Source organism: Caballeronia sp. LZ035 (assembly GCF_031451175.1).
GTDB lineage: Bacteria > Pseudomonadota > Gammaproteobacteria > Burkholderiales > Burkholderiaceae > Caballeronia.
Map to the genome: position 1 here is coordinate 214,585 of NZ_JARUXS010000001.1, position 55,981 is coordinate 270,565.

Here is a 55,981-nt window from a genome sequence, read left to right on the forward strand (position 1 = left end):
GCAGCATGCCGGCGACGCGCTCCAGATTCTCGACATGGCCTTCGGCGCGCATCTGAGGATCGGGATCGTCGATGTCGTAGGTCGCGCCGATGAGCGTGCTGCCCGCACCGAGCGGCACCGCATAGCCTTCGCCGATCACCGGTACGCGCAGCGCATTCAAGTCGTGTGACGCGAGCATGCTGAGCTGGCCGCGCACGATGCGCGTCGGCTGCCCGTGAAGACCGGCCAGACGCGCGGCATCGCGCGCGTTGGCAAGGATCATCGCCGGCGCGCGGGCGATTTCATCGCCGCTGGCATCGAAGGCTCGCCACAGCCCGTCTTCACGAGCGATGCGTGCTACTTCGGTGTTCATGCGCGTCACGGTTCGCCCAGCAGACTCGGCCAGTTGCGCCGCGCAGAGGGACGCGGGCGAGATCGCGCCGCCGTGCGGGAAGAACCAGCCGCCGCGCGCGACATCGACGCCTGCCATGCGCGACGCTTCGCTGCGCGTCAACGCCTGCACATACTCCGATGGATACGCGAAGCGCGCGATGGCGGCCGCGAGGGCATCGGCGTCTTCGGGCGTATCGGCGATCTGGAGCAGGCCGGCGCTGCTTCGATGCAACGCGTGACCGGCGTGTTCAAGCGAGAGCCATCGCTGCAACGCGCAGAGAAAGCCGGCGCGGGTGAGGCGCGCGGCGACGCTGTCGTCGCGCCAGACGATCGGATGGAACACGCCAGCCGGATTGCCCGATGCATCGCGCGCCGGCTGTTCATGGCGGTCGATGAGCGTCACACGGAAGCCGCGCGCGGTCAGCCGCGATGTCATCGCGCAGCCGGCCAGTCCTGCGCCGACGACGATGGCTGCGCGCGCGCCGTCGCCATCGGGCCGCGGCGGTTCATGACGACGCACGCGCCAGCGCGGCGCGAAACGTCCTGTGACGCGATCGTTTGCGTCCGACGCATGGCACGTGAAACCGGCCGCTGCGAGCGCGCCTTCGAACGTTGCATGGGTGTCGGCGGGCGCGGTGATGCAGACGGTCGCATCGTCGCCGGCGAGACGCGCGAGCGACTTGCACAGCATGCGCGCATCGCTGTCATGCGCACCGTTCACATCGACGTGCAAGGCATCCGCACGCAACCATAGCTTCGACAGCATCTCCTGGCGCTCGCCCACCGCGAGCGTCAACACGACCCGGCCCGCCGCGAACTCGAGCCGATGCAGGCCCGGTACGCGCATCGGCCAGGCACGCAATAGTTCGGCTTCAAGGGACGAGCCCGTGTTGGCCGGAGGATGATCGAGTGCAGCGAGCGATGCAACGGCGACGACATGGAGACGCTCGCAACGCGCTTCGTCGTCAAGCCAGCGCTGCCATGCAGCCAAAAAGTCTTCGCCGGGCGTGAAGCTCAGATCGACGATCGTGAAGACGCGCCGGTTGCGCCACCGTGCGGGCAGGTCGTGCGACGCGAGAAGCGAGGGCTCAGTCATGGGATGAAAGAAAGGCCGATGGCGAACCGCAGGTTCACGGAGTTCAAGTGCGCGACAGGCTGTGCGGCGGGTGGGTCAGCCGTTCGGGCATTGGACTTGCGACACCCTTCGCCCTTCCCGAAGACTGGGACCAAGCGCCATTCGAATCCATGACCCCGGTGAACAGACTTGGGAGAGCGCTGCATGACCTGGGTCACAGCCGTCAAACCCAATGTGGGCAAGGCTGAGCGCGGGAGCAGGGGAAGCTGGCTAGAACGTTGGCAAAAACCAACGGCACCTTGTTCTGAAGGATTCGCCCTTGCCACAAGCGTTAAAAGTCAATGTCCCACCTTGAAAAACCCCGCCGCAAGCCCGAAAAATATAAGGGTAAATCTTTGAAACCCTTATCCTGATTGGGTTTGCGCTGCGCTATCATACCAAGCGCTGCCTACAAAGGCGGCGTGAAGGCGACGATGTGAAGCAACGTCCGTGAAGTGGCGCCGGAGAACGTCAAATCGTCGGGCGGGCCTGTCAGAAGGCCGTCCCTACTCGACTGCACGGCTTGCGCACGTATAATCGGCGCGTTCGCGCTGTTCGTGTCAACCTAAACTGATAAAGGAACCTTAATGAACAAACAGGAATTGATCGACGCCGTAGCCGCCCAGACCGGCGCCAGCAAGGCTCAAACCGGCGAAACGCTGGACACGTTGCTCGAAGTGATCAAGAAGGCTGTCTCGAAAGGTGACGCAGTGCAGTTGATCGGCTTCGGCAGCTTCGGTTCGGGAAAGCGCGCAGCGCGCACCGGCCGCAACCCGAAGACTGGCGAGTCCATCAAGATTCCGGCCGCAAAGACGGTCAAGTTCACGGCTGGCAAGGCATTCAAGGATGCAGTGAACAAGCGGTAAGTTTCTTGCCGATTGTCCGGCTACCCGCGGTAGCCAGTGATACATGACCCGCCTTCGGCGGGTTTTTTTTCGCCGATGCCGCCCAGACATGGCCTGGCGATGGCACGCCTCGAAGGCGTGCCGTCATCCCGTCAATGCCGATGATCCTCGCAACCGCAGTCGGGACCGTGATCATGGTCATCGTGGTCATGGTCGTCGATGTCCCATGCAGGGAACGGATCGGCCAGATGCTTCCAGCCATCCGCGCCGAGCGCCCATTCATCGTCGGTGAGGAGACACGCGTCGAAGGTGTCCTGCCAGGTCGCCGGATCGAGATCCAGGCCGATGAGCACCAGTTCCTGGCGACGGTCGCCAATGCTGTTGTCGTCCGCATCGCCCACCCATTCCGCGACGATCTCCGCTTCGAGCTCGGGATCATCGGTCGGCCATTCGCTGCGATCCTGCGCTGCCCACCACACGCCCGCCGGCCCATGACGGCATGTGCCGCCCGCCTGCGACAGCGAACCGCCAACCTCACTGCGCGTCGCCAGCCAGAAGAAGCCCTTGGCGCGCAACACGCCCGGCCATTCGCGATGCAGCAGGTTCCATAAACGCTCGGGATGAAACGGCCGACGCGCCCGATACACGACATGACCGACATCAGTGGCGGCCACTTCATCGTCCGGGCTCGTCGATGGTGCTTCGTCGAGGATGGCAAGCCAGCCCGGCGCGCTAGCGGTTGCATCGAGATCGAAACGCCCTGTGTCCAGGATTTCGCCGGGCGCAACGATGCCGGATTGCGTCGTGATCTGGAGCGCGCGCGGATTGAGCGCGTGGAGGATGCGCGTGATCTTCTCCGCTTCTGCGGCATCGACGAGATCGGTCTTGTTGATCACGATCACGTCGCAGAACTCGATCTGCGCGATCAGCGTTTCCACGACCGTCCGGTCTTCTTCATCCTGCTCGCCCGTCTGCAGGCCGCGTTCGGCCAGCGAGTCCGAGGACATGTAGTCACGCAGGAAACTCGCGGCATCGATCACCGTGACGAAGGTGTCCAGTGTCGCGTGGCCGGCGAGCGTGGCGTCATCGTCGTCGCCGAATGCGAGGTGCTCGGCGATCGTCATGGGATCCACGGCGTGCGAGGTCTCGACCAGGATCGCATCGAAACGCTGCTGTTCGGCAAGCCAGGTGATGGCGCCTTCCAGCGCGGGCATGGATTGATCACTCAAGGTGAGCAGCAGTCCGCCGTTGGGAAGCTCGGTCGTTTCCTGGTCGGCGGCCGGCGGGGCCTTGCCGCACGTGATCGCGCCGATGCGTACGGCCTCGGTATTGGCCAGCAGTGCATCGACGAGCGTGGTTTTACCCGCGCCTGTGAATCCCGACAGCACGGTGATCGGAAGGGGCGATTGGTTCATTGCAGTGGACCGGACGGGGAAGGAAGCGCGCAGGCGCGGGTCCGCTGCGCGAGGCGCGGCGCGGACGATCGAAGAGGGGATTTTGCATCAATTGCGCCGGACGCGGGCGCGGGTGACACAAGCAATAAAGGAAGGCCGGAACGCTCAGCGCTTGGCTTCGACCAGCTTCCAGCGGCGCAGGATCTCGATGATCTGGGCCGAGTACTTGTCGCGCAGCGCAGGCGTTTCGGAATGGTAGGCGCCGACCGCCTGCCAGGAATTGCCGTACTTGTTCATCTTCTGCCGCAGATGCCACGCAGCGACATAGACGCTCTTGCACGGCTGCATCAGCGTGCCGCTGGAGATGCCGTATTGAGCCAGGGTGTCGAGGTGGATGGAGTTGATCTGCATCAGGCCGTAGTCGGTCGACCCGTTGGCGTTCTTGTTGATCGCATCCGGCTTGTTGTGCGATTCTTGCCAGGCGATGGCACGCAGGATCAGCGGATTGACCTTCTGATACTTGGCGGCTTCATCGAAGCAGTCCGCGTGCGCGGAAGCGGCCGCCAGCAGCGCCCCGCATGACGCGACGCATGACACAAGTCTGCGCGTGATTCTCTTCATCTTCGTTCTGCTCCATCCGCTCATGCGGAACGTCATGCCGCCGTTGCGGCGCCTTGGCGCCAACGCCAAACAACACACGTCCGCGGCCGGATCGTGCTCTCAAAGGGAACCATTGTTTCGGGAAAACCCACCCTTTTCGAGACAGCCCGTAAAGCGGAACCGACCGTATCATACCGGCTGATGTTTCTGGTTATAAGTTGGCTATCAGACATACGCCAATCAGCACGCGAGACGGCTGTTCGCGTGCAGTGTGCCAGACCTTCGGTCGGGTGTGCTCTAAATGTATGAATATTAAGAGTTCTGGACGCGCTACAATTCGGCTCCCGCGCACATCGGCCGGTCCTCGGAATCTCTTGAGAGCACGGTCTATCGGCAGGTTTCCTGAAAGGTTGAGGCGCGGCAGCATACCGAGCGATACAGCTTCAGAGAGATTTTGATCTGGTACGAATTGGCATAATTTCGTTACATAAAGCTGTTATCGTCATATTTTTTTACCCGGCTGCGTGCCGTGCGCCCTGCGCGCCGATCGCGGTCGGCAGCGTTCCCCGTTGAAGGGCAGCGCTGCCTTGGCCGGCTTCCCGGTGATCCGGCTCTGATATCACATCCATGAGAAGACAACCTATGGCACTGCGTCGCATCGCGACGGCTCTGCTGGCGGCGGGACTTATCGTCGCTCAAGTCGCGCACGCGCAAGTGACGTTGAATTTCGTCAACGCGGATATCGACCAGGTCGCCAAGGCGATCGGCGCCGCCACCGGCAAAACCATCATCGTCGATCCCCGCGTCAAGGGACAACTGAACCTTGTCTCGGAGAACGCGGTTCCCGAAGATCAGGCGCTGAAGACGCTCCAGTCGTCGCTGCGCATGCAAGGCTTCGCGCTCGTGCAGGATCACGGCGTGCTGAAGGTCGTGCCCGAAGCCGATGCCAAGCTGCAGGGCGTGCCGACCTTTGTCGGCAACACGCCGGGCGCGCGCGGCGACCAGGTCATCACGCAAGTCTTTCAGTTGCGTAACGAATCGGCCAACAATCTGCTGCCGGTGCTGCGCCCGCTGATTTCCCCGAACAACACCATCGCGGCCTATCCGGCCAATAATTCGCTGGTGGTCACCGACTACGCCGACAACGTGCGGCGTATCGCGGGCATCATCGCGGGCGTGGACACGGCGGCGGGCCGGGAGGTCGATGTCGTCACGCTGAAGAACGCGAACGCCATCGATGTCGCCGAGCAGATGAACAAGCTGCTGGATCCAGGCACGATCGGCAGCACCGACGCGACGCTCAAGGTCACCGTCACGCCGGACGCGCGCACCAATTCGCTGATGTTCCGCGCGTCGAGCAGCAACCGGCTCGAGGCCGCCAAGGCGCTCGCGAAGAAGCTCGATGCGCCGACCAACCAGCCCGGCAACATGCACGTGGTCTCGCTGCGTAACGCCGACGCCACGCGCCTCGCCAAGACGCTGCGCGGCATGCTCGGCAAGGGCAGCGGTTCCAGCGACAACTCCAGCTCGTCGAACTCGAATTCGAATAACGGCTACGGCAACAGCGGCGGCGGTCTCGGCAGCAATTCGTCGATGTCCACCGGCCAGTCCGGCGTGCCGCCGCTTCCCGGCGGTCTGGGCTCGTCGAGTTCGGGCAGCGGCAACAATCCCTTGACGGGTGGCAGCGGAAACCGCGACTCGAACTTCTCGTCGAACAAGGACAGCGACAACGGCAACGATCAGGGCGGCGGCATGATCCAGGCGGATTCGGCGACGAACTCGCTCATCATCACCGCGCCCGATCCGATGTACCGCAACCTGCGCGCCGTGATCGACCAGCTCGACGTGCGCCGGCCGCAGGTCTATATCGAGGCGCTGATCGTCGAACTGAACGCGACGTCCAATGCAAGCCTCGGCATTCAGTGGCAGGGCGCGCTGCTGTCCAATAGCGGCAATAACGCGATCTACGGCAGCACGGGCTTTCCGACGGTCACGGGCACGAGCAACAACATCGTCGATCTGACGCTGGCGGGCGCTGCAGCCTCGCAGAATACGTCGGCGCTCGCGTCGGCGACCGGCTTGCTCGCACCGGGCCTCAACATCGGCCTGCTGCACCGCTTCGGCAACCTGTTCGGCCTCGGCGGCCTGTTGCAGGCGCTGTCGACGTCCTCGGACGCCAACGTGCTCTCGACGCCTAATCTGATCACGCTGGACAACGAGGAAGCGAAGATCATCGTCGGCCAGAACGTGCCGGTGACCTCGGGTTCCTACGCCACGCCCACCGCGAACGCGGCCACCTCGGTCACCGCGTTCAACACCTACGACCGTCGCGACGTCGGCGTGGTGCTGCACGTCAAGCCGCAGATCACGGACGGCGGCGTGCTGAAGCTCCAGGTCTACCAGGAAGATTCGAGCGTCGACGCCACGACCGTGAACAATGTGGCCGGCCCGACCATCAACACGCGGTCGGTGCAGTCGACCATCATGGCCGACGACGGCGAGATCGTCGTGCTCGGCGGCCTCATGAAGGACGAGTACGACAGCAGCACGAGCAAGATTCCGTTGCTCGGCGACATTCCGTTCATCGGCAGCCTGTTCCGCAGCGAAAGCAAGGTCCGCACGAAGACCAACCTGATGGTGTTCCTGCGGCCGGTGATCGTGCGCGATCAGGCAACGTCTTCGCAGATCGCGAACACGCGCTACGACTACATGCGTCAGCAGCAGTACGGTTCGACGTCGGATAACCGCATCATCAAGGACAAGAACGTGCCGGTGATCCCGCCGAAGCCGCTCGGTCCGAGCGAAGGCGGCGGCGCGCCGGCGGACAACCTGCTCGACTGGAGCAGCATGACGCGTGGTCCGGGACCGAGCACGACGCTGCCGCAGAACCCCGATACGCCACCGGTGCCGCAGCCGGTGCAGACCGCGCCGCAGTCCACCTTGCCGTCGCAGAACAGCTATCCGCCGTCTGGCGGCGCAGGCAATGGCCAGACCGGAGTACGGCCGTGAGCACGGTGAACGGCGCGGATGGCGCGCACGACCACGCGAGCACGGCGGCCTCGCCGCTGGCGGCGCGGCTCGTGCCTTACAGCTTCGCGCGCAGCGGACAGATCCTGCTGGCGCACCAGCATCCGGACGGCATCGAGGTCTGGATCAGCGAGCGCACGAGCGACGCGGCGCTCGCCGAGGTCGCGCGCAATTTCGGCGCGCTGTCGATCGTGCGCAAGCCGTCCGACGAACTCGCCGCGGCCATCAACGCGGCCTACGCGCGCAATGACGGCAGCGCGGCGCAGGTGGTCGGCGAAGTGGAAGGCGAGGTCGATCTGTCGCGTCTGATGCAGGACATTCCGGAAGTCGAGGACCTGCTGGAGTCGGAAGACGACGCGCCGATCATCCGCATGATCAACGCGCTGCTCACGCAGGCGGCGCGCGAGCAGGCGTCGGACATTCACATCGAGCCGTTCGAGAATGCCTCGGTGGTGCGTTTCCGGGTGGACGGCACGCTGCGCGACGTCGTGCGCCCGAAGAAGGCGCTGCACGGCGCACTGATCTCGCGGATCAAGATCATGGCGCAACTCGACATCGCGGAGAAACGTTTGCCGCAGGACGGGCGCATCACGCTGCGCGTCGGCGGACGGCCGGTGGACGTGCGCGTTTCGACGCTGCCGACCGGCCACGGCGAGCGCGCGGTGCTGCGTCTGCTGGAAAAGGACGCGCAGCGCCTGAATCTCGAAACCCTCGGCATGGCGCGCGACACGCTCGTCCACTTCGACAAGCTGATCGGCCGGCCGCATGGCATCGTGCTCGTCACGGGGCCGACCGGCTCCGGCAAGACCACCACGCTGTATGCGTCGATGTCGCGGCTGGAAACCACCACCACCAACATCATGACGGTGGAGGATCCGATCGAGTACGACCTGTCGGGCATCGGGCAGACGCAGGTGAACGAGCGCATCGGCATGACCTTCGCGCGGGCGCTGCGCTCCATCCTGCGTCAGGATCCGGACATCATCATGATCGGCGAGATCCGCGACCTCGAAACCGCGCAGATCGCCGTGCAGGCGTCGCTGACGGGCCACCTGGTGCTCGCGACGCTGCACACGAACGATGCCGCCTCCGCCGTCACGCGTCTCACCGACATGGGCGTGGAGCCGTATCTGCTGGCCTCGTCGCTGTTGGGCGTGCTGGCGCAGCGGCTCATCAGGCAGCTGTGTCCGGTGTGCAAGGAAGAGCGCGTGGAAGAAGACGGCGTCAAGCACTGGCATCCGGTGGGCTGCGAGCGCTGCGGCCAGTCGGGCTATGTGGGCCGCCGCGGGGTCTATGAATTGCTGCTGATCGACGACACGATCCGGCCGCTCATCCACCGCAACGCCGCCGACGCCGAGATTCTGGAAGCCGGCCGCGCGCAGGGCATGCGCACGCTGCGCGAGGACGGCGACCGGTGGCTTGCCGCGGGTGTTTCGTCGCTCGAGGAAGTGCTGCGCGTGACCGGCGGCGATTAAGAGCGAACCAGCGCGGAGAACTAACGTATGCCGGCTTTTCGTTTTGAAGCCATCGATTCGGCGGGCAAGACCCAGAAAGGCGTGCTCGACGCCGACAGCGCCCGCGCCGCGCGCAGCCAGCTGCGCACGCAAGGCCTGACGCCGCTCGTGGTCGAGGCGGCGGGTTCGCGCACGCGCGGCGAGCGGCAGCAGCGGCTGTCGCTCGGGCGCCGCCTGTCGCAGCGTGAGCAGGCCATTCTCACGCGCCAGCTGGCGAGCCTGCTGATCGCCGGCCTGCCGCTCGGCGAGACGCTTGCCGTGCTGACGGACCAGTCCGAACGCGATTACATCCGCGAACTGATGGCCGCGATCCGCGCCGAAGTGCTCGGCGGCCATTCGTTCGCCAATGCGCTTGCGCAGCATCCGAAGGACTTTCCGGAGATCTATCGCGCGCTGGTGGCGGCGGGTGAGCATACCGGCAAGCTCGGCCTGGTGCTGTCGCGTCTGGCGGACTACATCGAACAGCGCAACGCGCTCAAGCAGAAGATCGTCCTTGCGTTCACCTATCCGGGCATCGTGACGATCATCGCGTTCGGCATCGTGACCTTCCTGTTGAGCTATGTCGTGCCGCAGGTCGTCAACGTGTTCGCGAGCACCAAGCAGCAACTGCCTTTCCTCACCATCATGATGATGGGGCTGTCCGCCTTCGTGCGCAGTTACTGGTGGGCGATGCTGATCGGCGTAGCGATTTTTGCGTGGATCGTGAAGAGCATCCTGGCGCGGCCCGGGCCGCGCATGTCGTTCGACCGCTGGCTGCTCGGCGCGCCGCTGGTCGGCAAGCTGGTGCGCGGCTACAACACGGTGCGCTTCTCCAGCACGCTCGCCATCCTCACCGCCGCTGGCGTGCCGATCCTGCGCGCGCTGCAGGCCGCCGGCGAAACGCTCAGCAACACGGCGATGCGCGACAACGTCGACGACGCCATCGTGCGCGTGCGCGAAGGTTCGTCGCTGTCGCGGGCGCTCGGCAACACGAAGACCTTTCCGCCGGTGCTGGTCCATCTGATCCGCTCGGGCGAGGCGACCGGCGACGTCACCACGATGCTCGACCGCGCCTCCGAAGGCGAAGCGCGCGAGCTCGAACGCCGCACGATGTTCCTGACAAGCCTGCTCGAACCGCTGCTGATCCTCGCGATGGGCGGCGTGGTGCTGGTGATCGTGCTCGCGGTGATGCTGCCGATCATCGAACTGAATAATCTGGTGCAGTAAATGAACGCCCTGCAAACCCGACTGATATCGCTTGCCGCCCTGGCGCTTTTTTGCGTGACGATCACCTACTGGTTCGTCACGCTGACCTCGCGCCAGACCACGCCGCTGCCCGGCGCGGCCGCGACCCGCACGCCTTCGGTCGAGCAGGCCGCGACCATTTTCGGCGGACGGCTCGAACGTCAGGCCAACTCGGACGTCCACCTGTTCGGCATCCTGGCGCTGCAGGGCGGCGCCGCGGCCATCGTCAGCTATGGCGGCGAACCGGCCAAGGCAGTGTCGCTCGGCGGGCCGCTCACGCAGGGCGTGAAGCTCTCGGAAGTGCGCGCGCGCTCGATCATCATCGAGCGCAACGGCGTGAAATCGGAGATCTTCCTGCCGCAGAATCCGCCCGGACCGACCATCTGGGTGCGCTGAACCCGGCGCGCTGCGACGCAATGCCCGCATGCCGCGGGAAGGCGTGGCGAAAGCAGATCGATAGAATGACTGGCGGCGGCGTCTCCGGACGGCCGCGCGATGTTTTCGAAACACCGGACGTGGCAGTCCGGAACGTTATTTTCAATTGAAGAGGGTGGTGTTATGCATATGTTGACCCAACGCCGCATGCGGCTTCAGCAAGCCCAGGCGCAAGGTCGTCGCCAGCGCGGTTTCACGCTGATCGAAATCATGGTCGTGATCGCGATTCTCGGCATTCTCGCCGCGCTGATCGTGCCGAAGATCATGAGCCGTCCGGATGAGGCGCGCCGCGTCGCCGCGAAGCAGGACATCGGCACGATCATGCAGGCGATGAAACTCTATCGCCTCGACAACGGCCGTTATCCGACGCAGGAGCAGGGTCTGCGCGCGCTGATCGAGAAGCCCTCCACCGAACCCGTGCCGAACAACTGGAAGGACGGCGGCTATCTGGAGCGCCTGCCCGCCGACCCGTGGGGCGGCCAGTATCAGTATCTGAATCCCGGCGTGCACGGCGAGATCGACGTATTCAGCTACGGCGCGGACAACAAGGCGGGCGGCGAGGGCAACGATGCCGACGTCGGCTCGTGGCAATGATCGTCCGGCGGTAGGAAGGAACGCAGCGTGAACAGGCACGGCAGGCACATCGACGCACGGCGCAACGCCGGCTTCACACTGCTCGAGATGCTCGTCGTGCTGGTGATCGCGGGTTTGCTGGTGTCGCTCGCGTCGCTGCAGCTGACGCGCAACCCGCGCACCGATCTCAACGAGGAAGCGCAGCGGCTCGCGCTGCTGTTCGAAGCCGCGGGCGACGAAGCCCAGGTGCGCGCGCGGCCGATTTCCTGGCAGCCGCAAGACGGCGGCTTTCGCTTCGACGTCCGCACCGAAGACGGCTGGCGCCCGCTGCGCGACGACCTGCTGCGCCCGCGCCACTGGGAAGGCGGCGTGACCGGCGTGAACATCCAGTTTCTCGACTCGGACAAGTCGGTGAGCCGGCTCGTGTTCGGCACCGAGGCGGTCGACACGCCGATGGAAATCACGCTGTTCTCGGCCGTGGGCCGCGCGACCATCGTGGGCAGCGGCAACGGCCGCTATCAGGTGAAATGATGCGGCGGCGAAGTCATCCCAACAATCTACGCGGCTTTACGATGATCGAAGTGCTCGTGGCGCTGGCGATCATCGGCGTGGCGCTGGCGGCGTCGATCCGCGCGGTCGGTGCGCTCGCGACCGGCGAGGCGGACCTGCACCGGCGCCTTCTGGCGGGCTGGAGCGCGGACAACGAACTCGCGCAGCTGCGGCTCTCGCATCAGTTTCCGGCGCTCGGCTCGCGCACCTTCGACTGTTCGCAGGGCAATCTGAAGCTCACCTGCACGCAGCGCGTGACCCAGACGCCGAATCCGATTTTCCGGCGCGTCGAAATGTTCGTCTCGACGCCGGGCCGCTCCGGCAATCTCGCGCAAATGGTCACGGTGGTAGCGAATGAAACGAACCGCTCGCTCTGACCGCCGGCTACTGAACAGCAAACGCGGGCAGCGCGGTTTCACGCTGCTCGAAATGCTGATCGCCATCGCGATCCTCGCGGTGATCGCGGTGCTGTCGTGGCGCGGACTGGACGCCATGATCCGCGCCCGCGCGACCATCGAGAATGCGATGGAAGACGAGCGCATCGTCGCGCAGTTGTTCGATCAGATGAGGATCGATGCCCGCCAGGCCGCCACCGACGACGAAGCCGGCCAGCCCGCCGTGCAGATCGGCAACGGCTCGCTGCAGATCGTGCGCGGCGTGTTCGCGGCGAATGTGCCGCCGCGTTTGCAAGTGGTCCGCTACCGGCTGTCGGATGGGCGTATCGTGCGCTATGCGTCGCCGCCGCTGGCGAACGTCGGCGAGGTGCGGCGCGCCTTGTCCGGCGACACCAGCGGCTGGAGTTCGATTCCGCTGATGGGCGGCGTGGGCTCGCTCGCGACGCGCGTGTTCATTCCGGAGAAAGGCTGGACGACGCGCATGAGCGACGTGCTCGCGCAGATCAACCAGAACGACAACAACCTGAAGGTGCCGCAACTGGGCAACGCGCCGCTGCCGCGCGCGGTGTCGGGCATTCAGGTGGCGGTCGCCGCGCAGACGCTGAAAGCGCCGCTCACCCGCGTGTTCCTGGTCGGAGAATGACAATGCGCCATCGTTCGAACCGTCGGCTGGAAAGGAAGCAACGCGGCGTCGCCATCATCACCGCGCTGCTGGTCGTATCGCTGACGGCCATCCTCGTGTCGGGCCTGCTGTGGCGCCAGCAGGTGCAGATCCGGCGCATCGAGAATCAGCGGCTGCTGGCGCAGGCGCAATGGATTTCACGCAGCGCGCTCGACTGGACGCGCCTCATCCTGCGCTCGGAAGCCGATACCTCGCCTACCGTCACCTATCTCGGCGGCGTGTGGGGCGTGCCGATCGCGCGGACGAAGCTGTCGGACTTCCTCGGGCAGATCGGCGAAGTGCGCGCGCAGCAGGGCGCATCGACCTATCTGTCCGGCTCGATCGAGGACGCGCAGGCGAAGTTCAACCTGCGCAATCTGGTGTCGACGCCGACGCCCGGCGTGCTCACCATCAATGTCCAGCAGATCCAGGCGTTCCAGCGGCTCCTGACGATGCTCGGCATCAACGGCTCGCTGGCGAAGACGGTTGCGCTGCAGATTCGCGCGGGCCTGCAACGCTCGGCGACGCGCTTCCAGACGCAGACCGGCGCCGCCCCGGGCACCACCACCGGCACGACGGCGGAAGCGCAGATCGCCGCGCTTGCGCAGGGCGGCGGCGTGGGTGGCGGCAACTTCACGGACGATCCCGGCCTGAAGGACGCCGACGAGAACGCGCCGGTCGCACCGCTGCAGATGATCACCGTCGATTCGCTGCTCGACGTGCCGGGTTTCTCGCCGGAGGTGGTCGCGAAGCTGCGGCCGTTCGTGACGGTGTTGCCCACGACCTCCGCCGTCAACATGAATACCGCGCCGGCCGAAGTGGTGGCGGCGATGGTGCCGGGCATGAGCCTGTCTCAGGCGCAGGCGTTCGTCGCGCGCCGCGAGACGGTGTTCTTTCACGACGCGGCCGGCGTGCAGCTCGCGCTGACCGGCTCGGGCGTGAAGACGACCTCGTTCGATCCGAACGAACTCGATGTCACGACGAAATACTTCGTGATTCACGGACACGTCGATCACGAACGCGCGCAGCTCGAGCGCACGACGCTCGTCTATCGCGATCCGGCGACGCACACGACGCGCATTGTCTATACGCGCGACGCGACCTGATGGCCGTGTCGCAGTCATTGTTGAGGGGAAGTGTCGCTTGAGCACACTGATCGTTTCATTACCGCCGCGCGATCCCGCGGTGCGCTCGGAAGAGTGGCATCTGCCGGATCTGCCTTTTCTGCTGCTCGACAAGCGCGGCGAGCCGCAACGCATCGGCCGCTCGGCGCTCGGGCTTCTGCCGCGCGCGAGCGCGACGGTGCTGATCGTCGCCGCGCGCGACACGCTGTTGCTCGCCGCGACCCTGCCGCCGCTCAAGGGTCCGCGCTTGCGGCAGGCGCTGCCGAACGTGGTGGAAGACCAGCTCATTCAGGATCCGCAGACGTGTCATATGGCCGTCGATCCGGTCGCGCTGGCGGACGGGCGGCGTGTGGTGGCGGTGATCGATCGCGGCTGGTTCCGCTTTGTCGTCGGCGCCTTCGCGGGCGCGGGGCATCGCAACGTGAAGGCGGTGCCCGCGATGCGCTGCCTGCCGGTGCCGGCGGCCATCGTGGAGAGCACCGAAGCCGAGGTCGATGCGGCCACCGTGCCGCCGACGCCGTTCATCGCCGGCCTGCTGGGCCCGGTGATCTCGACCGCGCCCGCGCTCATCGGTGAGATGGCGGCGCCCACGCCGGCGTCGCTCGGCGCGCCGCGCATCGAGATCGCGATCGCGCGCGGTGAGCGCGCCGCGCTCGGCGAAGGCCTCGCGCTGTCCGCCGAATCCATCGTGCCGACGCTGACGGCGCTCGCCGGCGATCATCCGGCGACGCTCTATTCACTCGTCGACCTGCCCGGCGACGAGCCGCGTCTCGCGAGCGTTCGCCCCGTCGCGGGTCACGTGGACATTCCGGGCGCGCAGCCTATCGCCTTCGAAACGCTCGCGCGCAACGCGCTCGCCAGCCGCTTCGACCTGTGCCAGTTCGAGTTCGCCGCGCAGCCGTGGAAGCTCGATCGCGCGACCGTGCGGCGGCTGCGCGTGCCGATCGCGCTCGTGGCGCTGTCCGTGCTGGTGTCGATCATCGGCATCAACGTGCAGTGGCTGCAACTCGCCCGCCAGCGCGACGCGATCAACGCGCAGATGACCGAGCTGCTGCTCAACGCGTTCCCGAAGACGACCGTCGTGCTCGATGCGCCCGATCAGATGACGCGCAACCTCGACCGCCTGCGCACGGCGTCGGGGGAACTGTCGCCGGCGGATTTCCTGTCGCTGGCGGACGGGCTCGCGCGTTCGCTCGGTCCCGTGCCGGTGAACGGCGTCGCGGGGCTCGACTATCGCGACCGTCATCTGGAAGTGACCTTCAAGCCCGACACCAAGGTCGATCCCGACCTCACGAAGCGCCTCGCCGCCAACGGCCTGAGCAGTTCGATCGACAGCAATACCGGTAAATGGACCATCGGGAGCGGCCAATGAAAGCGGAACTCCTCCGTTCCCTGGCGGAATTCTGGGAAGCGCGCACGCCGCGCGAAAAGACCATGCTGATGTGGGGCGGCCTCGCGCTCGCCATCGTGGTCGTGTATCTGGTGCTGTGGGCGCCGGCGTTCGAAGGCCGCGCGCGGCTGCGGGACTCCTTGCCCGGGATGCAGCGCCAGCTCGCGACCATGAACGCGCAGGCCAATGAAGCGCGCTCGCTCGCGCCGGCCGCGGAAGGCATGACGCCGACCGGCGGCGCGCTGCGCGACGCGTTGCAGAAATCGCTCGCCGACAACGGCATGCAGCCGACGCAAGTGCAGGTGATCGGCGCGGCGGTGCAGATCCAGTTGAAGAACGCGTCGTTCCCGAACTGGACGATGTGGCTCGACGACGCGCGCAAGCAGTTCAAGGTGCAGGTGTCGGAGGCGCACATCACGGCGCTGAAGCCGGATGGCCAGGTGGACCTGACGGCGTCGCTGCAACCGGCCGGCGTCAAATGAGCTACTGGACCCGACGCATCCGGCTGGCGGTGCCGGCGCTGCTCGTGATGTTCGTGTCGATCGGCGGGACGCTGCTCGTGATGATGCCCGCCGCGTGGATCGTGCCGCAGTTCTCGAAGGCCACGGGCGGACACGTGAACCTGGTCGATCCGTCCGGCTCGCTGTGGCGTGGTTCCGCGACCCTGATGCTCGCGGCCGGCAGCGATGGTTCGGGCGCGACGCTGCTGCCGGGGCGCATCGAATGGACGACGGCGTTTTGGCCGCTCTTCACCGGCCGCGTGCACATGACGATGCGCCAGACGCAGGCGATGCCCGAGGCCGTGATCGTCGACGCCAGTCCGCGCGGCGCGACGCTCAGCGCGAGCGAGATTGCCGTGCCGGCGACGCTGCTGTCGGGCCTGGGCGCGCCGTTCAATACGCTGAATTTCGACGGCAGCGTGCGGCTCGCGTGGACCGAACTGCGCCTGTTGAACCGCAACGCCTACGGGCAGGTCGTGGTGACGCTCGACGACATGGCGTCGAGCGTCTCGCGGGTCAAGCCGCTCGGTTCATATCGCGTGGCGTTGCAGGCGCAGGGCGCGCAGGCGAGCATCGATCTGTCCACGAGCAAGGGCCCGCTGATCCTCAAGGGTAATGGCTCGATCTCGCAGGAATCGACGTCGTTCCAGGGCACCGCGACCGCCGCGCCTGAACAGCGCGAGAATCTGGCCGGGCTGCTGAACCTGCTCGGCCGTCACTCGGATCCGGATACCGTCGCGCTCGTCTTCGCGCGCTAAGGCTTTTAGCGCTCCGTCGTGCGGGTTGCGTCCGCTGTCTTCGCCACCGGAGCCAACGGAGCCGATGCAGCGGACGTGGCCGACGCAGCGGCGGGCGCTTGCACGTCGCCGGTTTCGTGGTCCATCTGCGCGGTGTCCCAGCCGCCGCCCAGCGCCTTCACCAGGCCCACCGACGACACCATCCGCTGTCCCGCGATGTTCGCGAGCTTCTGCTGCGCGGTGAAGGCCGTGGTCTGCGCGGTCAGCACGTTGATATACGCGACCGTTCCCGCCTTGTACTGATTGTTGATGATCGCCAGCGCCTGCTGCGCCGATTCGACTGCCTGTTGCTGCACGACGATTTCCTTCTCCAGGATGCGCAGCGACGCGAGGTTGTCTTCGACGTCCTGGAACGCCGTGAGCACGGTCTGCCGATAGGTCGCGACGTTCTGGTCGTAGGCGGCGCGCGCGGCGTCGGTGCGGGCGGAGCGCAGGCCGCCGTCGAACAGCGTGGCTGCAATATCCGGCCCGAGCGTCCAGAAGCGCGACGGCGCGCGCAGCAACTGCGACAGCACCGAACTCTCGAAACCGCCTTGCGCCGACAGCGTGAGGGTCGGGAAATACGCGGCCATTTCCACGCCGATCTGCTCGTTCGCCGCGGCGGCCTTGCGTTCCGCGGACGCGATGTCCGGACGCCGCTCGAGGATGGCCGACGGCATCTGCACCGGGACGGTCGGCGGCGTGGCGTCGAGCGGAATGGGCGGGATGGAGAAGGTCGAGGCCGGCTCGCCGACCAGCACGGCGATGGCGTGCTCGTACTGGGCGCGCGCGACGCCGTTGTCGATGGCCGACGCCTGCGCCGACTGCAACTGCGTCTGCGCCTGGATTACGTCCGAGCGCGCGACGATTCCTTGTCCGTACTGGTTCTGCGTGAGCTTGAGCGATTGCTCGTAGGCGGCGACGGTGTCATCGAGCAGCCTTTGCTGGGCGTCGAGCGAGCGCAGCTGGTAATAGGTCTGCGCAAGCGTGGCCTGCGCGGAGAGCCGGGCGTTGGCGAGATCGGCGGCGGCGCCCTGTTGTCCGGCTTTCTGCGATGCCACCGTGCGCGACACGGTGCCCCACAGATCCGGCTCCCATGAGGCATCGAGCGAGGTGCTGAACTGGTTGTTCACGGAACCTTGCTGGCCGAAGCTTGAGCTGTTCGTCGAGCGGTTGCCGGCGCCGGTACCCGAACGCGACCCCGACGCCGAGAGGCCGATGGTCGGGAAATAGGCCGCGCGCGCTTCGCCGACGAGCGCGCGCGCCTGCCGATAGGCGGCGGCATACTGCGCGACGGTCTGGTTCGACTGATTCAGTTGCACTTCGAGCGCGTCGAGGCGCGTGTCGTTGTACACGGTCCACCAGGTGCCGCGGTCCGACTGATCGGCGGGCTGCGCGACCTTCCAGCCTTCGGGCGCTTCCTTGTAGCTTGCCGGGACTGTCACGGACGGACGCTGATAGTCGGGCCCGACGGCGCATCCGGCGATCAGCATCGCGAGCGTGGCGGCGAGCGCCGTGGCAGTGAGCCGGCGCGGGCTGAGGGAAACGGAGTGGGCGGTGCGGTGCGGCATCTGCGGTCAGAAGTCCTGTCGGCGCCGCGCCGTTCGAAACGACGGACGCGGCAAACCGGGATGAGTGTGAAGCACGCCTGGAACGCGCGCGACGCTCGATGAGTGTTCTTTCTGCGCCTGAACAAACCCTGTCGGGCATGTCGGGCAGACGTTAGCGTACCGGGTTCGCCGTAAGCCGGGTGTTACGCGACCGAGGAAATCGGTTACGACGCGTTACGGGCTGGGGTCACGGCCCGGACTCAGGCACCGGTCGCGCCGCCGTTCCCGGGGCAGGGCGGCTGGAGCAGCGGCCGGGCGGCCGCCGCAGGCGTTGCGGAGGCTTTCGCGGGTGCTGCGTCCTTGCGCCGATGCCGGTTCTCGTACCAGCCCATGCCCAGCACGATGAACGATCCGCCCGGCAGCAGAAACACGATCAGATACAGCGCGAACTTCCACGAATTCAGCTTCGGCGGGACGAAGTGACGGGAAGCGTGGGCGATCGTGCTGCTGACAGTGCCGAAACGTCGGCGGGCGGTGCGTACGAAGCGGGTCATGGGAGGGGTCCTTGGGGCGTCGGCGGACGACGCTGCGGGCGATCAGAACATGGTCTCGGGCGGCGCGGAAGCGCGTAACTCGTTGCATGAAATAATATTGACTGTGCAAGTAATTTTCAAGATACTTCCGATGGCTTTTTTGCGAGTGTGGCCCCGGTGTAACGCAGTGCAGCAACGCAGGTCTGCATCATCAGCAAGACATGAGCCGCAATGAACAGCGACCCTTTATACGATCCATCCACCATCCGGCTCGAAACGAGCCTTGGCTATCTGCTCGCCAAAGCGCGGAACGTGCTTGTCGCGCGGACGGATCAGGCGCTCAGGCCGCTCGATCTCACCGCGCAGCAGATCGGCGTGATGCTGGCGCTGGCTTCGGGGCGCGCGCATACGTCGCTGGAGCTGTCGCGCGAGATGTCGTATGACAGCGGATCGATGACGCGCATGCTCGATCGGCTCGAGAAGAAGGGCTTCGTGAGCCGCTCGAGAAGCGCTGCGGACCGGCGCATCGTCGAACTGTCGCTGACGGAGCGCGGGCGCGCTGCGGCCGGCCAGCTTCCGGCGATCGGCGCCGCGGTGCTCAACGAGCAACTGGACGGTTTCAGCCGCGCGGAACTGGAGCAGTTGATCGGGCTGCTGGCGCGCTTCATCGGTAATGCGTCGGCTGGCGATTGCCCGACCTGTCCGCTCGGCGACGAGTAACGGCAAGTAAAAAACAAGCTCTTCGCATGTCCATTTCGCTGTCTGGGCAGAGAATGTCGCGACAAGAGAAAGATTGCATGCGATGCGAGGCTTCGCCCTCGCCCTGCTGCTGGAGATAAAACGATGTCAACAACGGCAAGCTCCGCCGCACCCGTTCCCATGCCGCTCAAAGGCGGCATTCTGGCCCTGCTGACGCTGGGCCTCGCGCTCGGCACCTTCATGGAGGTGCTCGACACGTCCATCGCGAATGTCGCGGTGCCGACGCTCTCCGGCAGTCTCGGCGTGGCGACGAGCGAAGGCACCTGGGTCATCTCCTCCTACTCCGTGGCATCGGCGATTGCTGTGCCGCTGACCGGCTGGCTCGCCCGGCGCGTCGGCGAGGTGAAGCTGTTCACGATCTCGGTGCTGCTGTTTTCCGTCGCCTCGGCGCTGTGCGGCCTCGCGCACAACTTCGAATCGCTGATCGCGTTCCGGCTGCTGCAAGGGCTCGTGTCCGGACCCATGGTGCCGCTCTCGCAAACCATCCTGATGCGCAGCTATCCGCCCGACAAGCGCGGCCTCGCGCTCGGACTCTGGGCCATGACGGTGATCGTCGCGCCCATCTTCGGCCCGATGATGGGCGGCTACATCACCGACAACTTCACCTGGCCGTGGATCTTCTACATCAACGTGCCGATCGGCGTGCTGTCGGCGGCGCTCGCGTGGTTCCTGTTGCGCGGCCACGAAACGAAAACGACGGCGCAACGCATCGACGGCGTCGGGCTCACGCTGCTCGTGATTGGCGTTGCCAGCCTCCAGATGATGCTGGACCTTGGCAAGGACCGCGACTGGTTCAGCTCGCATCTGATCACGACGCTGGCAATCGTCTCGGCGATCTCGCTCGCATTCATGTTCGCGTGGGAGCTGACCGAGAAGGAACCGGTGATCGACCTCTCGCTGTTTCGCGACCGCAACTTCGCGATGGGCGTGCTCATCACGTCATTGGGCTTTCTGGCGTTCTTCGGCTCGGTCGTCGTGCTGCCGCTCTGGCTCCAGACCGTGCTCGGCTACACGCCGTGGCTCGCGGGCCTTGCCACCGCGCCGGTCGGCGTGCTTGCGCTCGTGCTGTCGCCGATGATCGGGCAGAACATGCATCGGATGAACCTGCGTGTCGTGGCGAGCTTCGCGTTCCTGACCTTCGCGTTCGTGTCGCACTGGAACTCGACCTTCACGCTCGACACGCCCTTCCCTCAGATCATCGTTCCGCGTCTGATCCAGGGCATCGGCGTCGCCTGCTTCTTCGTGCCGATGACGACCATCACGCTCTCCAGCGTATCCGACGAACGCCTCGCGGGCGCGGCAGGATTGTCGAATTTCCTGCGGACGTTGTCGGGGGCGATCGGCACGGCCGTCAGCACGACCTTCTGGGAGAACGACATGATCCGTCATCACGCGCGGCTCACCGAGTCCGTCACGCCGTATGCGGCAGGCACGACGGCCTATTCGGATCTGTTGGCGGGACTCGGGCTGAGCGGCCAGGCGCTCACGGCCCAGCTGGATCGTGTGGTGTCGGCGCAGGCGTACATGATGTCGACCAACGACTTCTTCCGCATTTCGTACTATGCGTTTCTCGTGCTGGCCGTCATGGTCTGGCTGACGCGGCCCAGGAAGGGCGCGTCAGCCTCGATGGGGCATTGAAGGGCGTTACTGCGGCGTGAGCGGGGTCGCGGATTGACCCGGCTGGCTCTCGAGGTTGAGCGGCGCCGGCGTCTCTAGCGGACTGACCTGTACGCCGCCCGGCACGGGAGCCGGTACCGGCGCAGGCAGCGACGCGCCCGACTGCGCAGCTTGCGGCGTCGCGGTCTTGCGCAGTCCCGGACCATTGCGGATGAACTGCTTGAAATCCGCGCCGGCCTGCCAGGGATTCGGCTCGCAACCGAGCGGGTTGTCGCAGTGCGCAGCAAAGCCGATGGTTGCAGTGCCCTCGTTGGTCGGCGTCTTGGTGACCTGGTACGCGAGCGCGCGTTTGCCGCTCGACGGCCCCGCCGTCATGATGATCGAGTCGGTGACGGTCTGGATGCGGTACTCCGAATGATTCGTCACCCAAACTTGCGCGCGGGCCCACCAGGCGTCGCATTCGGGCTTGCTCATGCAGGTGAGCGGCTGGGTGGCCTGCTCCATCGTCGTGCTGCTGACCTGATCCTGCACCGCGCAGCCGCCCAGTAACGCGAGCGACGCAGCCCCCAGCGCGGCCGCGCCGAAGAACTTCTTGTTCATTGCTCCCCCGATCGTCGAAAAATGAGCAACATTTTGACCCGTCAGACCGGCCGATGTTGCGCTGCGTTGCGCACTGTTGCACACGCCGGTAAGCGTTGCCGCCGGCGGCGGTGATCAGCGTGGCAATTCTGCCAGTGCGCGGCGGGCGGTGCGCTCAGACGCTTTCGGTGTCCGGCTTGTAGGCCTGATAGGCGGCGACGAAGGCTTCAAACGATTCGCTATCGCGGCTTTCGACCTCGACTTGTTCCACCAGCGATTTCGCCGCGAGCTCTTCCATCCTGCGTTCCTCGTCCGCCGCGAGCGGCCGTTGGCGGAACGCCGCTGCATGACGTGCGCTGAGTTCGAGCGCGAATGCGTCGAAGGATTGCTGTTTGTCGTGCATGGTGCGCAGCACGCGTGCCGATGGCGTCAGCGACGCATCCGCCAGCCGCGGCCGCAGTGCGGCCAGCGCGCGCGTGTGATCGTCACGGCCGGCGAGAGCATCGAGTGTCTTCGCTACGGGTTCGATGGCGTCGAAGAGTTCCTCGGCCCATTGCTGCATCGGCACGCTGGCGCCGTTGCGTTGCAAGGTCAGCCCCGGCTTGCGCCCTTCCTTCGCCACCGCGCTGAAGTTGGCATTGGCTTCGACATTCGCGTCGGGCGGCAGCAGCGGACTGTCTTCCAGTGCGCAGTAGAGCAGATAGGCATCGAGAAAACGTGCGGTTTCGAGCGAGATGCCGGTCGGCTCGAACGGATCGATGTCCAGGCAACGCACCTCGATGTACTGCACGCCCCGCTCGCACAGCGCGTGCAACGGACGCTCACCGGACTGCGTGATGCGCTTGGGACGGATCGTCGAGTAGAACTCGTTTTCGATCTGCAGCACGTTGGTGTTGATCTGTACCCATTCGCCGTCGCGCTGCGTGCCGATGTCCTCGTACGGCGCGTACGGCTGGCTGACCGCTCGCGAAAGCACGCGCAAATAGGCACCGAGATTGTCGTAACTCGGCAGCAAATCGGCCTGCGCGGGATTGTTGGTGTAACCGAGATCGCTCATGCGCAGGCTGGTGGCGTGCGGCAGGAAGAACGTGTCGGCGTCGAAGGCTTCGAGATGATGCGTGCGGCCTTCGACGAAACGCCGGTTCAACGCCGGCGATGCGCCGAACAGATACATCAGCAGCCAGCTCGTGCGGCGGAAGTTGCGGATCAGCGCGAAATAGCGCTCGGACTGGAAGTCTTTCGCGGACAGCGTGTTTGTCGGATCAAGCGCCTGCCAGGCGCGCCAGACGTTCTCGTTCAGCGAATAGTTGTAGTGAATGCCGGCGATGCATTGCATCGTGCGGCCATAGCGCAAGGCAAGACCGCGCCGGTACACGTGCTTCAGCTTGCCGATGTTCGACGTGCCGTACGTTCCCAACGGGATGTCGTCTTCCGGCGGCAACGTGTTCGGCATCGAGTTGTTCCACAGCAGCTCGTCGCCCATGCGCGAATAGACGAAGCGATGCAGTTCATCGAGCCGTTCGAGCGTGATCGACACATCTGCCTCAGCGGGCGTGATCAGTTCGACGAGCGCTTCGGAGTAATCGGTCGTGAGCAGCGGATGCGTCAGCGCGGATCCAAACGCACGCGGATGCGGCGTCATGGCGAGTTCGCCCAGCGGCGTCACGCGCAAGCTTTCTTTCTCGATGCCGCGCAGGCCTTGACGCAAGGCGTCGGCATGCGTGCCGGACGCGAGCGCGGCGAGCCTGCGCTGGTAGGCGCCGGCTTGGGGATGAACGGGATTCTGGTTTGCCATGAAGCGATCTGCGAGGAGCGCGAGCGATGAAGCCCGAGTCGTATTTTTAGGGTAGCGGGCACTTTAACATCTCGGTGTAAGGCGTGCTTGAGCGCAAGACCAGCAAGGGTTTGCGGGTTTTTCGGGGTGTTGGCGGCAGGGTGCGCGGGAGGTGCCGGAGCCGCCTGGAGCGGCTCGCGAGGAGCGCGAAGCGCCGTCGGGCGCTCCGTCTGGAACGGCGACGAGCGTGGGTGGATTGGTCAGGCGATTTCGTCAGTGGCGTGTTGCGTGCGCTCGGTGTGCAGCAGCGTTTCCTTGCGCGACGCGCCCCAGCGATAGCCCGCGATCGCGCCGTCCTTGCCGATCACGCGATGACACGGAATGGCGAGCGCCACCGGATTCGACGCGCATGCGTTCGCGACGGCCCGCACCGCGCGCGGCGACCCGAGCGTTTCCGCGATGTCGCTGTAGCTGCGCGTCTGCCCGTACGGAATGTGCCGCAGCGCGTCCCAGACGCGTCGCTGGAACGCGGTCGCGCCGATGTCGAGCGGCAAGTCGAAGCGTTCGCGCGTGCCGTGCAGATAGGCGCGGATCTGCGCGACGAACGGTTCCATCCGCGCGGCGTCCTCGAGGCGCTCGGCCTGCGAGAAATCCGTGGCGAGCTGGTCGACGAGCGTGGCGGCGTCGTCGCCGAACGCGATCTTGCATACGCCCTTGTCCGTGGCCGCGACGATCACGATGCCGAGCGGCGTGGCGGCGGTCGTGTAATGCACGGTCAGGCCCGCGCCCTGGCGCTTGTAGGCGGAAGGCGTCATGCCGAGTTCGGCGGGCACGGCGTCATACATGCGCGACGGCGAACCGAATCCGGCGTCGTGCGTGGCGCGGGTGACATCGCGGCCGCGCTGCAACGCGTCGCGCAGCACGCCAGCGCGCTGCGCTGCCTGATACTGGCGCGGCGAAATGCCGACGATCCGCGAAAACAGCCGTTGCAGATGGAACGGGCTGACGTGCACTTCATCGCTCAGTTGGGCGAGCGTCATGCGCTGCTGCGAATGGGCGTCGAGCACCTTGCACGCCCGTTCGACGATCGCCAGGTCGCGCGGCAGACGCGTCGGCTGGCAGCGCTTGCAGGCGCGATAGCCGGCAGTTTCCGCCGCCTCGGTCGTCGCGAAGAACTCGACGTTCTCGCGGCGCGGCGCCCGCGACGCACACGACGGCCGGCAGAACACGCCTGTTGTGCGTACGGCGAAGAAGAAGACGCCATCGGCGTGGGCGTCGCGCTGGACAACGGCTTGCCAGCGGGTGTCGTCGGAGGAAAAAACGGGGACGGTTTCGGTATTCATCACAGACCTCGGCGGCTCAGTGGGTATGCGACCACTGTAGAGCCCTGCCGCCGAGCTTACGCGCCGATTCTTGCGCTGTCATCGAATGGCCGGGCGCAAGAGCAGAGGGGCAGATACTACATAGTGACGCCATAGGGGTTTTTACTAAAATTTCTATTGCGTCGCATCAAGGGGCTGTGTATTATTGGAACTGTCTCCTCCATGTCTCCTCCTGATATGGATTCAGCCCGCCAACCTAGGCGGGCTTTTTTTCGTCTGTACGTTCCGGCTGATTTCCTCCGAGCACCCATGACAAAGCCGGGCACACTGGCCCGGCTTTGCTGGATCGGCTTGATGAAAGGCCGCTCAATCCCTCACAGCACGTAGCGCGACAGGTCTTCGTCCTGCGCCACGTCGCCCAGCGCTCGCTCCACATACGCCGCGTCGATCCGCACCGGCTGACCCGCGTGATTGCCGGCCGCGAACGAAACTTCCTCCAGCAGCTTTTCGATCACCGTATACAGCCGCCGCGCGCCAATATTCTCCGTTTTCTCATTGACCGAGAATGCAATCTCGGCGAGACGCCGGATGCCTTCCTCGGTGAAATCGAGTTCGACGCCTTCCGTCGCGAGCAGCGCCTTGTATTGCTTGACGAGGCTGGCGTCGGTGGAATTCAGGATCGATTCGAAATCGCCCACCGACAGCGAATCCAGCTCGACGCGGATCGGAAAACGGCCCTGCAACTCGGGTATCAGGTCGCTCGGCTTGGCCAGATGAAACGCGCCGCTCGCGATGAACAGGATGTGATCCGTCTTGATCATCCCGTACTTCGTGTTGATGGTCGTGCCTTCGACGAGCGGCAGCAGGTCGCGCTGCACGCCCGCGCGCGACACCTCGGCCCCGCCGGCCTCGCTGCGCGACGCGATCTTGTCGATCTCATCCAGGAACACGATGCCGTTCTGCTCGACGTTCTGCACGGCGCGGCTCTTGACCTCTTCGTCGTTGAGCAGCTTGCCGGCTTCTTCATCGGTCAGCAGCTTGAGCGCTTCCTTCACCTTCACCTTGCGCCGCGTCTTTTTGCCGCCGCCCATGTTCGCGAACATCGAACGGATCTGCTCGGTCATGTCCTCCATGCCCGGCGGCCCCATGATGTCCATGCCGGTCTGCGGCATCTCGATGTCGAGCTCGATTTCCTTGTCGTCCAGCGCGCCTTCGCGCAGACGCTTGCGGAAGGTCTGCCGCGTGGCGTTGTCGCCTTCGCCGCTCGATGCACCGGCCGACGCATCCGCCGTACCGAAGCCCACCGGACGCGCGCCGGGCAGCAGGATGTCGAGAATGCGGTCTTCGGCGCGATCTTCGGCCTTGGTGCGCACCTTCTTCATTTCCGATTCGCGCGTCTGCTTTACCGAGATTTCGATCAGATCGCGCACGATGCTGTCCACGTCGCGGCCCACGTAGCCGACTTCGGTGAACTTGGTCGCTTCGATCTTGATGAACGGCGCGTCCGCGAGCTTGGCGAGACGTCGCGCGATTTCGGTCTTGCCGACGCCGGTCGGTCCGATCATCAGGATGTTCTTCGGCGTGATTTCCTGGCGCAGCGGCTCGGCTACCTGCTGACGGCGCCAGCGGTTGCGCAGCGCGACGGCGACGGCCTTCTTCGCGCGGCCCTGGCCGATGATGTGTTTGTCGAGTTCGGAGACGATTTCGGCGGGAGTCATGGTGGTCATCGTCATAGTCCTTTATTCGATCGTCTCGATGACGCGATTGTGATTGGTGTAGATGCACATGTCGCCGGCGATGGTCAGCGCCTTCTCGACGATCTCGCGAGGCGAGAGGTCGGTGTTTTCCATCAGCGCCTGCGCGGCGGCTTGCGCGTAGGCGCCGCCCGAGCCGATCGCGGCGATGCCGTGTTCAGGATCGAGCACGTCGCCGTTGCCGGTGATGACGAGGGTGGCGTGCGCGTCGGCGGTGATGAGCATGGCTTCGAGGCGGCGCAGCATGCGGTCGGTGCGCCAGTCTTTCGCGAGTTCGACGGCGGCGCGCGTCAGGTTGCCCTGATGCTTTTCGAGCTTCGCCTCGAAGCGGTCGAGCAGCGAGAATGCGTCGGCGGTGCCGCCGGCGAAGCCGACGAGGACCTTGCCGCCATAGATGCGGCGCACCTTCTTCGCGCCCCCTTTCATGACGATATTGCCGAGCGTCACCTGACCATCGCCGCCCAGCGCGACCTTGCCGTCGCGGCGCACGGAGACGATGGTCGTGCCGTGAAATTGTTCCATGTGCGTTCCTTAAGAAAACCGGATGAACGCGAGGCGGTTTCGTGTCTTCGAAGGCCGCCACGCAGTCGAGAATTCGATGGAGTGCACGGCGCGGGGTTCCGTCTGCGGGTTGTCACGGACGAACGGCGCCGCGCACGCGCTTGGCCGCATTAATGCGTTCACAAGGCGCGTCGGATTGATTTTAGGGCGAGCGAGGAATAATCAAGACGCGCGGAAACGGATGCATCCGCTTTTTACTGGCGGAAAGCAAAAAAGGCACACGTCGACGTGTGCCTTTTTGTTGAGCGCGCTGCCGGGGTCCGGCTTTTCGCGGCGGCGGGTTCCCCGCTGCGGGCGGTCCCGCAACGAGCGCCCGGCTGTGGCGGGATCAGTCGCCGAAGAGCTTCTGGCGCAGTTCGCGGCGTTCCTGGGCTTCGAGCGAAAGCGTGGCGGTCGGACGCGCAAGCAGGCGCGGAATGCCGATCGGTTCGCCCGTTTCCTCGCACCAGCCGTAATCGCCGGACTCGATGCGCGCGAGCGACTGCTGCACTTTCTTCAGGAGCTTGCGTTCGCGGTCACGCGTGCGCAGTTCCAGTGCATGCTCTTCTTCGATGGTCGCGCGATCCGCGGGGTCCGGCACGATCACCGTTTCCCGGAGATTTTCGGTCGTCTGGCCGGCATTCTTCAGAATGTCCGCTTGCAACTGTTCGAGCCGGTTCTTGAAGAAGGCGAGTTGCTCCGCATTCATGTAGTCCTTCTCGCTCATCTTCAGGATTTCGGCTTCGGTCAAGAGTTTCGTTGTCATCTGCTTGCTTCTTCAATGTGAGGCGCTGTCTTCGCAACGCCCGCAACTGCGTTACCCGCATGCAACGCACCGGTACGCGCGAGCATCAGGCGACACGCCCATGCGGGGCCGAACTCCTCTGGAAACCGATTCTGGATGATGCTCCGGACTGACTGGCGTGTGCTGCAAGGCCCGACATGACCGGCCCCGGTGCTTTGACTTGATTTGCCTTCCCCCGGCAAATCGAGGCATCGTCCCGACGGGACATCCTTTCTCCTGGTCCGCTGTCCGGACATCCGAAGATGTACGCCCAGCGAAACTGCCCTTCTCCAGTGGGGCTGTATTGTAACTGAACCGCAATTTCCGACGACAACCGAGGAAAACCCTGTCGATTCGTGCCGGAATCCCAAAAATATAACGCCTGGTCGTTCAAAAAGCGATGCCGAAGCGTGCCCGCGATTACATATCCGTGCCGAAAGCCGGTGTCGAAAAAAACGCCGCGCGCGGTTGCCCGCGGCGGCGTCTGGTCATTTCGAGGCCGCTTGCACCGCGCGGACTGCGCGCAGATCAAGCGAGATGCATGCCGGTTTACTTGACGAGGCAGGCGTCGAGCCCGTCGGTGATCAGATCCTTCGGCAGCTCGATGCCGATGAACACCATCTTGCTGTTCTTCTTCTCGATCGGCAGCCACTTGCTCGCGAGGTCGCTGCCCATCATCTGGTGCACGCCCTGGAAGACGACCTTGCGATCGACGCCCTTCATGTAGAGCACGCCCTTGTAACGCAGCAGACGTTCGCCATAAATCTGCAGAATGCCGCCGAGGAAGTCTTCGAGGCGGTTCGGGTCGAACGGCTTGTCGCTGCGATACACGAAGGACTTGATTTTGTCGTCGTGATGCGCGTGATGGTGGTTGTGATGATGCCCATGCTCGTGATCATGGCTGTGATCGTGACCGCAGGTCGCGTGGTCATGATCATGGTCGTGATCGTGGTCATGCGCATGATCGTGATCGTGATCGTCTTCGGCGAGGAAATCCGGGTCGATCTCGAGCTTCGCGTTCAGGTTGAAGCCGCGCAGATCGAAGATTTCCTTGATGTCCGCTTCGCCGAAATTGACGACCTTGATCGCCGCGCGCGGGTTCATGTGCAGCAGACGATGCTTGAGCGCGTCGAGCGCGGCGGCATCGACGAGATCGGACTTCGTGATGAACAGGCGGTCCGCAAAGCCCACCTGGCGCTGCACCACTTCCTGCTGGTCAAGCTGCTGGTTCGCGTGCTTCGCGTCCACCAGCGTGATGATGGCGTCCAGCAGGAATTCGTCGGCGACGGTGTTGTCCATGAAGAACGTCTGCGCCACCGGACCGGGATTCGCGAGACCGGTGGTCTCGATCACGACGCGGTCGAAATCCAGCGTGCCCGCTTTCTTGCGGTTGGCCAGGTCTTCCAGCGCGCGCGCCAGGTCGCCACGGATCGTGCAGCAGATGCAGCCGTTGCTCATCTGGATGATCTGCTCGTTCGTTTCCTGCACGAGAATTTCGTTGTCGATGTTCTCTTCGCCGAACTCGTTCTCGATCACGGCGATCTTCATGCCGTGCTGCTCGTTCAGGATGCGCTTGAGCAGCGTGGTTTTGCCGCTGCCCAGAAAGCCGGTCAGGATGGTTACGGGAATCATGGTGTCGCCTGTGTCCTTGTCTGTGTTCAGGAGATGCGCGGCGGCGCGTCGAACTGTTTATTGAAACATATTTGTCAAGCGGACGCCGCCGCGGTCCGCGCGGCTCTCGATCGCGGGTAGGTGGAGACGTTCACGCGATTTGCAACATCAGGCCCTTCAGGTATTCGCCTTCCGGGAACGCCGTCAGCAGCGGATGATCGACGCCGGCGCCCAGCCGCTTCAGGATCCGGGCATCGACGCGTGCGTCCGCCGCCGCGCCCGCGACGATCTTCTGGAACAGGTCCGAGTCGATCGCACCCGAGCACGAGTACGTGAACAACAGGCCGCCCGGACGCAGCAGCTTGAAGCCGCTGAGATTGATGTCCTTGTACGCGCGCGCGGCGCGATCCACCGTTTCCTTCGACGGCGCGAACTTCGGCGGATCGAGCACGATCAGGTCGAAGCGCCGGCCTTCATCGTAGAGGCGGCGCAGGGTCTTGAACGCATCGGCGTCGAGCCATTCGGCCTTGTCGGCGTCGAAGCCGTTCGCCTTGACGTTGTACCGCGCGAGCGCCAGCGCGTCGCCGGACGAATCCACCGAGGTCACGTGCGTCGCGCCGCCCTTGAGCGCCGCGAGCGAAAAGCCGCCCGTGTAGCAGAAGCAGTTCAGCACCTCACGGCCTGCCGCGCTCTGGGCGACCAGCACGCGGTTGTCGCGCTGATCGACATAGAAGCCGGTCTTGTGGCCGTGGCGTACGTCCACGTGATGACGCACGCCGCACTCGTTGGTGATCAGCGTCTCGGGCGGCGCGGCGCCCGCGAGCACGCCGGTGGTCTGTTCGAGTCCTTCCTTCTGGCGGATCGACACGTCCGAGCGTTCATAGACGTTCGGGCATCCGGTCGCGCCTGTCAGCGCCTGAACGATCGCTTCCTTCCAGGCCTCGACGCCGGTCGCCATGAACTGGCAGACGAGCTGCGCGTGCGCGCCGTCATCCGCGACGTAGTAATCGACGATCAGGCCCGGCAGGCCGTCCGCCTCGCCGAACACGAGACGGGTCGCGCCGGTGTCTTTGACCAGCGTGCGCCGGTGCTCGACCGCGCGCTGCACGCGGCGCTTGAAGAACGCGTGATCGACGGGTTCGCTTTCGTCGAAGGTCCAGACGCGCGCGCGGATCTGCGACTGCGGGCTGTACGAAGCACGCGCGAGAAAGCGGCCGTCAGCGGCGCGCACGGTCACAGTGGCGCCCGGCGCCGGATCGCCATCGATGCGCGCGATGGCGTTCGAGTAGATCCAGGGATGACGGCGGGCGAGCGATCTGTCCTTCGCCGGTTTGAGGGTGAGGGTGTTCATGGCCATACGGATGAGCCGCGCGTGAACGCGGCCGGATTGATCGTGCGTTATCGTGCGCTCAGTCGCGTTTCTTGGCGCGCGGATGCGCCGAGTCATACACGCGGGCGAGATGCTGGAAGTCGAGCGAAGTGTAGACCTGCGTCGCGGTGATGCTCGCGTGGCCGAGCAGTTCTTGTACGGCCCGCAGATCGCCGCTCGATTGCAGCACGTGCGTGGCGAACGAATGGCGCAGCACGTGCGGATGCACGTTCGACGGAATGCCCGCCATCAACGCCAGCCGCTTCACGCGCGTGCGCACGACGCCCGGCGCCATGCGGTTGCCGCGCACGGAGAGAAACAGCGCATGCGGATCGAGCTTGACGAATTCATCACGCACGGCGATCCACGCGCGCAAGGCCTCGATCGCCTTGCGTCCGACCGGCACCGAGCGCCGCCGGCTGCCCTTGCCGAGCACGGTCACTTCCTCGTGTTCGAGATCGAGCCAGCCCGCCGAGCGATAACCGTCTGCTTCGACGAAGCGCACGTCGAGGCCGACCAGTTCCGCGAGCCGCAAGCCCGACGAGTAGAACAGTTCGAGGATCGCGTGATCGCGCAGTGCTTCGGTCGTGCCGGACTGCGGCGCGTCCATGAGGGCCATCGCGTCGTCGACGGAAAGCGCCTTCGGCAAGGTCTTTTCGCCCTTCGGCGCGCGCACCGTCGCGACTGGATTGGCCGGCATCTCGACCCGTTCGGCGAGCCAGCGATAGAACGCGCGCCAGGCCGACAGCCGGTGTGCAATCGAGCGCGGCGACAGCCCGCCCGAATGCGCCCGCACGACGGCGCCGCGGATATCGGCGGCGGTGAGCGTCGGCAGAGGACGTTCCTTGGCCAGCGCGCGCAGTTCGCCGAGCTCGTAAGCATAGGCGCGCAGCGTGTGCTCGGACAGTCGCCGCTCGTGTTCGAGCATCGCGAGATAGGTGGCGATGGCCTCGGCGGTGTCCATGACTCAGTGCGGCAGCAGGCGCGACAGGGCCGCGCTCGCAAGCGCGCCGATCTGCATCAGGAAGTCGGTCGCCATGCCTTCATGGAAGCGGCGCGGGTCGGGCGAACCCATCACCAGCAAGCCGATGCTCGGCGCGTCCGGACCGGCCTGCGGGTCGCGCAGCGTGATCAGCGCGACTGATTCCACCTTGCGTTCGACGTCGGACGGGCCGTCGCCGGGCGCGACCGTCGCCGAGGCCGAGTTCTCGACGCCGAGCCATTGCGCCGCCGCGAAATCGGTGTTCACGCCGCAGTAGGGCGCGGTGAGGCTGTTCGCGAAGATGCGCACTTCCTCGCCCACCTGCCGCGCGAAGTCCGCCTGCCGATACGCTTCGTCGATGTCCCACAGACGCAGCGCTGCATGCGGCACGTCGAAGACGTCGCACAGGCCCGCGCTGATGGTCTTGGGCAGGACGTACGGATCGCGCTGCGAGATCACGCGCACGGTCCAGCGGTTGAACTTGGTCGAGATGCTGTCGTTCTCGTGGCCGTAGCGCAGTAGTTCGGCGAGGCGCCGTTCGAGCTGCTTGTTCTTGTCGCGCAGCATTTCCATCTGCCGCTCCTGCAGCGACACAGCGGCCTTGCCATGCGGATTCGAGAGCCGGATGCTGCCGAGCAGCTCCGCGTGCTCGACGAAGAAATCGGGATTGTCGAGCAGATAGTCAGCGACTTCGCGTGGATTCATGATCGATAAGGTTGCGTTAGACGATGCGATCGAGCTCGATTTCGCCTTCGAAGACCGTCGTGGCCGGGCCCGCCATGAACAGCGCGGCGGAGGCGTCGTGCGCGCCGTCCCAGCTGATCGTGAGCGTGCCGCCGTGGGTCTCGACGCGCACCGGCGCGTCCAGCACGCCGCGGCGGATGCCCGCCGCAACGGCCGCGCAGGCGCCCGTGCCGCATGCGAGTGTTTCGCCCGCGCCGCGCTCGAAGACGCGCAGCTTGACCGAATGACGGTCGATGACCTGCATGAAGCCCGCGTTCACGCGTTTCGGAAAGCGCGCGTGACGTTCGATCAGCGGGCCTTCTGTCAGTACCGGATACGCTTCGACGTCGGCGACGATCTGCACCGCGTGCGGATTGCCCATCGAGACGGCCGAGATCCAGCGCGTCTCGCCGGCGACATCGAGCGGCCAGAGCGTGTCGTTGCCCTCGCGGCGGCCGTCGAGCCCGTGCGCGTCGAACGGCACTTGCGGCGGATCGAACACGGGCGTGCTCATGTCGACGACGACTTCGCCGTTGTCCTGCATCGTCAGCGTGATGACGCCGTTCTGCACCTGCACGCGCACGCTCGACGCATCCGTCAGCCCCTGTTCGCGCACAAACTTCACGAAGCAGCGGGCGCCGTTGCCGCAATGCTCGACTTCGCCGCCATCGCAATTGAAGATGCGGTACTTGAAATCCACGCCGTCGAGGGTCGGCTTCTCGACGAGCAGCAACTGGTCCGCGCCGATGCCGAAATGACGGTTGGCCAGCGCGCGCACCTGCGCGGCGCTCAGGTCGAGCGCCTGCGAGTAGCCGTCGAGCACGACGAAGTCGTTGCCCGCGCCCTGCATCTTGGTGAATTTGAGTTTCATGGCCGCTATTGTATGTGAGCCGTCGCGCGGCGTTTCCTGCCGCGCCCGCTTCAGTAGAAGCCGGGCTCGCCCGGCGGCCGCGTCTTGAAGCGCTTGTGCACCCAATAGTATTGCTCGGGCATCTCGGGAATGTGCTCTTCGAGGAACGCGTTCATGCGCCGGGCGTCGGCTTCGTCGTCGCCGGTCGGATAGTTGTCCCACGGCGCGAAGATCTTGAGCCGGTAGCCCTTGTAGTCGGGCAGCACTTCGCCGATGAACGGCACCACCTGCGCGCGCCCCGTCTTGGCGAGCCGGCCGACTGCGGTCAGCGTACATGTGGGAATGCCGAAGAACGGCACGAACGCCGAGTTGCGCATGCCATAGTCCATGTCCGCGCCGAGCATCACGGGCTTGCGGTCGCGCAGCCAGCGCAGCACGACGCGCGCGCTGTCGGCGCGGCTTGCCATGTCGGCACCGAAGCGGCCGCGCTGCTGCTTCGCCATCTCCTCGACCTGCGGGTTCGAGAACGGCTGGTAGAGCGAGCCGCATTGCCGGTGCAGCGAGTAGTTGAGGAAGATGGAGCCCGCCTCGATACCGACGAAGTGCAGTCCGAGAAACAGCGTGGGCGGCAGGTCGGGATCGCTGAGATCCACGGCGCTGTCGACCTGGATCAGCTTTTCGAGCTTCTTCGCCGAGCCGAACCATTGCACGCTGCGCTCGACATAACTGCGGATCGCATGGCGGAAATGCTTCTGCGCGATGTCCTCGCGCTTCTCGTCGGACCACTCGGGAAAGCACAGCTTGAGGTTGGTGTGGACGATGCGCTTGCGGCGGCTCGGGATCTGATAGAGCAGCCAGCCGAGACCATCGCCGAAACGCGCCGTGATGCCGTACGGAATGACGGCGAGCAACTTGAGAAAGCCAATCGCAAGCGCTACCCCGATGCGCCCTAGCATGATGTGCTCCAGCGAACATACGGGTGGCCGCGAGGTACGGAAGATTGATGCGGGGCGATTGGCGTCAAGCGGTCGGCTCTGAAAAAATAAGGGAAACCGGTATAATAAAACCTTCGCCGAGTTAATGGACAACTTGCGGGGCGAAGCGGGTCGGGGCCTTCATGCAGTATGGAAGACTCAGGCCTGGTTAAGGATATCCGCTAAAGCGTCGCCGCTTCAGACTCCAAACGAAGTCGGCTACGTGAATACCAACCGTACTCAAACTGGAGTCTGAAGCGTGTCGAACGACTATCTCTTTACATCCGAATCTGTTTCCGAAGGCCACCCGGACAAGGTCGCCGACCAAATCTCCGACGCCATCCTCGACGCCATCCTGGCTCAGGACAAATATTCGCGCGTCGCGGCGGAAACCCTCTGCAATACCGGTCTCGTCGTGCTCGCCGGTGAAATCACCACCACGGCCAACGTCGACTACATCCAGGTCGCGCGCGAAACCATCAAGCGCATCGGCTACGACAACACGGATTACGGCATCGATTATCGCGGTTGCGCGGTGCTCGTCGCTTACGACAAGCAGTCGCCCGATATCGCGCAAGGCGTGAACAAGGCGCACGACGACAACCTCGATCAAGGCGCCGGCGACCAGGGCCTGATGTTCGGCTACGCATGCGACGAAACGCCCGAACTCATGCCGCTGCCCATCCATCTTTCGCACCGTCTGGTCGAGCGTCAGGCGAACCTGCGCCGTGATGGCCGCCTGCCCTGGCTGCGTCCGGATGCGAAGTCGCAGGTCACCGTGCGCTACGTGGATGGCAAGCCGCATTCCATCGATACCGTCGTGCTCTCCACGCAGCACGCACCGGACATCGACCTGTCGCAACTGCGCGAGGCCGTGATCGAAGAGGTCATCAAGCCGACGCTGCCGAAGGAACTCATCAAGGGCGACATCAAGTTCCTCGTGAATCCCACCGGGCGTTTCGTGATCGGCGGTCCGCAAGGCGATTGCGGTCTGACGGGGCGCAAGATCATCGTCGATACCTACGGCGGCGCGGCGCCGCACGGCGGCGGCGCGTTCTCGGGCAAGGATCCGTCGAAGGTGGACCGCTCGGCCGCGTATGCAGGCCGTTATGTCGCGAAGAACATCGTCGCGGCGGGCCTCGCGTCGCGCGCGCTGATCCAGGTGTCCTACGCGATCGGCGTGGCGCGTCCGACCTCGATCATGGTCAACACGTTCGGCACGGGCCGCATCTCGGACGCCGAGATCACCAAGCTCGTGCAGGAACACTTCGACCTGCGTCCGAAGGGCATCATCCAGATGCTCGACCTGCTGCGTCCGATCTACGAGAAGACCGCGGCCTACGGCCACTTCGGCCGCGAAGAGCCGGAATTCTCGTGGGAAACCGCCGACAAGGCGCTGGTGCTGGCCGAAGCCGCGGGCACCGAGCCGGTCGTGAGCGTCGCGTAACGCGCTTCGCCACATCGTAGTACCCGTCGTCAAGGAACCGGCAGGCTGCGCGCCTGCCGGTTTTTTTTGCGCACGTTTCTTGCGCCTCAATGCGCGGATCATCGGATCTTCCGGAGCCGCCATGTCGCACGAAACGTTGCTCTCGCCACTCGGCATCGGCCGTGTCGAACTGCCGAATCGCATCGTCATGGGGCCGTTCGCGCGGCATCGCGCAGCGCAGCCCGGCGACGTTCCCGTTGAAATGAATGCTCGTTATTACGCGCAGCGCGCGAGCGCCGGCCTGATCGTCACGGAGCCCGCGCAGATTTCACCCGCTGGACGCGGCGGCTACGCCACGCCCGGCATGCATTCGGATGCGCAGGAAGCGGGGTGGAAAAGCGTCGCGGGCGCGGTGCATGCGCGGCATGGACGCATCGCGCTGCAACTGGCGCACGCCGGACGCCTGTCTCATCGGCGCTTGCAGGAACACGGCGCGCCGCCCGTCGCGCCCTCGGCGATCCGTGCGCGCGACGCGAAGATCCTCATGCGCGAGGACGACGGCGCGTTCGCATGGATCGATGCCGACGACCCCCGCCCGCTCGAAACGAACGAGATTGCAAGCGTCGTGCTGCAGTACGTCGATGCCTCGCATCGTGCCGATCGGGCGGGCTTCGACCTGCTCGAAATCGATGCGTCGGACGGCGCGCTGTTGCATCAGTTCCTCGCGACCGGCACGAACCGGCGCAGCGACGAATACGGCGGCAGCGTCGAGCGGCGGACGCGGCTCGTGGTGGACGTGCTGGAGGCGGTGTCGAGCGTGCTCGGTGCGGACCGCATCGGCTTGCGGCTGTCGCCGCTTTTCACCGGCGCGGATATCGAGGATGCCGAAGCACGCGAATCGGCGGTGCACCTGGCGCATGCGCTAAATCGGATCGGCATCGTGTATCTGCAGCTTGCCGATTTCGACGACGCCTTGCTTCGCAGCGTGCGCGAAACATACAACGGCGCGATCATCGCGGCCGGCGACTGGCGCATTGACGAAGCGAACGCGCTGATCGAACGCGGCGCAGCCGATGCCGTGGCATTCGGCCGCGCCTTTGTCGCGAATCCGGATCTGGTGGAACGGGTGAAGGACGATGCGCCGCTGGCAGACGCCGATGCCAAAACCCTGCGAGGCGGCGGCGAGGCGGGCTATACCGACTATTTGGCGCTGAACGACAAGAACGCCTAGCGCGCGGCGAATGCGTACCAGCCGGCGCTGCTCGTCGAGAGGCGGCGCGGACGGCGGCTCGTCAAGACGGCCGGCTTTGGTTTGGGCGCGGGCGCGCGCAGTGACACCGGGCGCCGCAACAACGCTCGCAGCGACACGCGGCGCGACGCCGCACGGACCCGAAGATTGAAGAAGAGTCCGCGGAACCAGGAGCGGATGCCATCGACCGGATGGACCTGCTTCAACTGCTCCGCAAGCAGGCGGGTGCGGGTGGAATGATGGCGCAGCGCGCGGATCATGCCGCGGCGGGCAGGACGCGCCGCGCGCGATGCTGCACGGGAAAGGCCAATGGCAATTCGGGATTTCATGTCGGCGGGAGGTCGGTTCGCGGGAAAGCAAACCCGACGGTAGTCGTCTCAAAAATAACGTTCAAGCCTTCGATCCAACTCGACTGATCAAGTTGCACCGAATTGATGCGGCCAATGTACAGAAGCTTCATGACCCGGGTAAGTCCGCGTTTTCCCTGCATTTTTCTGAAGTATTCGCTGACAAGAACAAGCTGGAGCCCGACGGCGCGGGCCTTGGCGCCACGACGGATTTACAATCGACGCATTCGAACCCATTCCGGAAATAGCGTCCTTGGCATGTACGATCGAACCAAGGCACGCGGAACTGAAATGTCTGATCAAAACTGGCTGAAATCGAAAAAAGAGCAAGTGCGCGAATTGCGTGAAACCGGCTTCGTCATCGTCAAGGGACTCGTGCCCGATGACCGCCGCGAAGCCATGCGCGACGTCGCGCGCCAGCAGCTCGCCGAGGCCGCGGCGCCCGTCGAGTTCGAAGCGGATCTCAAGTATCCGGGCGCGCCGGATTCGAAGGAAGCGCCCGGCGGGCATACGGTGCGCCGTCTGCTGGACGCCTACGCGCGGCATCCGTTGTTCGCGGCGTTCGCGACATCGCCCGAAGTGCGCGGCTGGATGGAACTGTATTTCGGGGAAACGCCGTATCTTTCGCGCGCGCATCACAATTGCATGATGACCAAGCATCCGGCGTACGGCAGCCTGACCGGATGGCATCGGGACGTGCGCTATTGGGCGTTCGAACGGGATGACCTGGTGTCGGCGTGGGTGGCGATCGGCCGCGAAACGGTGGATAACGGCGGGCTGTGGTTCGTGCCGGGATCGCACAAGCTGCCGTTCACGTCGGATCGTTTCGACGACGCCCGATTCTTCCGCTCCGATGTCCCCGAAAACGCCGCGTTGATTCGCACGGCGGTGTCGCCGGAACTCGAACCGGGCGACGTCGTGTTCTTCCACTGCAATACGCTGCATTCGGCCGGCAAGAACCTGACCGACCAAGTGAAGTTCTCGCTTGTGTACACCTATCGCGGGGCGAGCAATGCGCCGTTGCCCGGCACGCGTTCGGCATCGAAGCCGGAAGTGGCACTCGCCTGAACGGGCGGGCGGGACGGGATCAGCGCCGCGAAGGAATCGCCAGCCCGATCAGCCCGGCCAGACAGGCAACGACGCCGCCCGCGATCAGCCAAATGGTCTTGTTCGTGGGCGAGCCCGTAAAGAAGCGCGCGACGTCGTTGGACAGCGAATGGAACGACTGTCCGCCGAAGTAAAGCAACACAATGCCGCCGACAAGCAGCGCAACGGAAATCGCTCGGGTCATGGTCTGGTCTCGTGACTGAAAGGCGCGTCAGGTTAATCGGTCCGTAAGCCCGCGTCCACTCGACGACCAGCGGATCGGATTCACGCGGCCTCCGCTTCCTCGCGCGTGAGCGGCTGGATCTTGCGCAACAGATCGGCCATCACGCTGGCGTGATCGCTCCGGCTCGTCCACGCGCCGAGGTTGTACTTGACGCCGGTATCGGTGTAATCCGTCACCGCGATCCACGGCGCCGACGGCCCCTCCTGCACGATGCGCGCATCCTCACCGACCAGCCGACGCAATTCGCCGAGCACGTGGTCCACCTTCAGCCCGTGCTGCGCCTGGAAGTTGATGACGACGCGCCGACGATCGTTCGCGCTGTAGTTGGTGATCGCATTCGCCCAGATCAGGCTGTTCGGCACATACATGACGATGCCGTCGGCTTTTGTCAGACGCGTGGTGAACAGTCCGATTTCGTTGACCGTGCCCGCCGTGGTGCCGACGCCTTCGATGTAATCGCCGACCCGGAACGGTCGCAGCAGCAACAGCATCAGCCCTGCCGCGATGTTCTGCAGTGTGCCCTGCAAGGCCAGCCCGATGGCGAGGCCCGCGGCGCCGAGCACGGTGAGAATGCTGGCCGCCGCGATGCCGAACTTGCCGAGCGCCGCGACGATCGCGACCACGCGAATCGCCCACAACGCGATGCTGGCAAGCACCGGCGTGAGCGTCGCGTCGACGCTGGTGCGGGCCAGCGCGCGGCGCAGCGCGTTGGCGACGACATTGGAGATCCACCATCCGGCCAGCAGGATCAAGAGCGCCAGCACAATGTCGATGCCGTAGGTCACGGCGATGGCGGTGAAGGAATCGTAGGCGGGGCGCAGTCGGTCGATTGAATCCATGGGGAAGCTCCAGAAGACGGGATGAGCATTGGTCCGGCTGAGCCGGCGAACGTTCATTGTGGCTTGCAGCGTTTCGGGAAAAGAAAGGGTGGTGCCAAATAGCGGGACGAAGGAAAGGACGCTGCACGCCCGCAGTCGATCGGCTTACCATGGACGCCCTTGGCAGGGCACGTGCCCGCGCACGCCGTCATGCCGGCCGCAGAACCGTTCAACACGCAAACCGCAGAGGAAATCGCCATGGCTTACCACGCATCATCCGAGCGTTACACAGAAATGCAGTACCGCACCTGCGGCAGAAGCGGTTTGAAACTGCCGGCGCTCTCGCTGGGCCTGTGGCATAACTTCGGCGATACGACGCCCATCTCCACCCAGCGCGAGATCCTGCGCACCGCATTCGATCTGGGCGTCACGCATTTCGATCTCGCCAACAACTACGGCCCGCCCTACGGCAGCGCCGAAACCAACTTCGGACGGCTCTTCAAGGACGATTTCCGGCCGTACCGGGACGAACTGCTGATTTCGTCAAAGGCCGGATGGGACATGTGGCCGGGGCCGTACGGTCAGGGCGGCGGCTCGCGCAAATACGTGCTCGCGAGCCTCGATCAGAGCCTGAAGCGCATGGGCCTCGATTACGTCGATATCTTCTACTCGCATCGTTTCGACGCCGACACGCCGCTCGAGGAAACCGCCGGCGCGCTCGCCACGGCGGTGCATTCCGGCAAGGCGCTGTACGTGGGCATTTCGTCTTATTCCGCGACGAAAACGCGTGAAATGGCGAAGCTGCTCGCCGAGCACAAGGTGCCGCTGCTGATCCATCAGCCGTCCTATAACATGCTGAACCGCTGGATCGAGAACGAACTGCTCGACACGCTCGACGACATCGGCGCCGGCAGTATTGCGTTCACGCCGCTCGCGCAGGGGCTGCTGACGAACAAGTATCTGAACGGCGTGCCCCAGGACGCCCGCGTCAACAAGCCGGGCGGCGGGTCGCTCAAGCAGGAGCATCTGAGCGAGGCCAATCTCGCGCACGTGCGCAAGCTCGACGAACTGGCGCAGAAGCGCGGCCAGAGTCTCGCGCAGATGGCGCTGGCGTGGGCGCTGCGCGGTTCGCGCGTGACGTCGGTGCTGATCGGCGCGAGCCGCGCGGAGCAGGTCGCGGAGAACGTCGCCGCGCTGAAGAACCTGGAGTTCACCGCGGAAGAACTCGCTGAAATCGATCGGCATGCGCAGGAAGGCGGCATCAATCTGTGGGAGAAGCCTTCCACCGACCAGCGCATCTGATCCGCGCAAACGCGTCCAAGCCTTTCTGCGGAAAGGGGTTTTTCCAGTCGGCGACGGTTCCGTTGCTATCATGCGGGCTCGGCGGCTTCCGGCGATTCGATCATTGCCGGGAAGCCCGCTGAAGCCCGCCGCCCGCCAGCCACACGCCAGCCAGCGATATTCGTCCCGCGAGCGCGTCGGTCCGCCTTGGCCCGGGCGTGCGTGTCTGTGCCGCAGCGGCGTCCCGCGCGGCCCCGGACGACGCGGATTCGCGATCGGGTTAAAATACGCGACTCCGCCGGGCTGTCGCGCTGCCTGGGCTGTAATCCGGGTCGTAGCCTGAGTCGTACCGAAGCGCCTGGGTCGTACCGATCCGCGGCCGTCACCACTCGAAGGTCCTTTCGCGCAGCGCAGCGCTTTCGTCGTGCGCGCGTTTGCAGCGCGGTCCCGGCGTGGCGATGCTTGCCGCTAGCCGGCCGCGATCGTCGGAGCGCCACCGTTTTCGCACAGTTCAAGAAGCCATGAGCAACCTTAATTCTCAAACCGTCCTGAGCGTCCATCACTGGACCGACACGCTTTTCAGTTTCACCTGCACCCGCGACAGCGCGTTCCGCTTCGAGAACGGCCAGTTCACGATGGTGGGCCTCGAAGTCGAAGGCAAGCCGCTGCTGCGCGCCTACAGCCTCGCGAGCGCCAACTACGAAGACCATCTCGAATTCCTGAGCATCAAGGTGCCGGACGGTCCGCTGACCTCGCGCTTGCAACACTTGAAGGTGGGTGATTCCGTGCTGATCGGCAAGAAGCCGACGGGCACGCTCATGGCCGACAACCTGCTGCCCGGCAAGACGCTGTGGCTGCTGTCGACCGGCACGGGGCTCGCGCCGTTCATGTCCATCATCAAGGACCCGGACGTGTACGACCGCTACGAGAAGATCGTGCTCACGCACACCTGCCGTTTCGTCGATGAACTCGCGTACAAGGACTTCATCACCGAGCATTTGCCGGCGCACGAGCATATTGGCGAGATCGTGTCGGAGAAACTGGTCTACTACCCGACCGTCACGCGCGAGGAATTCGCCAACCGTGGCCGCATCACGGATCTGATCGAAACGAAGAAGCTGTTTGCGGATCTGGCAGTGGAGCCGTTCTCCGTCGAGAACGACCGCGTCATGCTCTGCGGCAGCCCGCACATGCTACGCGACACGCGTGAACTGCTCGACAGCCTGGGCTTCAAGGAAGGCAGCAACAACCATCCTGGCCACTATGTCGTCGAAAAGGCGTTTGTCGGCTGATTGCAGCGCTGCATTCGTTCAGTAAAAACCGGTGCTTCGCGCTCCGGTTTTTTTTTCGCCTCGGCTCAGACTATGAAGTTACAAATTAGCCGCCGATTCCAACGCGGAGTAGGTGTTTTTCCTACGCATTGTGTGCGTCGAACTTGGCAAACGACATGAAGTTCACCGTTCCAGGCCTTGCCGGACATGGATTTATCATATTTTTGAGATATGATCCGTTTACGCCTACGAGGGCGCGCGCGCCGCGCGCTCCGTCTTCGGTGTTACAGAGTGTAAATTCAGTTACGCCGCTCGCGGGTCAGCCGAGGACGTAGCTCCAGTTGCGCTCAAAGCGAGGAATGTGAATGAACCCGCCGGCCATGATCTCGCTCGACGAGATTCCGATTCGTCGCGCCTCGTTGCGCGGGGTGTCGTCACCGCCGCCGGAATGTCCCGGCGCGTCGTTTAGCCTTCCGTCTTCGTCTCCCTGGTCCGCGCTGATCGATGCCAAGCTCAAGGGCGACCGGCAGATCCAGCGCCTGACCGCGCGCGTGCAGGAACTGGCCGCGCTACTTGCCGCCACGGAAGAACGCGCGCGCCAGGCGCTTGCCCAAGATCTCCACGATGAAACCGGCGCCGCGCTCACCGTTGCCAATCTCGCGCTCGCGCGCGCGGGACACTGGCTTCCCGCCGACGCCCCCGCCGCGCTCGACGACGCGCTGCATCAGGCGCGCGCCGCGCTGGCCGAGGTCTGCGAAACGAGCCATCGCATCGTCGAGGGCCTGCACGCGCCGACCTTCGCCGCCGGTCTCGGTGCCGAACTGCTCAACTGGATCGACAGCTTTCGCGCCCGCACGACGCTCTCCGTGGCGTTTGCCTGTGCGCGCGATGCGCATCTTGACCGCCTGTCCGACGACATGTCGCTCGCGCTGTTTCGCGTGGCGCAGGAAGCGCTCGGCAACGTCGCGCGCCACGCCGGCGCGACGCACGCGAACGTTACCCTCGACGCCGACAACGACGCCGTCATGCTGACCGTCGAGGACGACGGCATTGGCATCAGCGCGGCCGCGCGCCGCAAGAGCGGCCGCTTCGGCCTGTCGGGCATGCGTGCGCGCTGCGAGTCGCTGTGCGGCAGCCTGCGCATCGTGGCCGCGAAACCGGCGGGAACCATCGTGCGCGCGCGTCTGCCCTGGGCCGCTGCGCGGCCGGCGCTGTTCGCGATCGGCGTCGTCAGCGCCTGAGGCCGCCGATGCTCAAGGTCCTGCTCGCCGACGACCACGCCATCGTGCGTCGCGGTGTCGCGCAATTGCTGGTGGAACGCGGTGTCGCCGCCGAAGTGTCGGAGGCCGAAACCGGCCTGCAGGCGCTCGCGCTGGTCGCGCGCCACCCGTTCGACGTCGCGATGCTCGACATCTCGTTGCCCGACGTCAACGGTATCGACCTGCTGAAGCGGATCAAGCGCGACGTGCCGCGCTTGCCGGTGCTGATGTTCTCGATGTACCGCGAGGATCAGTACGCAGTACGGGCGCTGAAGGCGGGCGCGTCGGGCTATCTGTCGAAGACGGCCGACCCCGCGCTGATGCTCGGCGCGATCCGCCAGGTTGCGGCGGGCCGCAAATACGTGAGCCCGGAGATGGCCGAAGCACTCGCCACTTACGTTTCGCTCGATACCGAACGGCTGCCGCACGAAAAGCTGTCGGACCGTGAGTACCAGACGCTGTGCATGCTGGCTTCCGGAAAGCGTCTGACGGATATCGCGAACGCGTTATCGCTGTCGGTTAAAACGGTCAGTGTTTATCGCGCGCGGTTGTTGGAAAAGATGAAGCTCGCCAACAACGCGGAGCTGACCTTCTACGTGATGAGCAATCGTCTCGTCGACATGAATCCGGGCATCGCCGGCTGAGAATTTATCCTGCACAAGATAAATTCGTAAAAGTTCGCCGCGACATGCGCGACGTGCCCCATCTCAGGGCAATCTCTGAGTCTCCGATAAAATGCCGGGTTTTCCCGCAGCAGGGCGCCCGCGCGCCAGAAGGAGATTCATCGCAATGTCGTTGTTCCGCAGGAAGAATGTCGAGCACATGCTGGCCGGCGCGTCCGGCACGTCGCTCAAGAAAACGCTTGGCGCCCTCGATCTGACCTTTCTTGGCATCGGGGCGATCATCGGCACCGGGATTTTCGTGCTGACCGGCACGGGCGCCGTGCAAGCGGGCCCGGCCCTGATGATCTCGTTCATCGTCGCCGCCATCGCCTGCGGTTTCGCGGCGCTGGCCTACGCCGAATTCTCATCGACGATCCCCGTCGCCGGCTCCATCTACACCTATTCCTACGCGACACTCGGCGAACTGGCCGCGTGGATCATCGGCTGGGATCTGATGCTCGAGTACGGACTTGCCTCGTCGGCCGTGTCCGTCGGCTGGTCCGGCTATCTGCAATCGCTGCTGTCCGGCTTCGGCGTCGCCTTGCCCACCGTCCTGACTGCCGCGCCCGGCGCGCTGCCCGGCCAGGTCACCTGGTTCAACCTGCCCGCATTCCTGGTGATGATGGCCGTCACCACGCTGCTCTCCGTCGGCATCAAGGAATCCACCCGCGTCAACAACCTCATGGTCGCGATCAAGGTGACGGTGGTCTTGCTGGTGATCGCGGTGGGCGTGTTCCACGTCAAGCCGGCGAACTGGCATCCGTTCATGCCGCACGGCTGGTCCGGCGTGTTCGGCGCGGCCGCCGTGATGTTTTTCGCGTTCATCGGCTTCGACGCGGTGTCGTCGGCGGCGGAGGAAGTGAAGAATCCGAAGCGCGACCTGCCCATCGGCATCATCTCGTCGCTGGTCGTGTGTGCCGTGCTGTACGTGGCGGTCGCGGGTGTCGTGACGGGCATCGTGCCGTCGGCGCAATTCGCGAACAATCCGCATCCGGTGTCGTTCGCGCTGCAGGTGGCGGGGCAGAACTGGGTGGCGGGCTTCATCGACCTCGGTGCGGTGCTCGGCATGCTCACCGTGATTCTCGTGATGAGCTACGGCCAGACCCGCATCATCTACGCGATGTCGCGCGACGGTCTTCTGCCCGCGCGTCTGTCGAAGGTGCATCCGCGATTCTCGACGCCTTTCTTCACCACCTGGCTCGTCGGCATCGTCTTCGGCTTGATTGGCGCGCTCGTGCCGCTCAACGTGCTGGCGGAGCTGATCAATATCGGCACGCTGGCCGCGTTCTCGCTGATGTCCGTCGCGGTGCTGATCCTGCGCCGCACCCATCCCGACCTGCCGCGTGCGTTCCGCTGCCCGGGCGTGCCGGTGGTGCCGGTGCTGGCCGTGGCCTCGTGCCTCTTCCTCATGGCCAACCTCCAGGCGACCACGTGGATTGCCTTCCTCGTGTGGCTGGTGGCCGGCCTGGCGATCTACTTCGCCTATTCGCGCCGTCACGCGCTGCTGGGCCGCGTGCCGCCGGAAGTATCGGACGCCTCTGCCCGCGTGAGAGAGCGCGAAACCGCGACGCGTTGAAACGCGTGACGCATGCTTCCAAACGCCGCCCGCCGGGCGGCGTTTTGCGTTGCGGCGCGCCGATTCAAACGTGCGTTCGCGCGGATGGCGACGCCCGTCGATTTGTGCTTTACTCGACGTCACAAACACAACACCCAACCCAGCTGAACGCTCACGGCGGCAGTAAGGCAGGTGCAACGGCGTGAAGCTGGTCCGTCCTCACATGGAGACAGTGAAATGGCGCTCAGCATCAGCCTGACGGTCAACGGCAAACCCGTGACCGCCACCGTCGAACCGCATCTTCTGCTGGTCCAGTTTCTCCGCGATCAACTCCGTCTCACCGGCACGCACATTGGCTGCGATACGGCCCAGTGCGGCGCGTGCACCGTCCATCTCGAAGGCCGCGCAGTGAAGTCGTGCAACATGCTTGCGGTGCAGGCGGACGGCATGGACGTGACGACCATCGAAGGCATGGCGAAAGACGGCCAGCTCCATCCGATGCAGGCGGCCTTCAAGGCCTGTCACGGCTTGCAATGCGGCTTCTGCACCCCGGGCATGGTGATGAGTGCGAGCGCGCTGGCCGCGCAGTCGGCCGACCTGTCCGAGGAAGAAGTCCGTGAACAGCTCGACGGCAACCTGTGCCGCTGTACGGGCTATCACAACATCGTCAAAGCGGTTCTCCAGGGCGCGCAGGACATGAAAGCGGGCGCCTGATCCCGGCTCCGAATCCTTCCGAAACGATGAATCGCGCCTTAATAGGAGACCGCGATGAATGCCCCTGAGCAACAGAAACTGATCGGCGCCGGCGTCAAGCGCAAGGAAGACTATCGCTTCCTGACTGGCGCGGGCCAGTACACGGACGATGTCGTCCTCCCGCAGCAAAGCTATGGCGTGTTCCTGCGTTCGCCGCATGCGCACGCGCGGATCAAGCGCATCGATATCGAGGCGGCGAAGGCGTCGCCGGGTGTGATCGGCATCTTCACGGGCCGGGATCTGGCGGGCGAGAACGTCGGCGGCCTGCCGTGCGGCTGGCTGATCCACAGCACGGACGGCTCGCCGATGCACGAACCGCCGCACCCGGTCATCGCGCACGACAAGGTGCTGCACGTGGGCGATCAGGTGGCGCTGGTGATCGCCGAATCGGTGAAGGAGGCGAAGGACGCGCTCGAACTGATCGAGGTGGATTACGACGAGCTGCCCGCTACGGTCGATACCGGAAGCGCCTCCGACGCCGGCCAGCCGCTCGTGCACGACAGCGTGCCGAACAACGTCTGCTACAACTGGGGCCACGGCGACAAGGCCCGGACCGACGCCGCCTTCGCGCAGGCCGCGCATGTAACGACGCTGGATATCGTCAACCAGCGGCTCGTGCCGAACGCGATCGAACCGCGCGCCGTGAACGCGAGCCACGCGAAGCACGACGAGAGCTACACGGTCTATGTCGCGAACCAGAACCCGCACGTGGAACGTCTGCTGATGGCGGCGTTCGTGCTGCAACTGCCGGAGTCGAAACTGCGCGTGATCGCGCCGGACGTGGGCGGCGGTTTCGGCTCGAAGATCTTCCTGTATGCGGAAGATGTCGCGCTGACGTGGGCCTCCCGGAAGGTCGGACGACCGGTCAAGTGGACGGCCGAGCGTTCCGAAGCCTTCCTCTCCGACGCGCACGGCCGCGACCACGTGACGAAGGCGGAACTCGCCATCGACGCGGACGGCAAGTTCATCGGCATGCGCGTGCACACGACGGCGAACATGGGCGCGTATCTGTCGACGTTCGCCTCGTCGATCCCGACCGTGCTCTACGCGACGCTGCTCGCCGGGCAGTACACGACGCCCGCCATCTACGCCGAAGTGAAAGCGGTGTTCACGAACACGGTGCCGGTGGATGCCTATCGCGGCGCGGGCCGGCCGGAAGCCACGTATGTGGTCGAGCGGCTGGTGGAAACAGCGGCGCGCGAACTGAACATCGACCCGGTGGAATTGCGGCGCCGCAACTTCATCCGCGAGTTCCCGTATGCGACGCCGGTCGGACTGACCTACGACACCGGCGATTACGACGCCTGTCTCGACCGCGCGCTCGAACTCGCCGACGTGAAGGGCTTCGCCGCGCGCCGCGAGGAATCGAAGCAAAAGGGCAAGCTGCGCGGCATCGGCTATTCGTGCTACATCGAGGCCTGCGGACTGGCGCCGTCGAACGTGGCGGGCGCACTCGGCGCGCGCGCGGGCCTCTTCGAAGCAGGCGAAGTGCGCGTGCATCCGACCGGCTCGGTCACCGTCTTCACCGGCTCGCACAGTCACGGCCAGGGCCACGAAACGACCTTCGCGCAAGTCGTCGCGGACCGGCTCGGCATCGCGATCGAAAACGTCGAGGTGATCCACGGCGACACCGGACGCATTCCCTTCGGCATGGGCACGTACGGTTCGCGATCGATTTCGGTCGGCGGCTCGGCGATCATGAAGGCGCTCGACAAGGTCGAGTCGAAGGCGAAGAAGATCGCTGCGCATTTGCTGGAAGCGGCGGTGGAGGACATCGAGTTCCAGAACGGCGTGTTCCGGGTGGCGGGCACGGACCGCACCAAGACCTTCGTCGATGTCTCGCTGGCTGCGTACGTGCCGCACAACTTCCCGCTCGACCAGATGGAGCCGGGCCTCAACGAGAACGCGTTCTACGATCCGACCAACTTCACCTATCCGTCCGGCGCGTACGTGTGCGAGGTGGAAGTGGACCAGGACACGGGCGAGACGCGCATCCAGAAGTTCACGGCCGTCGACGACTTCGGCAACGTGATCAACCCGATGATCGTCGAAGGGCAGGTGCACGGCGGACTGGGGCAGGGCATCGGGCAGGCGATGCTCGAACGCTGCGTGTACGACAACAGCACCGGCCAGTTGCTGTCCGGCTCGTTCATGGACTATGCGATGCCGCATGCCATCGATCTGCCGAACTTCACCGTGGAGACGGCGAAGGGCACGCCGTGCACGCACAACCCGCTGGGCGTGAAGGGCTGCGGCGAAGCGGGCGCGATCGGTTCGCCGCCCGCCGTCATCAACGCGATTCTCGACGCACTCGCGCCGCTCGGCGTGAAGGACCTGCAGATGCCCGCGACGCCGCACCGCGTCTGGACCGCGATGCACACCGCCCAAACCGCCTGAGGAGACTGGCCATGTACTCATTCGACTATCAACGGCCGGGCGAAGCGCAGGCGGCGGTCGCCGCGCTTTCCGCGAACGACGAGGCCAAGTTCCTCGCCGGCGGCCAGAGCCTGCTGCCGACCATGCGCCTGCGTCTCGCGCAGCCATCGGCGTTGATCGACGTGACGCGCATCGCGTCGATGAAAGCCGTCACGCTGAACGGCGGCACGCTCACCATCGGCGGCGCCGTGTGCCATGCCGAGGTGGCAGCGAATCCGGACGTGCAAAAGGCATTGCCCGGGCTCGCGGATCTCGCGGGCCGGATCGGCGACCGCCAGGTGCGCGATCGCGGGACCATCGGCGGCTCGCTCGCGAACGACGATCCCGCCGCGTGTTATCCGTCCGCCGTCCTCGCGCTGAACGCGACCGTCGTGACGGACCGCCGGCGCATCGCCGCCGACGACTTTTTCATCGACATGTATCAGACCGCGCTCGAACCCGATGAACTCATCACCGCGGTCGAGTTTCCGCTGGCCGAGCGCGCGGCGTATGAGAAGTTTCGCAATCCCGCGTCGCACTTCGCGCTGGTCGGCGTGTTCGTCGCGAAGTTCAAGGACGGCGTGCGCGTCGGCGTGACGGGGGCGGCGCCTTCGGTGTTCCGGTCGGCCGAACTGGAGGCGGCGTTGTCGAAGGACTTCTCGGTGGCGTCGGCGCGCGGCGTAACCATCGCGCCGGATCAACTCAACGCCGACATGCACGCCAGCGCCGCATACCGCGCGCACCTGATACCGGTGCTGGCGGGGCGCGCGGTCGAACGCGCGCTGTCGTTCTAGCGGCGATGCAGGACGACCCCGCTTCCATCGACGAGACGCTCGCGCGCCTGCGCGAGCATCAGTACTTCGCGACCCGCGAACTCGCGACCGCGCTCTTTCTCGCCCTGAAGTTGCAGCGCCCGCTGTTTCTCGAAGGCGAGCCGGGCGTCGGCAAGACCGAGCTCGCGAAGGCGGCTGCCGGCGTGTGCGGCACGACGCTGCTGCGGCTGCAATGCTACGAGGGACTCGACACCGCGAGCGCGCTGTACGAATGGGACTATCCGCGGCAGATCATGGCGCTGCGGCTGGCGGAAGCGGCGGGCGAGACGCCGTCGAACGAATCGCTGTATTGCGGCGAGTTCCTGCTCAAGCGTCCGCTGCTGCAGGCCTTGCTGCCCGATGCCGCGCATCCGGACGCGCGCCGTGTGCTGCTGATCGATGAAATCGACCGCGCCGATGAGCCGTTCGAGGCGTTTCTGCTGGAACTGCTGTCCGACTTCCAGGTGTCGATTCCCGAATACGGCACGGTGCGCGCGGCGCGGCCGCCGCTCGTCGTGATGACGTCGAATCGCACGCGCGAAGTGCACGATGCGTTGAAGCGCCGCTGCCTGTACCAGTGGATCGGCTATCCGGCGCGCGACGTGGAACTGGCGATCGTCGCGGCGCGTGCGCCTGAAGCCGGGCGGGACTTGCAGGAGCGCGCGGTTGCCTTCGTCCATGCGCTGCGCACACTGGACCTGTTCAAGGCGCCGGGCGTGGCGGAGACGATCGACTGGTGTCGCGCGCTGGCGGCGTTGTCGGTGTCGGAGCTCGATCCGCAATCGGTGCAGGACACGCTGGGCGTGCTGCTCAAGTACCAGGACGATCTCGCGCGCATGGACGCCGACACGCTCGCGCGCTGCCTCGCGGCGGCGCCATGACGCTGGGACCCTTCGCGCGCAATGTCGTGCATTTCGTGAGGCTGCTGCGCGGCGCGGGGCTCGGCATGTCGCCTGCGCAGGCCGTCGATGCGCTCGACGCCCTGCGTTACGTGGATCTCGGCCGGCGCGACGATGTCCGCGCGACGCTCGCCTGTCTGCTGGTGCATGCAAGCGACGAGCGCGAGATCTTCGACGCGGCCTTCGATCTGTTCTGGCGCGATCCCGACTGGGAAGGCAAGCTGCGCGCGCTGCTGTTGCCGAAGGTGAAGAACGGCATGCCGCCGCCGAAGCGCAACAACCGTCTCGCCGATGCGCTGGCGGCGCGCGCCGCGACCACGCAGCCGGCCGCGTCAGAGGCGCAGCCGGAGCAGGCGCACGCGCGCATCACGTTCAGCGCGCAGGAGCGCCTGAGTCACCGCGACTTCGACACGCTCAGCGCCGACGAATGGCGCACGCTGCGGCATCAGATTCGCGCGCACCGTGTTCCGCTCGCGACCGAGCCGACGCGCAGGCTCAAGGCCGCGTCGCGCGGCACGCATGCCGACCTGAAGGCGAGCGCGCGTCATGCCGTGCGTTCGGGCGGCGACTGGACTGTGTGGAAATATCGTGCGGCCGTGGAGCGCCGGCCGCCGTTGGTTCTACTGCTCGACATCTCGGGCTCGATGAGCGCCTATTCGCGCGCAGTGCTCTATTTCTGCCACGCGCTCGTGCAGTCGCGAGAGCGCTTGCAAGTGTTCCTGTTCGGCACGCGCCTGACCCACGCCACGCGCGCGCTGCGCGAACGCGATCCCGATATTGCCATCGCGGCACTCGGACAGAGCGTCGCGGACTGGTCGGGCGGCACGCGCATCGGCGCGGCGCTCGCGGAGTTCAACCGGCGCTGGGCGCGCCGCGTGCTGGCGGGACGCGCGACCGTGCTGCTCGTGACCGATGGCCTGGATCATGAAGCCATCGACGTGCTCGATGCCGAAATGCACCGGCTCAGGCGTTTCGCCCACCGGCTCGTGTGGCTCAATCCGCTGCTGCGCTACGCCGGATTCACGCCGCGCGCGCGAGGTGCGCGCGCCATCCTGCCGCACGTCGATGCGATGCTCGCGGCGCATAACCTCGACAGTCTCGCGGCCGTCGGACGCGAGCTTGCTGCCTTGTCGCAACATTCGCCCTCCGGAGGCCCGCGATGGAACTGACCGAAACGCATAGCTTGCCCGTCACGCAGGAACGCGCGTGGCAAGCGCTCAACGACACGTCGATCCTGAAAGCCTGCATTCCGGGCTGCGACAGCATCGAAGCCGAGGGCGAAAACGTCTATGCCGTTGCGATGACAGCGGCGGTCGGTCCGGTGAAGGCGCGTTTCAAGGGCAGAATGGAGCTGACGAACATCGACGCGCCCCGTACCTATACGATCGTGTTCGAAGGGCAGGGCGGCGCGGCGGGTTTCAGCAAGGGCAGTGCGACCGTGCATCTCGAACCCGGCGACGAAGCCGATTCGACGAAGCTCAGCTATACGGCCAACGCGCAGGTAGGCGGCAAGCTGGCGCAGATCGGCTCGCGTCTCGTCGACGGCGCGGCGCGCAAGATTGCGGCAGAATTTTTCAGGCGCTTCGGCGCACAGCTTCAGGGTGCTCAGGCGCCGCAGGATGCCGCCGCCGAGGGCAGCGGCGACGCGCCGGATGCGCCCGAAGAACAGGACGTGCAGCAAAAGGGAAAGAAATCATGGACAGCGTGGATCTCGAAGTCCTGAAGAACAGCGCGCGATGGCTCGAAGAAGGCCATCGCGCACTGCTCGTCACGGTCGTCAAAACATGGGGCTCGTCGCCCCGCCCCGAAGGCGCAATGCTCGCCGTGCGCGGCGATGGACACGTGGTTGGATCGGTATCGGGCGGGTGTATCGAGGATGACCTGATTGAGCGGGTGCGGCAGCGGGGCATCGAGCAGACCGTGCCCGAGGCCGTGAAATACGGCATCAGCGCTGAGGAGGCGCATCGCTTCGGGTTGCCGTGCGGCGGCACCATCCAGCTCGTGCTCGAGCCGCTCACGCGCGCAAGCGGCATTGCGGAGCTGTGCGGGGCGGTGGAAAGCGGCAGGCTGGTGGCGCGCACGCTCGACATGGCGACCGGCGACGTGCGCCTCGAACCGGCCCAGGCCACCGACGGCGTGCTCTTCGACGACCAGCAACTGCTGACGATCCACGGCCCGCGCTACCGGATGCTGGTGATCGGCGCAGGGCAGTTGTCGCGCTATCTGTGCAGCATCGCGGTGGGGCTGGACTATCAGGTGACGGTGTGCGACCCGCGCGAGGAATACACGGAAGAGTGGGACGTGCCGGGCACGACGATCGTCCGCACCATGCCCGACGACACCGTCATGGAGATGCAGCTCGACGAACGCTGCGCGGTGATCGCGCTGACGCACGATCCGAAGCTCGACGACCTCGCGCTGATGGAAGCGCTGAAGACGCCGGCGTTCTATGTCGGCGCGCTGGGTTCGCGGCGCAACAACGCGGCGCGGCGCGAACGCCTCAAAGAGTTCGATCTCAGCGAAGCCGAGCTGGCGCGGCTGCACGGGCCGGTGGGCATTTATATCGGCAGCAGGACGCCGCCGGAGATCGCGGTATCGATACTCGCCGAAGTCACCGCCGCCAAGAACGGCGTCTCGCTGCCGGAGCTGCTGCAGGTGGAAGGCGCGAAGGCGGCGCGTGAAGTCGCGGGAAAAGGGGAAGTGTGCGGCGTGTGAGCGGCTGATCGCGCGACGCGCCTACGCCGACGCGCGATCAACAAGCGTTCAGATCAACCCGCAGACCACCGCCGCAATTCGCGGTCTCGATACTCGCCGAAGTCACCGAAGTCGCCGCCGCCAGGAACGGCGTCTCGCTGCCGGAGCTGCGGCAGGGGGAAGGCGCGAAGGCGGCGCGTGGAGTGGCGGAGAAAGAGGAAGTGTGCGGCGCGTGATCAGCTGGTGATCAGAGCAGCCCGCAGACCACCGCCGCAATCAGCGAAGCCGCCACGATCAACGCGCCTGCCGTGCGCTTCTTGTTGAGCTCGGTCCACAACAGCACGCCCGTCAGCGACAGCAGCACGATGCTGCCCGCGAAGGTATCGATGAGCAGCACCCAGCCAACGCTCAAGCCCACGCCCTTGTGCAGGTTGGTCATCATCGCGAGGAAGGTGTTGTCGGTGCGCTTCACCGAAACGAAGTTGTTGCCGACCCAGTACTCGGCCATCACGTTGCCGCCCGGCGAAGCCACCATCACCGACCATTGTTCCGGCTGCATCGTGCTCTTGTCGCCCCAGCCCACGGGATGCGAGGGTTCGCGGCGCGTGCGGCCGAGATTACCGTCGAGCTTCAGTTCGCGCTTGAGCCAGGTGCCCATGTCGCGCGGCGTCTTGAAGCCTTCCGCCGGCAACGGCATTTGCAACTGCGTCACCTGCGGCTCGCCCGTCGAGATGCGCAGCGGCGGCGCGCGATGATTCAGCAGGAAGCCCGTCACGCCGAACAGCAGACCGAGCAGCGCGCCCCATAGACCGATCCAGCCATGCACCTTGCGCAGCCATTTGAGAAAGGTCGAGCGGCGCGAGCGGTTCTTGCGCACGAATTGCTCGGCATCGTCGATCAGACGGCCATGCGGACGATAGTGGGCCGGGCCGCTCGCTGCAGGCGGCTGCGGATTGAGGGTGTCGGGCGCGTTCAAGCGTCTCTCCAGGATTTCGAAAGTGGGGTGCACAAGCCCGCCCCGATCGCAAACGCGGCGATCAAAAGGAGGCGGGAAGATGAGAATCGTTATCGTTACACGCGCTAAAAGGCTTTGCAATCTTTTGTGATTGCTTAAGACGCGTGGATGTCACGAAAGATTTCAGACCGGCCAGAGCGGCCCTTCCTGCATGGCGCCGATTTGCTCCCGCAATTCGAGGATGCGCTCCTCCCAGTAGCGCTGTGTGTTGAACCACGGGAACGCGGCGGGGAAGGCCGGATCGTTCCAGCGGCGCGCGAGCCACGCCGAATAGTGGATCAGCCGCAGCGTGCGCAGGGCTTCGACCAGATGCAGTTCGCGCGGATTGAACTCGCAGAAATCCTCGTAGCCCGCGAGCAGGTCCGTCAGCGCCCGCGAGGCGTCCGCGCGGCCCGCCGGCAGCAACAGCCACAGGTCCTGGATGGCCGGGCCCATGCGGCTGTCGTCGAAATCGACGAAGTGCGGTCCGCTGTCGGTCCAGAGCACATTGCTCGGATGACAGTCGCCGTGCAGGCGCAGATGCTGCACGTCGCCCGCGCGCTCGAAGCAGTGTGCGACGCCTTCGAGCGCCATCGCGACGACCGTTTCCCATGCTTCGCGCACATCGGCGGGAATGAAGCCGTGTTCGAGCAGATAGTCGCGCGGTTCGTAGCCGAAGGTGGCGATGTCGAGCGTTGGACGCTCGCGATACGGCTCGATCGCGCCCACCGCGTGAATCCGCCCGATGAAGCGCCCGAGCCATTCGAGCGTGTCGCTGCGATCGAGATCGGGCGCGCGTCCCCCACGGCGTTCGAACGCGGAGAAGCGGAAGCCGCCGAACGCGTGCAGCGTGGCGCCTTCGAGCGTGCGCGCGGGCACGGCCGGAATCTCGCGTGCGACGAGGCTCGCGACGAACGCATGCTCTTCCAGGATCGCGCCGTCCGACCAGCGCTCCGGCCGATAAAACTTCGCGACGACCGGCGCGCCGTCCTCGACGCCGACCTGGTAGACGCGATTCTCGTAGCTGTTCAGGGGTAGGAGGCGGCCGTCGGTGCGCGTGCCTGCGGGAATCAGGACGCTGTCGAGCGCATCGAGCACGCGCTCGGGCGTGAGGCCGGCGAAGGGAGGCGCGTCGCCATCGCGGGGAACGGGCGCGCCGTTGGAGTCGGGATCGATTGAGTTCATCCCGGCATTGTGCCGCGCCGGCGCGCGGACGGCATCGGCACGACGGTTTTAAGTGAGCGTCAGTGAACGACGGTGTTCGCCGGCCGCACGATGTCGCCAGTGTCGATCAGGTCTTCGAGAAAGAATGGCTCTGTGTTGAGCAGTTGGGTGACGCCGGGCTCTCCTGCGTACCAGGCGACCATGGCCATGTCGCCGAGAATGCGCATGACGATGCCGCGTGCGCCCTGAGGCACGGCAATATGCACTGAGCGGACAATCGAACCGATTTGCATGATGAATCCCCGTTTCAACGCCGGCTGAGGATGACGCGCCGGTCAAAAAATATCGCAACAAACACAGGCCAGCGATGGCCCGTGCACCAGACTTTCGCCGCGTCAGCCTTGGCGCGTGGGGCTTCGGCGCGCGGACTTCATGAACGATTGTGCGCTTACTTTAGCGCATCGCGGCGCGCCAACGCGACGCCATTTGCCGTCTTATGTTGTCGAGCGCAGACGATTGGAAGTAATTACGCGCTGAACGCCATTTATTCGCTTCCGCAGATTAGGCAAAACCCTCATCGCGGCGTATCGTTGAAGGTTTGTCAGAGAATACTTAACAAATGAGCGCTGCTTCGGCCGAGCAAACTCCGAAAGGCGACGCTGGCGAACCCCCATATCTCGAACGCGGCTCGCGAGCGTACTGGCGAGCGTCGCTCGCGCTGCTGTTCGCCGGCTACGCGACTTTCTCGCTGCTGTATTGCGTGCAGCCGCTTCTTCCAGAGTTCACCAAGGCGTTCGGCGTCAGCCCCGCGGTCAGCGCGCTGGCCGTATCCGTCAGC

54 protein-coding genes (2 of these 54 running past the window's edge) are annotated in these 55,981 nt (G+C 65.2%); 31 read left to right on the forward strand and 23 right to left on the reverse strand.

Annotated features, from left to right (window positions below; all coding sequences use genetic code 11):
- Positions 1-1,468, reverse strand: partial view of a bifunctional tRNA (5-methylaminomethyl-2-thiouridine)(34)-methyltransferase MnmD/FAD-dependent 5-carboxymethylaminomethyl-2-thiouridine(34) oxidoreductase MnmC gene (gene mnmC, locus QCE88_RS01020; protein ID WP_309898407.1) — the 5' portion only. Its footprint begins 374 nt before the window's first position; only the first 1,468 of its 1,842 coding nucleotides appear in the window; it begins with the start codon at positions 1,466-1,468; its stop codon lies off the left edge, out of view.
- 605 nt (positions 1,469-2,073) lie between these two features.
- Here mnmC and QCE88_RS01025 point away from each other — a divergent pair.
- Positions 2,074-2,352: an HU family DNA-binding protein gene (locus tag QCE88_RS01025; RefSeq protein ID WP_008352404.1), complete on the forward strand. Its 279-nt coding sequence runs from the start codon at positions 2,074-2,076 to the stop codon at positions 2,350-2,352.
- A 131-nt stretch (positions 2,353-2,483) separates the two neighbouring features.
- On the opposite strand, the gene QCE88_RS01030 is transcribed toward QCE88_RS01025, so the two are convergent.
- Together QCE88_RS01030 and QCE88_RS01035 are read right to left on the reverse strand one after the other, a co-directional pair.
- Entirely contained in the window at positions 2,484-3,746 is a 1,263-nt protein-coding gene (locus QCE88_RS01030) for a GTP-binding protein (protein WP_309898409.1), read from the reverse strand.
- A gap of 144 nt (positions 3,747-3,890) precedes the next feature.
- Positions 3,891-4,346, reverse strand: a complete 456-nt coding sequence (locus QCE88_RS01035) for a lytic transglycosylase domain-containing protein (protein ID WP_309898411.1) — start codon at positions 4,344-4,346, stop codon at positions 3,891-3,893.
- A 621-nt stretch (positions 4,347-4,967) separates the two neighbouring features.
- Here QCE88_RS01035 and gspD point away from each other — a divergent pair.
- The 12 genes from gspD to QCE88_RS01095 all read left to right on the forward strand — a co-directional run bounded on the left by gspD (position 4,968) and on the right by QCE88_RS01095 (position 16,475).
- Entirely contained in the window at positions 4,968-7,334 is a 2,367-nt protein-coding gene (gene gspD / locus QCE88_RS01040) for a type II secretion system secretin GspD (protein ID WP_309898413.1), read from the forward strand.
- Complete coding sequence (gspE, locus tag QCE88_RS01045; RefSeq protein ID WP_309898415.1) at positions 7,331-8,827, forward strand: type II secretion system ATPase GspE; 1,497 nt, start codon at positions 7,331-7,333, stop codon at positions 8,825-8,827. Before gspD ends, gspE begins: the two co-directional genes overlap by 4 nt.
- A 27-nt stretch (positions 8,828-8,854) precedes the next feature.
- A complete protein-coding gene (gene gspF, locus QCE88_RS01050) occupies positions 8,855-10,072 on the forward strand; it encodes a type II secretion system inner membrane protein GspF (RefSeq protein ID WP_309898417.1) in 1,218 nt (405 codons plus the stop codon).
- Positions 10,073-10,486, forward strand: a complete 414-nt coding sequence (locus QCE88_RS01055; protein WP_309898419.1) for a hypothetical protein — start codon at positions 10,073-10,075, stop codon at positions 10,484-10,486.
- Positions 10,487-10,648: 162 nt separating this feature from the next.
- Complete coding sequence (gene gspG / locus QCE88_RS01060) at positions 10,649-11,119, forward strand: type II secretion system major pseudopilin GspG (protein ID WP_404987337.1); 471 nt, start codon at positions 10,649-10,651, stop codon at positions 11,117-11,119.
- 27 nt (positions 11,120-11,146) lie between these two features.
- Positions 11,147-11,629, forward strand: coding sequence for a GspH/FimT family pseudopilin (locus tag QCE88_RS01065; protein WP_309898421.1), 483 nt, complete (start codon positions 11,147-11,149; stop codon positions 11,627-11,629).
- Complete coding sequence (gene gspI / locus QCE88_RS01070; protein ID WP_309898423.1) at positions 11,629-12,024, forward strand: type II secretion system minor pseudopilin GspI; 396 nt, start codon at positions 11,629-11,631, stop codon at positions 12,022-12,024. Before QCE88_RS01065 ends, gspI begins: the two co-directional genes overlap by 1 nt.
- Positions 12,002-12,685, forward strand: coding sequence for a prepilin-type N-terminal cleavage/methylation domain-containing protein (locus QCE88_RS01075; protein ID WP_309898425.1), 684 nt, complete (start codon positions 12,002-12,004; stop codon positions 12,683-12,685). Before gspI ends, QCE88_RS01075 begins: the two co-directional genes overlap by 23 nt.
- A complete protein-coding gene (gene gspK / locus QCE88_RS01080) occupies positions 12,682-13,809 on the forward strand; it encodes a type II secretion system minor pseudopilin GspK (protein WP_409017996.1) in 1,128 nt (375 codons plus the stop codon). The genes QCE88_RS01075 and gspK overlap by 4 nt, the downstream gene beginning before the upstream one ends.
- A gap of 37 nt (positions 13,810-13,846) precedes the next feature.
- Positions 13,847-15,199 carry a type II secretion system protein GspL gene (gene gspL / locus QCE88_RS01085; RefSeq protein ID WP_309898429.1) on the forward strand — a complete coding sequence of 451 codons (1,353 nt, stop codon included), beginning with the start codon at positions 13,847-13,849 and terminating at the stop codon, positions 15,197-15,199.
- On the forward strand, positions 15,196-15,699 hold the full coding sequence (locus tag QCE88_RS01090) for a type II secretion system protein M (protein ID WP_309898431.1): 504 nt from the start codon (positions 15,196-15,198) through the stop codon (positions 15,697-15,699). The genes gspL and QCE88_RS01090 overlap by 4 nt, the downstream gene beginning before the upstream one ends.
- Positions 15,696-16,475 (forward strand): type II secretion system protein N, encoded by a 780-nt coding sequence (locus QCE88_RS01095; protein WP_309898433.1) that lies wholly within the window; start codon positions 15,696-15,698, stop codon positions 16,473-16,475. Before QCE88_RS01090 ends, QCE88_RS01095 begins: the two co-directional genes overlap by 4 nt.
- Positions 16,476-16,480: 5 nt before the next feature.
- Here QCE88_RS01095 and QCE88_RS01100 read toward each other — a convergent pair whose 3' ends face one another.
- Entirely contained in the window at positions 16,481-18,064 is a 1,584-nt protein-coding gene (locus tag QCE88_RS01100) for an efflux transporter outer membrane subunit (RefSeq protein WP_309898436.1), read from the reverse strand.
- A 239-nt stretch (positions 18,065-18,303) separates the two neighbouring features.
- Entirely contained in the window at positions 18,304-18,597 is a 294-nt protein-coding gene (locus QCE88_RS01105; RefSeq protein ID WP_309898438.1) for a hypothetical protein, read from the reverse strand.
- Between the two features lie 210 nt (positions 18,598-18,807).
- On the opposite strand from QCE88_RS01105, the gene QCE88_RS01110 reads away from it, so the two are divergent.
- Entirely contained in the window at positions 18,808-19,296 is a 489-nt protein-coding gene (locus tag QCE88_RS01110) for a MarR family transcriptional regulator (RefSeq protein WP_309898440.1), read from the forward strand.
- A gap of 123 nt (positions 19,297-19,419) precedes the next feature.
- Complete coding sequence (locus QCE88_RS01115; protein ID WP_309898442.1) at positions 19,420-20,973, forward strand: DHA2 family efflux MFS transporter permease subunit; 1,554 nt, start codon at positions 19,420-19,422, stop codon at positions 20,971-20,973.
- Positions 20,974-20,979: 6 nt separating this feature from the next.
- Here QCE88_RS01115 and QCE88_RS01120 read toward each other — a convergent pair whose 3' ends face one another.
- The 12 genes from QCE88_RS01120 to QCE88_RS01175 all read right to left on the reverse strand — a co-directional run bounded on the left by QCE88_RS01120 (position 20,980) and on the right by QCE88_RS01175 (position 34,196).
- A complete protein-coding gene (locus QCE88_RS01120; protein ID WP_309898444.1) occupies positions 20,980-21,552 on the reverse strand; it encodes a hypothetical protein in 573 nt (190 codons plus the stop codon).
- Positions 21,553-21,706: 154 nt separating this feature from the next.
- Complete coding sequence (gshA, locus tag QCE88_RS01125) at positions 21,707-23,326, reverse strand: glutamate--cysteine ligase (protein WP_309898446.1); 1,620 nt, start codon at positions 23,324-23,326, stop codon at positions 21,707-21,709.
- 239 nt (positions 23,327-23,565) lie between these two features.
- Complete coding sequence (gene ada, locus QCE88_RS01130) at positions 23,566-24,648, reverse strand: bifunctional DNA-binding transcriptional regulator/O6-methylguanine-DNA methyltransferase Ada (RefSeq protein WP_309898448.1); 1,083 nt, start codon at positions 24,646-24,648, stop codon at positions 23,566-23,568.
- 353 nt (positions 24,649-25,001) lie between these two features.
- The gene (gene hslU, locus QCE88_RS01135) at positions 25,002-26,354 is read right to left on the reverse strand and encodes an ATP-dependent protease ATPase subunit HslU (protein ID WP_309898450.1); all 1,353 of its coding nucleotides are present in this window, start codon (positions 26,352-26,354) and stop codon (positions 25,002-25,004) included.
- Positions 26,355-26,366: 12 nt separating this feature from the next.
- Positions 26,367-26,903: an ATP-dependent protease subunit HslV gene (hslV, locus tag QCE88_RS01140; protein WP_309898451.1), complete on the reverse strand. Its 537-nt coding sequence runs from the start codon at positions 26,901-26,903 to the stop codon at positions 26,367-26,369.
- Between the two features lie 367 nt (positions 26,904-27,270).
- Positions 27,271-27,687 carry an RNA polymerase-binding protein DksA gene (dksA, locus tag QCE88_RS01145; RefSeq protein WP_309898454.1) on the reverse strand — a complete coding sequence of 139 codons (417 nt, stop codon included), beginning with the start codon at positions 27,685-27,687 and terminating at the stop codon, positions 27,271-27,273.
- Between the two features lie 567 nt (positions 27,688-28,254).
- Positions 28,255-29,337: a GTP-binding protein gene (locus QCE88_RS01150; RefSeq protein ID WP_309898457.1), complete on the reverse strand. Its 1,083-nt coding sequence runs from the start codon at positions 29,335-29,337 to the stop codon at positions 28,255-28,257.
- A 130-nt stretch (positions 29,338-29,467) separates the two neighbouring features.
- Entirely contained in the window at positions 29,468-30,667 is a 1,200-nt protein-coding gene (locus tag QCE88_RS01155; RefSeq protein ID WP_309898459.1) for a class I SAM-dependent rRNA methyltransferase, read from the reverse strand.
- Positions 30,668-30,725: 58 nt separating this feature from the next.
- Positions 30,726-31,649 carry a tyrosine recombinase XerC gene (gene xerC, locus QCE88_RS01160; protein WP_309898461.1) on the reverse strand — a complete coding sequence of 308 codons (924 nt, stop codon included), beginning with the start codon at positions 31,647-31,649 and terminating at the stop codon, positions 30,726-30,728.
- A 3-nt stretch (positions 31,650-31,652) separates the two neighbouring features.
- A complete protein-coding gene (locus tag QCE88_RS01165; RefSeq protein WP_309898463.1) occupies positions 31,653-32,372 on the reverse strand; it encodes a DUF484 family protein in 720 nt (239 codons plus the stop codon).
- Positions 32,373-32,388: 16 nt separating this feature from the next.
- Positions 32,389-33,261, reverse strand: coding sequence for a diaminopimelate epimerase (gene dapF / locus QCE88_RS01170; protein ID WP_309898465.1), 873 nt, complete (start codon positions 33,259-33,261; stop codon positions 32,389-32,391).
- 50 nt (positions 33,262-33,311) lie between these two features.
- Entirely contained in the window at positions 33,312-34,196 is an 885-nt protein-coding gene (locus QCE88_RS01175) for a lipid A biosynthesis lauroyl acyltransferase (RefSeq protein ID WP_309898467.1), read from the reverse strand.
- A gap of 277 nt (positions 34,197-34,473) precedes the next feature.
- Here QCE88_RS01175 and metK point away from each other — a divergent pair, with 277 nt between their 5' ends.
- Together metK and QCE88_RS01185 are read left to right on the forward strand one after the other, a co-directional pair.
- Complete coding sequence (gene metK, locus QCE88_RS01180) at positions 34,474-35,661, forward strand: methionine adenosyltransferase (protein ID WP_309898469.1); 1,188 nt, start codon at positions 34,474-34,476, stop codon at positions 35,659-35,661.
- A gap of 121 nt (positions 35,662-35,782) precedes the next feature.
- Positions 35,783-36,871 carry an alkene reductase gene (locus QCE88_RS01185; RefSeq protein WP_309898471.1) on the forward strand — a complete coding sequence of 363 codons (1,089 nt, stop codon included), beginning with the start codon at positions 35,783-35,785 and terminating at the stop codon, positions 36,869-36,871.
- On the opposite strand, the gene QCE88_RS01190 is transcribed toward QCE88_RS01185, so the two are convergent.
- Positions 36,868-37,218, reverse strand: a complete 351-nt coding sequence (locus QCE88_RS01190) for a hypothetical protein (protein ID WP_309898473.1) — start codon at positions 37,216-37,218, stop codon at positions 36,868-36,870. The two genes, QCE88_RS01185 and QCE88_RS01190, sit on opposite strands and share 4 nt — an antisense overlap.
- A gap of 309 nt (positions 37,219-37,527) precedes the next feature.
- On the opposite strand from QCE88_RS01190, the gene QCE88_RS01195 reads away from it, so the two are divergent.
- Entirely contained in the window at positions 37,528-38,304 is a 777-nt protein-coding gene (locus tag QCE88_RS01195; RefSeq protein ID WP_309898475.1) for a phytanoyl-CoA dioxygenase family protein, read from the forward strand.
- 19 nt (positions 38,305-38,323) lie between these two features.
- Here the strand turns inward: QCE88_RS01195 and QCE88_RS01200 are convergent, their stop codons facing one another.
- Positions 38,324-38,527, reverse strand: a complete 204-nt coding sequence (locus QCE88_RS01200) for a DUF3185 family protein (protein WP_309811085.1) — start codon at positions 38,525-38,527, stop codon at positions 38,324-38,326.
- Between the two features lie 80 nt (positions 38,528-38,607).
- A complete protein-coding gene (locus QCE88_RS01205; protein WP_309898477.1) occupies positions 38,608-39,405 on the reverse strand; it encodes a mechanosensitive ion channel family protein in 798 nt (265 codons plus the stop codon).
- A gap of 237 nt (positions 39,406-39,642) precedes the next feature.
- On the opposite strand from QCE88_RS01205, the gene mgrA reads away from it, so the two are divergent.
- From mgrA to QCE88_RS01265, 12 genes are all read left to right on the forward strand, one after another.
- Positions 39,643-40,686 carry an L-glyceraldehyde 3-phosphate reductase gene (gene mgrA / locus QCE88_RS01210; RefSeq protein WP_309898479.1) on the forward strand — a complete coding sequence of 348 codons (1,044 nt, stop codon included), beginning with the start codon at positions 39,643-39,645 and terminating at the stop codon, positions 40,684-40,686.
- A gap of 500 nt (positions 40,687-41,186) precedes the next feature.
- Entirely contained in the window at positions 41,187-41,957 is a 771-nt protein-coding gene (locus QCE88_RS01215) for a ferredoxin--NADP reductase (protein WP_309898481.1), read from the forward strand.
- A gap of 344 nt (positions 41,958-42,301) precedes the next feature.
- Positions 42,302-43,177 (forward strand): ATP-binding protein, encoded by an 876-nt coding sequence (locus QCE88_RS01220; RefSeq protein ID WP_309898483.1) that lies wholly within the window; start codon positions 42,302-42,304, stop codon positions 43,175-43,177.
- A gap of 8 nt (positions 43,178-43,185) precedes the next feature.
- A complete protein-coding gene (gene rqpR / locus QCE88_RS01225; RefSeq protein WP_309898485.1) occupies positions 43,186-43,839 on the forward strand; it encodes a response regulator transcription factor RqpR in 654 nt (217 codons plus the stop codon).
- 145 nt (positions 43,840-43,984) lie between these two features.
- On the forward strand, positions 43,985-45,433 hold the full coding sequence (locus tag QCE88_RS01230) for an amino acid permease (RefSeq protein WP_309898487.1): 1,449 nt from the start codon (positions 43,985-43,987) through the stop codon (positions 45,431-45,433).
- Positions 45,434-45,649: 216 nt separating this feature from the next.
- Positions 45,650-46,126, forward strand: a complete 477-nt coding sequence (locus QCE88_RS01235) for a 2Fe-2S iron-sulfur cluster-binding protein (RefSeq protein WP_309898489.1) — start codon at positions 45,650-45,652, stop codon at positions 46,124-46,126.
- 54 nt (positions 46,127-46,180) lie between these two features.
- On the forward strand, positions 46,181-48,562 hold the full coding sequence (locus QCE88_RS01240; protein WP_309898491.1) for a xanthine dehydrogenase family protein molybdopterin-binding subunit: 2,382 nt from the start codon (positions 46,181-46,183) through the stop codon (positions 48,560-48,562).
- 11 nt (positions 48,563-48,573) lie between these two features.
- Positions 48,574-49,374, forward strand: a complete 801-nt coding sequence (locus tag QCE88_RS01245; RefSeq protein ID WP_309898493.1) for a xanthine dehydrogenase family protein subunit M — start codon at positions 48,574-48,576, stop codon at positions 49,372-49,374.
- Positions 49,375-49,379: 5 nt separating this feature from the next.
- A complete protein-coding gene (locus QCE88_RS01250) occupies positions 49,380-50,273 on the forward strand; it encodes a MoxR family ATPase (RefSeq protein WP_309898495.1) in 894 nt (297 codons plus the stop codon).
- Positions 50,270-51,460, forward strand: coding sequence for a VWA domain-containing protein (locus QCE88_RS01255; protein ID WP_309898497.1), 1,191 nt, complete (start codon positions 50,270-50,272; stop codon positions 51,458-51,460). Before QCE88_RS01250 ends, QCE88_RS01255 begins: the two co-directional genes overlap by 4 nt.
- The gene (locus QCE88_RS01260) at positions 51,451-52,014 is read left to right on the forward strand and encodes a carbon monoxide dehydrogenase subunit G (protein ID WP_309898499.1); all 564 of its coding nucleotides are present in this window, start codon (positions 51,451-51,453) and stop codon (positions 52,012-52,014) included. Before QCE88_RS01255 ends, QCE88_RS01260 begins: the two co-directional genes overlap by 10 nt.
- A complete protein-coding gene (locus QCE88_RS01265) occupies positions 51,987-53,006 on the forward strand; it encodes an XdhC family protein (protein ID WP_309898501.1) in 1,020 nt (339 codons plus the stop codon). Before QCE88_RS01260 ends, QCE88_RS01265 begins: the two co-directional genes overlap by 28 nt.
- Positions 53,007-53,232: 226 nt before the next feature.
- Here the strand turns inward: QCE88_RS01265 and QCE88_RS01270 are convergent, their stop codons facing one another.
- The 3 genes from QCE88_RS01270 to QCE88_RS01280 all read right to left on the reverse strand — a co-directional run bounded on the left by QCE88_RS01270 (position 53,233) and on the right by QCE88_RS01280 (position 55,436).
- Entirely contained in the window at positions 53,233-53,961 is a 729-nt protein-coding gene (locus QCE88_RS01270) for a PepSY-associated TM helix domain-containing protein (RefSeq protein WP_309898503.1), read from the reverse strand.
- Positions 53,962-54,123: 162 nt separating this feature from the next.
- Complete coding sequence (locus tag QCE88_RS01275) at positions 54,124-55,164, reverse strand: serine/threonine protein kinase (RefSeq protein ID WP_309898505.1); 1,041 nt, start codon at positions 55,162-55,164, stop codon at positions 54,124-54,126.
- A gap of 59 nt (positions 55,165-55,223) precedes the next feature.
- Positions 55,224-55,436, reverse strand: a complete 213-nt coding sequence (locus tag QCE88_RS01280) for a hypothetical protein (RefSeq protein ID WP_309811131.1) — start codon at positions 55,434-55,436, stop codon at positions 55,224-55,226.
- A gap of 326 nt (positions 55,437-55,762) precedes the next feature.
- Between QCE88_RS01280 and QCE88_RS01285 the strand changes: the two genes are divergently transcribed.
- Positions 55,763-55,981, forward strand: the 5' portion of a protein-coding gene (locus QCE88_RS01285; protein WP_309898507.1) for an MFS transporter. It continues 1,035 nt past the right edge of the window; 219 of the gene's 1,254 nt are visible here — the first part of the coding sequence; its start codon is at positions 55,763-55,765; the stop codon falls past the right edge of the window.

What these genes read in the sequence shown, in the direction of transcription:
- QCE88_RS01240 (WP_309898491.1), top strand. Translation starts at nt 46,181, where the DNA reads ATGAATGCCCCTGAGCAACAGAAACTGATCGGCGCCGGCGTCAAGCGC.
- dapF (WP_309898465.1), bottom strand. Translation starts at nt 33,261, where the DNA reads ATGAAACTCAAATTCACCAAGATGCAGGGCGCGGGCAACGACTTCGTC.
- QCE88_RS01265 (WP_309898501.1), top strand. Translation starts at nt 51,987, where the DNA reads ATGGACAGCGTGGATCTCGAAGTCCTGAAGAACAGCGCGCGATGGCTC.
- QCE88_RS01155 (WP_309898459.1), bottom strand. Translation starts at nt 30,667, where the DNA reads ATGAACACCCTCACCCTCAAACCGGCGAAGGACAGATCGCTCGCCCGC.
- hslV (WP_309898451.1), bottom strand. Translation starts at nt 26,903, where the DNA reads ATGGAACAATTTCACGGCACGACCATCGTCTCCGTGCGCCGCGACGGC.
- QCE88_RS01030 (WP_309898409.1), bottom strand. Translation starts at nt 3,746, where the DNA reads ATGAACCAATCGCCCCTTCCGATCACCGTGCTGTCGGGATTCACAGGC.
- QCE88_RS01175 (WP_309898467.1), bottom strand. Translation starts at nt 34,196, where the DNA reads ATGCTAGGGCGCATCGGGGTAGCGCTTGCGATTGGCTTTCTCAAGTTG.
- QCE88_RS01150 (WP_309898457.1), bottom strand. Translation starts at nt 29,337, where the DNA reads ATGATTCCCGTAACCATCCTGACCGGCTTTCTGGGCAGCGGCAAAACC.
- gspF (WP_309898417.1), top strand. Translation starts at nt 8,855, where the DNA reads ATGCCGGCTTTTCGTTTTGAAGCCATCGATTCGGCGGGCAAGACCCAG.
- hslU (WP_309898450.1), bottom strand. Translation starts at nt 26,354, where the DNA reads ATGACCACCATGACTCCCGCCGAAATCGTCTCCGAACTCGACAAACAC.
- QCE88_RS01100 (WP_309898436.1), bottom strand. Translation starts at nt 18,064, where the DNA reads ATGCCGCACCGCACCGCCCACTCCGTTTCCCTCAGCCCGCGCCGGCTC.
- QCE88_RS01120 (WP_309898444.1), bottom strand. Translation starts at nt 21,552, where the DNA reads ATGAACAAGAAGTTCTTCGGCGCGGCCGCGCTGGGGGCTGCGTCGCTC.
- QCE88_RS01255 (WP_309898497.1), top strand. Translation starts at nt 50,270, where the DNA reads ATGACGCTGGGACCCTTCGCGCGCAATGTCGTGCATTTCGTGAGGCTG.
- QCE88_RS01275 (WP_309898505.1), bottom strand. Translation starts at nt 55,164, where the DNA reads ATGAACTCAATCGATCCCGACTCCAACGGCGCGCCCGTTCCCCGCGAT.
- QCE88_RS01105 (WP_309898438.1), bottom strand. Translation starts at nt 18,597, where the DNA reads ATGACCCGCTTCGTACGCACCGCCCGCCGACGTTTCGGCACTGTCAGC.
- gspK (WP_409017996.1), top strand. Translation starts at nt 12,682, where the DNA reads ATGACAATGCGCCATCGTTCGAACCGTCGGCTGGAAAGGAAGCAACGC.
- rqpR (WP_309898485.1), top strand. Translation starts at nt 43,186, where the DNA reads ATGCTCAAGGTCCTGCTCGCCGACGACCACGCCATCGTGCGTCGCGGT.
- QCE88_RS01055 (WP_309898419.1), top strand. Translation starts at nt 10,073, where the DNA reads ATGAACGCCCTGCAAACCCGACTGATATCGCTTGCCGCCCTGGCGCTT.
- QCE88_RS01220 (WP_309898483.1), top strand. Translation starts at nt 42,302, where the DNA reads ATGAACCCGCCGGCCATGATCTCGCTCGACGAGATTCCGATTCGTCGC.
- QCE88_RS01230 (WP_309898487.1), top strand. Translation starts at nt 43,985, where the DNA reads ATGTCGTTGTTCCGCAGGAAGAATGTCGAGCACATGCTGGCCGGCGCG.
- QCE88_RS01245 (WP_309898493.1), top strand. Translation starts at nt 48,574, where the DNA reads ATGTACTCATTCGACTATCAACGGCCGGGCGAAGCGCAGGCGGCGGTC.
- QCE88_RS01200 (WP_309811085.1), bottom strand. Translation starts at nt 38,527, where the DNA reads ATGACCCGAGCGATTTCCGTTGCGCTGCTTGTCGGCGGCATTGTGTTG.
- QCE88_RS01035 (WP_309898411.1), bottom strand. Translation starts at nt 4,346, where the DNA reads ATGAAGAGAATCACGCGCAGACTTGTGTCATGCGTCGCGTCATGCGGG.
- QCE88_RS01090 (WP_309898431.1), top strand. Translation starts at nt 15,196, where the DNA reads ATGAAAGCGGAACTCCTCCGTTCCCTGGCGGAATTCTGGGAAGCGCGC.
- QCE88_RS01165 (WP_309898463.1), bottom strand. Translation starts at nt 32,372, where the DNA reads ATGAATCCACGCGAAGTCGCTGACTATCTGCTCGACAATCCCGATTTC.
- gspG (WP_404987337.1), top strand. Translation starts at nt 10,649, where the DNA reads ATGCATATGTTGACCCAACGCCGCATGCGGCTTCAGCAAGCCCAGGCG.
- QCE88_RS01235 (WP_309898489.1), top strand. Translation starts at nt 45,650, where the DNA reads ATGGCGCTCAGCATCAGCCTGACGGTCAACGGCAAACCCGTGACCGCC.
- QCE88_RS01215 (WP_309898481.1), top strand. Translation starts at nt 41,187, where the DNA reads ATGAGCAACCTTAATTCTCAAACCGTCCTGAGCGTCCATCACTGGACC.
- xerC (WP_309898461.1), bottom strand. Translation starts at nt 31,649, where the DNA reads ATGGACACCGCCGAGGCCATCGCCACCTATCTCGCGATGCTCGAACAC.
- QCE88_RS01190 (WP_309898473.1), bottom strand. Translation starts at nt 37,218, where the DNA reads ATGAAATCCCGAATTGCCATTGGCCTTTCCCGTGCAGCATCGCGCGCG.
- QCE88_RS01110 (WP_309898440.1), top strand. Translation starts at nt 18,808, where the DNA reads ATGAACAGCGACCCTTTATACGATCCATCCACCATCCGGCTCGAAACG.
- QCE88_RS01185 (WP_309898471.1), top strand. Translation starts at nt 35,783, where the DNA reads ATGTCGCACGAAACGTTGCTCTCGCCACTCGGCATCGGCCGTGTCGAA.
- QCE88_RS01195 (WP_309898475.1), top strand. Translation starts at nt 37,528, where the DNA reads ATGTCTGATCAAAACTGGCTGAAATCGAAAAAAGAGCAAGTGCGCGAA.
- QCE88_RS01260 (WP_309898499.1), top strand. Translation starts at nt 51,451, where the DNA reads ATGGAACTGACCGAAACGCATAGCTTGCCCGTCACGCAGGAACGCGCG.
- QCE88_RS01250 (WP_309898495.1), top strand. Translation starts at nt 49,380, where the DNA reads ATGCAGGACGACCCCGCTTCCATCGACGAGACGCTCGCGCGCCTGCGC.
- QCE88_RS01095 (WP_309898433.1), top strand. Translation starts at nt 15,696, where the DNA reads ATGAGCTACTGGACCCGACGCATCCGGCTGGCGGTGCCGGCGCTGCTC.
- gspI (WP_309898423.1), top strand. Translation starts at nt 11,629, where the DNA reads ATGCGGCGGCGAAGTCATCCCAACAATCTACGCGGCTTTACGATGATC.
- QCE88_RS01280 (WP_309811131.1), bottom strand. Translation starts at nt 55,436, where the DNA reads ATGCAAATCGGTTCGATTGTCCGCTCAGTGCATATTGCCGTGCCTCAG.
- mgrA (WP_309898479.1), top strand. Translation starts at nt 39,643, where the DNA reads ATGGCTTACCACGCATCATCCGAGCGTTACACAGAAATGCAGTACCGC.
- dksA (WP_309898454.1), bottom strand. Translation starts at nt 27,687, where the DNA reads ATGACAACGAAACTCTTGACCGAAGCCGAAATCCTGAAGATGAGCGAG.
- QCE88_RS01075 (WP_309898425.1), top strand. Translation starts at nt 12,002, where the DNA reads ATGAAACGAACCGCTCGCTCTGACCGCCGGCTACTGAACAGCAAACGC.
- QCE88_RS01115 (WP_309898442.1), top strand. Translation starts at nt 19,420, where the DNA reads ATGTCAACAACGGCAAGCTCCGCCGCACCCGTTCCCATGCCGCTCAAA.
- ada (WP_309898448.1), bottom strand. Translation starts at nt 24,648, where the DNA reads ATGAATACCGAAACCGTCCCCGTTTTTTCCTCCGACGACACCCGCTGG.
- gshA (WP_309898446.1), bottom strand. Translation starts at nt 23,326, where the DNA reads ATGGCAAACCAGAATCCCGTTCATCCCCAAGCCGGCGCCTACCAGCGC.
- QCE88_RS01205 (WP_309898477.1), bottom strand. Translation starts at nt 39,405, where the DNA reads ATGGATTCAATCGACCGACTGCGCCCCGCCTACGATTCCTTCACCGCC.
- gspD (WP_309898413.1), top strand. Translation starts at nt 4,968, where the DNA reads ATGGCACTGCGTCGCATCGCGACGGCTCTGCTGGCGGCGGGACTTATC.
- QCE88_RS01025 (WP_008352404.1), top strand. Translation starts at nt 2,074, where the DNA reads ATGAACAAACAGGAATTGATCGACGCCGTAGCCGCCCAGACCGGCGCC.